At 69.3% G+C, this 57671-nt stretch carries 53 protein-coding genes, 1 tRNA gene and 1 pseudogene (2 of these 55 running past the window's edge); 13 read left to right on the forward strand and 42 right to left on the reverse strand.

All coding sequences use genetic code 11. The annotated features are described in order from the left end of the window. The 4 genes from FED44_RS10985 to FED44_RS11000 form a co-directional block, all read right to left on the reverse strand. A protein-coding gene (locus tag FED44_RS10985; protein WP_111697706.1) for a type 1 glutamine amidotransferase crosses the window boundary here: on the reverse strand, positions 1 to 108 show its beginning. The gene continues 600 nt to the left of window position 1, outside the view; only the first 108 of its 708 coding nucleotides appear in the window; it begins with the start codon at positions 106 to 108; its stop codon lies off the left edge, out of view. Then, positions 98 to 1372: a MurT ligase domain-containing protein gene (locus tag FED44_RS10990; RefSeq protein WP_138460555.1), complete on the reverse strand. Its 1275-nt coding sequence runs from the start codon at positions 1370 to 1372 to the stop codon at positions 98 to 100. The genes FED44_RS10985 and FED44_RS10990 overlap by 11 nt, the downstream gene beginning before the upstream one ends. A 28-nt stretch (positions 1373 to 1400) precedes the next feature. Continuing rightward, complete coding sequence (locus FED44_RS10995; RefSeq protein WP_111697708.1) at positions 1401 to 4487, reverse strand: ATP-binding protein; 3087 nt, start codon at positions 4485 to 4487, stop codon at positions 1401 to 1403. A 97-nt stretch (positions 4488 to 4584) separates the two neighbouring features. Further along, on the reverse strand, positions 4585 to 6516 hold the full coding sequence (locus FED44_RS11000) for a hypothetical protein (RefSeq protein WP_138460556.1): 1932 nt from the start codon (positions 6514 to 6516) through the stop codon (positions 4585 to 4587). Positions 6517 to 6662: 146 nt separating this feature from the next. Between FED44_RS11000 and FED44_RS11005 the strand changes: the two genes are divergently transcribed. The 3 genes from FED44_RS11005 to FED44_RS11015 are packed head-to-tail and all read left to right on the forward strand — an operon-like array spanning position 6663 to position 8997. Continuing rightward, the gene (locus FED44_RS11005) at positions 6663 to 7322 is read left to right on the forward strand and encodes a hypothetical protein (protein WP_133305869.1); all 660 of its coding nucleotides are present in this window, start codon (positions 6663 to 6665) and stop codon (positions 7320 to 7322) included. Continuing rightward, a complete protein-coding gene (locus FED44_RS11010) occupies positions 7322 to 7999 on the forward strand; it encodes a DUF4352 domain-containing protein (RefSeq protein WP_138460557.1) in 678 nt (225 codons plus the stop codon). The genes FED44_RS11005 and FED44_RS11010 overlap by 1 nt, the downstream gene beginning before the upstream one ends. After that, the gene (locus FED44_RS11015; protein ID WP_138460558.1) at positions 7996 to 8997 is read left to right on the forward strand and encodes a hypothetical protein; all 1002 of its coding nucleotides are present in this window, start codon (positions 7996 to 7998) and stop codon (positions 8995 to 8997) included. Before FED44_RS11010 ends, FED44_RS11015 begins: the two co-directional genes overlap by 4 nt. On the opposite strand, the gene FED44_RS11020 is transcribed toward FED44_RS11015, so the two are convergent. From FED44_RS11020 to FED44_RS11055, 8 genes are all read right to left on the reverse strand, one after another. Then, positions 8951 to 10297, reverse strand: a complete 1347-nt coding sequence (locus FED44_RS11020) for a hypothetical protein (protein ID WP_138460559.1) — start codon at positions 10295 to 10297, stop codon at positions 8951 to 8953. The genes FED44_RS11015 and FED44_RS11020 overlap by 47 nt on opposite strands. A gap of 176 nt (positions 10298 to 10473) precedes the next feature. After that, positions 10474 to 10776: a DUF1416 domain-containing protein gene (locus FED44_RS11025; RefSeq protein WP_111697714.1), complete on the reverse strand. Its 303-nt coding sequence runs from the start codon at positions 10774 to 10776 to the stop codon at positions 10474 to 10476. Beyond that, entirely contained in the window at positions 10776 to 11615 is an 840-nt protein-coding gene (locus FED44_RS11030; protein ID WP_111697715.1) for a sulfurtransferase, read from the reverse strand. The genes FED44_RS11025 and FED44_RS11030 overlap by 1 nt, the downstream gene beginning before the upstream one ends. A 442-nt stretch (positions 11616 to 12057) precedes the next feature. After that, positions 12058 to 12528 (reverse strand): thioredoxin family protein, encoded by a 471-nt coding sequence (locus tag FED44_RS11035; RefSeq protein ID WP_138460560.1) that lies wholly within the window; start codon positions 12526 to 12528, stop codon positions 12058 to 12060. A gap of 68 nt (positions 12529 to 12596) precedes the next feature. Beyond that, complete coding sequence (locus FED44_RS36325; protein WP_208758909.1) at positions 12597 to 13490, reverse strand: anti-sigma factor family protein; 894 nt, start codon at positions 13488 to 13490, stop codon at positions 12597 to 12599. Then, on the reverse strand, positions 13487 to 13999 hold the full coding sequence (locus FED44_RS11045) for a sigma-70 family RNA polymerase sigma factor (RefSeq protein ID WP_244301829.1): 513 nt from the start codon (positions 13997 to 13999) through the stop codon (positions 13487 to 13489). Before FED44_RS11045 ends, FED44_RS36325 begins: the two co-directional genes overlap by 4 nt. Before the next feature lie 61 nt (positions 14000 to 14060). After that, positions 14061 to 14741: an LmeA family phospholipid-binding protein gene (locus FED44_RS11050; protein WP_165900448.1), complete on the reverse strand. Its 681-nt coding sequence runs from the start codon at positions 14739 to 14741 to the stop codon at positions 14061 to 14063. 143 nt (positions 14742 to 14884) lie between these two features. Next, positions 14885 to 15133: a MoaD/ThiS family protein gene (locus FED44_RS11055; RefSeq protein ID WP_138460561.1), complete on the reverse strand. Its 249-nt coding sequence runs from the start codon at positions 15131 to 15133 to the stop codon at positions 14885 to 14887. A 273-nt stretch (positions 15134 to 15406) separates the two neighbouring features. Here FED44_RS11055 and FED44_RS11060 point away from each other — a divergent pair, with 273 nt between their 5' ends. Next, a complete protein-coding gene (locus tag FED44_RS11060) occupies positions 15407 to 16120 on the forward strand; it encodes a winged helix-turn-helix transcriptional regulator (protein ID WP_111697721.1) in 714 nt (237 codons plus the stop codon). 59 nt (positions 16121 to 16179) lie between these two features. Here the strand turns inward: FED44_RS11060 and FED44_RS11065 are convergent, their stop codons facing one another. Then, positions 16180 to 18015 carry a bifunctional metallophosphatase/5'-nucleotidase gene (locus FED44_RS11065; RefSeq protein WP_138460562.1) on the reverse strand — a complete coding sequence of 612 codons (1836 nt, stop codon included), beginning with the start codon at positions 18013 to 18015 and terminating at the stop codon, positions 16180 to 16182. Between the two features lie 131 nt (positions 18016 to 18146). Here FED44_RS11065 and mshD point away from each other — a divergent pair, with 131 nt between their 5' ends. Next, a complete protein-coding gene (gene mshD / locus FED44_RS11070) occupies positions 18147 to 19058 on the forward strand; it encodes a mycothiol synthase (RefSeq protein WP_138460563.1) in 912 nt (303 codons plus the stop codon). 40 nt (positions 19059 to 19098) lie between these two features. Here mshD and FED44_RS11075 read toward each other — a convergent pair whose 3' ends face one another. From FED44_RS11075 to dcd, 3 genes are all read right to left on the reverse strand, one after another. Beyond that, complete coding sequence (locus tag FED44_RS11075) at positions 19099 to 20097, reverse strand: inorganic phosphate transporter (RefSeq protein ID WP_138460564.1); 999 nt, start codon at positions 20095 to 20097, stop codon at positions 19099 to 19101. Beyond that, on the reverse strand, positions 20098 to 20715 hold the full coding sequence (locus tag FED44_RS11080) for a DUF47 domain-containing protein (RefSeq protein WP_036328787.1): 618 nt from the start codon (positions 20713 to 20715) through the stop codon (positions 20098 to 20100). It abuts the gene before it with no gap. A gap of 155 nt (positions 20716 to 20870) precedes the next feature. Then, on the reverse strand, positions 20871 to 21446 hold the full coding sequence (gene dcd / locus FED44_RS11085; RefSeq protein WP_111697725.1) for a dCTP deaminase: 576 nt from the start codon (positions 21444 to 21446) through the stop codon (positions 20871 to 20873). Between the two features lie 118 nt (positions 21447 to 21564). Between dcd and FED44_RS11090 the strand changes: the two genes are divergently transcribed. Next, positions 21565 to 21635 (forward strand) — tRNA-Gly (locus FED44_RS11090). A gap of 43 nt (positions 21636 to 21678) precedes the next feature. Here the strand turns inward: FED44_RS11090 and FED44_RS11095 are convergent. Beyond that, positions 21679 to 22239, reverse strand: a complete 561-nt coding sequence (locus FED44_RS11095; RefSeq protein WP_138460565.1) for an SMI1/KNR4 family protein — start codon at positions 22237 to 22239, stop codon at positions 21679 to 21681. A gap of 379 nt (positions 22240 to 22618) precedes the next feature. Further along, positions 22619 to 22855 (reverse strand): hypothetical protein, encoded by a 237-nt coding sequence (locus tag FED44_RS11100; protein ID WP_111697729.1) that lies wholly within the window; start codon positions 22853 to 22855, stop codon positions 22619 to 22621. 534 nt (positions 22856 to 23389) lie between these two features. On the opposite strand from FED44_RS11100, the gene FED44_RS11105 reads away from it, so the two are divergent. Then, positions 23390 to 23869 carry a P-loop NTPase family protein gene (locus tag FED44_RS11105; protein WP_111697730.1) on the forward strand — a complete coding sequence of 160 codons (480 nt, stop codon included), beginning with the start codon at positions 23390 to 23392 and terminating at the stop codon, positions 23867 to 23869. Between the two features lie 36 nt (positions 23870 to 23905). On the opposite strand, the pseudogene FED44_RS37225 reads toward FED44_RS11105, so the two are convergent. Next, positions 23906 to 24073 (reverse strand): annotated as a pseudogene (locus tag FED44_RS37225) (IS5/IS1182 family transposase); the annotation flags it as partial. A gap of 170 nt (positions 24074 to 24243) precedes the next feature. Beyond that, complete coding sequence (locus FED44_RS11115; protein ID WP_244301830.1) at positions 24244 to 24627, reverse strand: winged helix-turn-helix transcriptional regulator; 384 nt, start codon at positions 24625 to 24627, stop codon at positions 24244 to 24246. A gap of 73 nt (positions 24628 to 24700) precedes the next feature. Here FED44_RS11115 and FED44_RS11120 point away from each other — a divergent pair, with 73 nt between their 5' ends. Further along, a complete protein-coding gene (locus FED44_RS11120; protein ID WP_208758910.1) occupies positions 24701 to 25363 on the forward strand; it encodes an NAD(P)-dependent oxidoreductase in 663 nt (220 codons plus the stop codon). Between the two features lie 186 nt (positions 25364 to 25549). Here FED44_RS11120 and FED44_RS11125 read toward each other — a convergent pair whose 3' ends face one another. From FED44_RS11125 to FED44_RS38060, 7 genes are all read right to left on the reverse strand, one after another. Next, on the reverse strand, positions 25550 to 25978 hold the full coding sequence (locus FED44_RS11125; protein WP_138460566.1) for a response regulator transcription factor: 429 nt from the start codon (positions 25976 to 25978) through the stop codon (positions 25550 to 25552). 67 nt (positions 25979 to 26045) lie between these two features. After that, positions 26046 to 27377 (reverse strand): MFS transporter, encoded by a 1332-nt coding sequence (locus tag FED44_RS11130; RefSeq protein WP_138460567.1) that lies wholly within the window; start codon positions 27375 to 27377, stop codon positions 26046 to 26048. Between the two features lie 13 nt (positions 27378 to 27390). Beyond that, complete coding sequence (locus FED44_RS11135; protein WP_111697733.1) at positions 27391 to 28326, reverse strand: DUF6895 family protein; 936 nt, start codon at positions 28324 to 28326, stop codon at positions 27391 to 27393. Beyond that, positions 28323 to 29561, reverse strand: coding sequence for a glycosyltransferase (locus tag FED44_RS11140; RefSeq protein WP_187406071.1), 1239 nt, complete (start codon positions 29559 to 29561; stop codon positions 28323 to 28325). Before FED44_RS11140 ends, FED44_RS11135 begins: the two co-directional genes overlap by 4 nt. After that, the gene (locus FED44_RS11145; RefSeq protein WP_138460568.1) at positions 29558 to 31633 is read right to left on the reverse strand and encodes a prolyl oligopeptidase family serine peptidase; all 2076 of its coding nucleotides are present in this window, start codon (positions 31631 to 31633) and stop codon (positions 29558 to 29560) included. Before FED44_RS11145 ends, FED44_RS11140 begins: the two co-directional genes overlap by 4 nt. A 2-nt stretch (positions 31634 to 31635) precedes the next feature. Further along, positions 31636 to 32808: a radical SAM protein gene (locus FED44_RS11150; protein ID WP_138460569.1), complete on the reverse strand. Its 1173-nt coding sequence runs from the start codon at positions 32806 to 32808 to the stop codon at positions 31636 to 31638. 87 nt (positions 32809 to 32895) lie between these two features. Then, on the reverse strand, positions 32896 to 33024 hold the full coding sequence (locus FED44_RS38060) for a hypothetical protein (protein ID WP_262367343.1): 129 nt from the start codon (positions 33022 to 33024) through the stop codon (positions 32896 to 32898). 528 nt (positions 33025 to 33552) lie between these two features. Between FED44_RS38060 and FED44_RS11155 the strand changes: the two genes are divergently transcribed. From FED44_RS11155 to FED44_RS11165, 3 genes are all read left to right on the forward strand, one after another. After that, on the forward strand, positions 33553 to 33819 hold the full coding sequence (locus FED44_RS11155) for a hypothetical protein (protein ID WP_133305873.1): 267 nt from the start codon (positions 33553 to 33555) through the stop codon (positions 33817 to 33819). Positions 33820 to 33911: 92 nt separating this feature from the next. Then, entirely contained in the window at positions 33912 to 34892 is a 981-nt protein-coding gene (locus tag FED44_RS11160) for an aminoglycoside phosphotransferase family protein (RefSeq protein ID WP_208758911.1), read from the forward strand. Between the two features lie 296 nt (positions 34893 to 35188). Beyond that, entirely contained in the window at positions 35189 to 35650 is a 462-nt protein-coding gene (locus tag FED44_RS11165) for a hypothetical protein (RefSeq protein WP_138460570.1), read from the forward strand. A 66-nt stretch (positions 35651 to 35716) separates the two neighbouring features. On the opposite strand, the gene FED44_RS11170 is transcribed toward FED44_RS11165, so the two are convergent. The 7 genes from FED44_RS11170 to FED44_RS11200 form a co-directional block, all read right to left on the reverse strand. Next, on the reverse strand, positions 35717 to 36265 hold the full coding sequence (locus FED44_RS11170; RefSeq protein ID WP_138460571.1) for an SMI1/KNR4 family protein: 549 nt from the start codon (positions 36263 to 36265) through the stop codon (positions 35717 to 35719). A 168-nt stretch (positions 36266 to 36433) separates the two neighbouring features. Continuing rightward, entirely contained in the window at positions 36434 to 37249 is an 816-nt protein-coding gene (locus FED44_RS11175; RefSeq protein WP_244301831.1) for a hypothetical protein, read from the reverse strand. A gap of 639 nt (positions 37250 to 37888) precedes the next feature. Continuing rightward, positions 37889 to 38167: a hypothetical protein gene (locus tag FED44_RS11180; protein ID WP_138460572.1), complete on the reverse strand. Its 279-nt coding sequence runs from the start codon at positions 38165 to 38167 to the stop codon at positions 37889 to 37891. A 274-nt stretch (positions 38168 to 38441) separates the two neighbouring features. Next, positions 38442 to 38867 (reverse strand): hypothetical protein, encoded by a 426-nt coding sequence (locus FED44_RS11185; protein WP_187406070.1) that lies wholly within the window; start codon positions 38865 to 38867, stop codon positions 38442 to 38444. A gap of 128 nt (positions 38868 to 38995) precedes the next feature. Then, positions 38996 to 41176: an ATP-binding SpoIIE family protein phosphatase gene (locus FED44_RS11190; RefSeq protein WP_208758912.1), complete on the reverse strand. Its 2181-nt coding sequence runs from the start codon at positions 41174 to 41176 to the stop codon at positions 38996 to 38998. A 230-nt stretch (positions 41177 to 41406) separates the two neighbouring features. Continuing rightward, entirely contained in the window at positions 41407 to 41817 is a 411-nt protein-coding gene (locus FED44_RS11195; RefSeq protein WP_138460574.1) for an STAS domain-containing protein, read from the reverse strand. Positions 41818 to 42224: 407 nt separating this feature from the next. Further along, the gene (locus tag FED44_RS11200; RefSeq protein ID WP_187406069.1) at positions 42225 to 43100 is read right to left on the reverse strand and encodes an NAD(P)H-binding protein; all 876 of its coding nucleotides are present in this window, start codon (positions 43098 to 43100) and stop codon (positions 42225 to 42227) included. A 63-nt stretch (positions 43101 to 43163) separates the two neighbouring features. On the opposite strand from FED44_RS11200, the gene FED44_RS11205 reads away from it, so the two are divergent. After that, positions 43164 to 43778, forward strand: a complete 615-nt coding sequence (locus tag FED44_RS11205) for a TetR/AcrR family transcriptional regulator (RefSeq protein ID WP_138460575.1) — start codon at positions 43164 to 43166, stop codon at positions 43776 to 43778. A 68-nt stretch (positions 43779 to 43846) separates the two neighbouring features. Beyond that, positions 43847 to 44812, forward strand: coding sequence for an aminoglycoside phosphotransferase family protein (locus FED44_RS11210; protein ID WP_138460576.1), 966 nt, complete (start codon positions 43847 to 43849; stop codon positions 44810 to 44812). 11 nt (positions 44813 to 44823) lie between these two features. Here the strand turns inward: FED44_RS11210 and FED44_RS11215 are convergent, their stop codons facing one another. The 8 genes from FED44_RS11215 to FED44_RS11250 form a co-directional block, all read right to left on the reverse strand. Then, the gene (locus tag FED44_RS11215) at positions 44824 to 45699 is read right to left on the reverse strand and encodes a carbohydrate ABC transporter permease (RefSeq protein ID WP_111697769.1); all 876 of its coding nucleotides are present in this window, start codon (positions 45697 to 45699) and stop codon (positions 44824 to 44826) included. Next, entirely contained in the window at positions 45699 to 46640 is a 942-nt protein-coding gene (locus tag FED44_RS11220) for a carbohydrate ABC transporter permease (RefSeq protein ID WP_111697739.1), read from the reverse strand. The genes FED44_RS11215 and FED44_RS11220 overlap by 1 nt, the downstream gene beginning before the upstream one ends. 76 nt (positions 46641 to 46716) lie before the next feature. Continuing rightward, entirely contained in the window at positions 46717 to 48108 is a 1392-nt protein-coding gene (locus tag FED44_RS11225) for an extracellular solute-binding protein (protein WP_208758913.1), read from the reverse strand. A 112-nt stretch (positions 48109 to 48220) separates the two neighbouring features. Further along, positions 48221 to 50401, reverse strand: coding sequence for an alpha/beta hydrolase-fold protein (locus FED44_RS11230; protein WP_138460577.1), 2181 nt, complete (start codon positions 50399 to 50401; stop codon positions 48221 to 48223). 157 nt (positions 50402 to 50558) lie between these two features. Continuing rightward, on the reverse strand, positions 50559 to 51554 hold the full coding sequence (locus FED44_RS11235) for a LacI family DNA-binding transcriptional regulator (RefSeq protein WP_244301840.1): 996 nt from the start codon (positions 51552 to 51554) through the stop codon (positions 50559 to 50561). A gap of 273 nt (positions 51555 to 51827) precedes the next feature. Then, positions 51828 to 54200: a glycoside hydrolase family 3 N-terminal domain-containing protein gene (locus tag FED44_RS11240; protein WP_208758914.1), complete on the reverse strand. Its 2373-nt coding sequence runs from the start codon at positions 54198 to 54200 to the stop codon at positions 51828 to 51830. Between the two features lie 169 nt (positions 54201 to 54369). After that, a complete protein-coding gene (locus tag FED44_RS11245; protein WP_167521446.1) occupies positions 54370 to 57186 on the reverse strand; it encodes an AfsR/SARP family transcriptional regulator in 2817 nt (938 codons plus the stop codon). Continuing rightward, a protein-coding gene (locus FED44_RS11250; protein WP_138460580.1) for a DMT family transporter crosses the window boundary here: on the reverse strand, positions 57131 to 57671 show its 3' portion. The gene runs 572 nt beyond the window's last position; 541 of the gene's 1113 nt are visible here — the last part of the coding sequence; the start codon falls outside the window, past its right edge; it ends in the stop codon at positions 57131 to 57133. Before FED44_RS11250 ends, FED44_RS11245 begins: the two co-directional genes overlap by 56 nt.

A 57671-nucleotide genomic window follows, 5' to 3' on the forward strand; every position in this document is an offset into this window, starting at 1 on the left:
GATCCCCCTGGCCCGGGCCCGCTGCTCCAGCACCAGGACGTTCCCCTGGTCCCCGTACGTGCTGAGCAGGTCGGGATAGATCCAGACGATGGACAATTCAGACGGCACGGCCGAACTCCGCTCGGATCTGCTGGAACGCGGTGTAGTTGGCGATCACGTCGATCTTGCCGGGGGCGAGGACGGCCACCGCCTGCTCGAACGACTCGCAGAGCTGGAAGGGCACCTCCGCGACGGTCAGCCGCAGCGCGAGGTCGAGCCGGCGTTCGCCGGTGACCAGCACGGGCCGGCCCCGCAGGATGCGGTAGTCGACGTCCCACAGCCAGGAGGTGTCGCGGCCGTCCGGCCCCTGCGCGTTCACCGACAGGATGATCGGCAGCGCCGGGTCGGCTACGTCGAACGCCTCCAGCCAGCCGGCCGGGTTCTTGGCCAGCAGCAGGCGCAGCGACCTGCCCTCCCGCTCGACGGTGGTGTAGCGGCCCGCGACCGAGGTGACCGTACGCAGCCGGGGCAGCGCCCGGCCGGGGTCGAGGCCCAGCGTCTCGGCGACCGCCAGCGCGATGGCGGCGTTCGCCCGGTTCGCCTGGCCGGGAAGCTGGAGGTCCAGCCGCCAGCGCTGCCCGCGGGGGTCGATCACGTCCTCACCGTCGAGCACCCAGTTGGGCTCGGGACGGTGGAAGGTGCACTCGCGGCAGGCCCAGCTGGTGTCGGCGAGCTGGGCGGCGGTCAGGTTCTGCCCGCCGTTGCCGAACCCGGCCCGGTCGAGCGGGCCGCCGCACTCGGGGCAGCACCAGGAGTCCTCCCGCCAGCGCTGCCCGGCCGCCACCCACGTCACCCGGGCGGCGGTGGACGCGCCCCAGGTGACCAGCGGGTCGTCGCAGTTGGCGATGACGTGGGCGGGCCGGCCCGCGAGCGCGCGGCGCCACTTCTGGGCCAGCAGCCAGATCTCGGCCGCCCGGTCCATCTGGTCGCGACTCAGGTTCATGAGGCAAACGATCCCGGCCTCGGTGGTGTCCAGCACCTCGGGGAGGTACTTCTCGTCCACCTCCAGCACGCCGTACGGCGCGCCCTTGCTGGAGGCGAGCGCCGACACGTGCCCGGCGGGCATGTTGGCGCCGAACGCGTTCGTCGCCACGTCGCCGAGCTCCTGCAGCGCCGAGGTGATGAGACGGGTCGTCGTGGTCTTGCCGTTCGTCGCGCTGACCAGGACGAGCTTGCGGTCGGCCGCGAGCTTGCGCAGCAGGTCGGGCTCCAGCATCAGGCCCACCCTGCCGCCGATCACCGAGCCGTCGCCGCGCCCGGTGGCCCTGGACAGCGTCGCGGCCGTACGGCCCAGCGCACTGGCGAGCTGGGCCCGCAACGGAAGCTGACTCATGCCCAGATCCTAGTGCCCCCGCCCGAAATCACGATCCGAAGGACAGCTCGGCGGGGGTGTCGCCGTCGAAGGGCAGCACGAACCGGCGCGGCCAGGACAGCACGGTCTCCAGCCAGCCCGCGCTCATCGTCTGGGCGATGTATCTGATCCGCTCGCGCGGCTCGACGCCGATGGCGACCGTCGTCACGTCCCGCTGGATGCCCTCGTGCTCGTCGTCGCCGAGGATGACCCGCCAGGCCAGCGCGCGGTTGCGGTCCACCTCCATCGACAGCGGGTGGTGGCGCAGCGCCTTGGCCCGGTGGCCCAGCAGCTCCGTGCGCACGCCGACCGCCACCGCGCCCTCGGCGGGCTCGGCGCCGTTGACCCCCTGGTGGGGGTACGGCCGGCCGGCGGGGTCGGTGCCGAACAGCGGATACTCCATCGCCGGGGCGGGGCTGCGCAGGTTGGGCGCGGGATGCCCGAAGGGGAACAGCCGGTCCACCTCGTGGAGCCAGCGGACCTGCGGGATGACCCAGGCCGCGCCCGGCCGCTCGCCGGCGCGCATCGGCGGCTCGCCCTCCGCGCCGTCCGCCTGACCGGCCGCGAGCAGCCCGGCCGCCACCTCGGCGGCCTTCTCGGTGAGCAGCGCGGGGTCGAACCACGTGCGCAGCGACCAGGCGCGGCGCGACACCGACCGCTCGACCAGCGTGGCCAGCAGGCACTCGCGCCGCTTGACCGGCAGCTCCGCCCAGATGTCGGCGAGCACGCGCGGCACGCCCGGCAGCGATCGGTTCGTCACGAACGCCAGGACCGCCGTGTCGGTCCAGATCCGCAGCCACGCCCACTCGGGGGCCACCGCGAGCAGGTCGGCCTCGCGCAATTCCACCAGCGTGCAGGCCTTGCCCGTGCGGCACTCGCGCCCGCAGGCGGCCGATCGGCGGCCGCAGATCGGCGGGACCGGGCCGAGCGTCTCACGCTCGCGGTCCTCGCCGAGCGGTACCTGGACGCGCAGCGGGCGGTCCATGCCGTCGGCGAAGACCGCGGCGAAGCCCGGCTGGAGCGACACGACCTGACGCGACTGGTCCTCGCTGAGGTTCATCGCCGCGCCGACCAGCGCGCGGTCGTCCTCGGCCGGGAGCCGGTGCACGACCTTGAGCGCGGTGTTCTTCACCACGTCGGAGACGAGCTTGGTCGGGATCTGCTCGGCCACGACGATGCCCTCGCCGTACGCCCTGATCTCGGCGAGCATCCCGGCCAGCAGTTCGACGGCGTGGGTGGAGGCCCGCTGGGAGCCCCGGTCGCGCAGCAGCCGGTGGGCCTCCTCGATCACGATGACGTGCCGCAGGCCGCCGACGCCGTCCTCGGCCCGCGGCTCGGAACGGGCCCGCATGCGCAGGTGCTCGACGATCCGGATGATCAGCGTGCCCATGAGGAACGCCTTGTCCTCGTCGTTGGCGACGTCCTCGATCGCGAGCACCACGTTGCGCTGGAGCAGGCCGCCGATGTCGGCCGGGTGGCCGCCCTCGAAGAACCGGCCCGCGCTGCCGACGCGCAGGCTGCGCAGGCGCAGGCTGATGAAGCCCTCGACGTCGGCCTGGACCTCGTTGCCGTACCCGATCTCCTGGATGACCTCCAGCGCGTGCTGCTGGAGCTGCTCCAGCGTCGGCACCGCCGGCTGCACGGCGGCCCCCGGGATGCCGCCGCCGGTCACCACGTCCCAGCCGTTGGCCTCGTAGACGCGCTGCAACGCCAGCGACATGATCTGCGGGAACGGCTCCTCGGCGTCGAAGGCCGCCAGGAACAGCGCCCTGACCATGTCGATGTGCGCCTGCACGGGATAGCCGGGCTCGGGCGCGAGCGGGTTGACGCTGATCGGCACGTTGTCCGGCGCCGAGGGGTTGATGACGGTCAGCGGGCCCAGGTGCTCGACGCGGCCGGCCATCGCGGCGTACTCCGACTTGGCCGGTTCGATGGCCAGCCACGGGATGCCCGCGATCGTGAGCTGCTCCAGCAGGTGCCGTACGGTCTGGGACTTGCCGGAGCCGGTGGCGCCGGTGACGAAGGCGTGCCGGTTCAGCGTCGCGAGCGGCACCCGGAACGCGCCGACGGCGCGGTCCTGCCCGTCGACGATCGCGCCGAGGTCGATCGACTCCGAGCCCTCCACGTCGGCCTCGCTCGTCACATCGAAGAAGCCGGCGTCGAGCACCCGGACCCCCGGCACCTCCCGGCGCGGCAGCCCGGCGAGCGCGGCGAGGGCCCCCGCCGTCGCCGCGAACGGCGCCGCCGCGCCGTCGGCCGAGTCCTGCAGGTCGACGGCCAGCGCCTCGGCGAAGCCGTACACCGACTCGCTCGCGCCGTCCCCCGACAGGGCGGGCAGCGTCATCGCGCTGCGCAGCCGGTAGGGGTGGTGGCTCATCTCCACCGAGCCGACCAGCACCGGCGCGATCTGGCGCAGTTCGTCGGGGCCCGCCGCGCCGGCGAGCACCCGGACGTTCCACAGGCCGGCCTCCCGGAACGCGTCCAGCTCCTGCATCCTGCGCTCGGCCCGCTCGGCGTCGAACCGCGACCGCTCGGAGGCGTCGCCGTACTGGCGCAGCACGTTGAGCTGGGTGCGCAGGTGGGCGACCTCGGCGTCGAGCAGGTCGGTCGGCTCGGCGACGACCACCCACGCGAACGGCCGGGACATGAGCGTGACCAGCGTCGACTCGAAGAGCGTGGGCCGCTTGGGCTCGTCCGGCTCCGGCTCGCGCCTGCCGTAGAGCGGCGGGGCCTGACGGCCGGGGCACGGGGTCCAGACGAGGTCGGCGAGGTCGGCCAGCCACTCGTCGCCGATCTCCACGCCCCGCGCGCCACCGGGGAACAGCAGCGGCTGCGGGCCGGTGACCGGCGGCTCCGGGGCCGAGGCCGCCCGGCGCGGTGGCTTGGGCGGCGTGAGCGGTCCCGCGTTGGTGATCAGCTCAAGCGGGGCACCCGACCCACGCGACAGCCAGCCGATGACGAACGGCCGGTTGCGCTGCGCGGCGGACAGGACCGCGGGGAGCACCGTGACGAAGTCCCACTCCGCGGACGAAGTGCGCGAGGGAGCGGTGATCGCCTGGATCCGATACCACGGCCCGCTCAGAGGGAACGGATGCAATGAGACCCCTCAGTCGACGACGAACAGGGAAGAGACTCCTTCAACGATCACGCCCGCACACCTCGGTTGACGATGCCCTTACCGACCGCGGACCGTGTCATGGCCGCTTGCGCCAGTCGAGGCGGGGCGGCGGCGGACCGAGGTTCGGGGGGACCTCGGGCAGCGTGGGCTCGGCCGGCTCCGGCTCGGGCTCGGGTTCCCGCGGCGTCAGGGCGGCGCGGCGGATCTCCTCGAACTCCCCCAGCGTCGTCTTCGGGAAGGTGAGTATCGCCGGGTTCGCATCCGCCAGGCGCACCTGGCGTCCCTCCGCCGTCGAGTAGGTGACGATCACGGACGTCGTGGGAAGCTGCTGGAGCTGGTGCGGCTCGACCAGGAACTCCCGCGACCGCTGCAGGACCCCGTCGGCCACCGTGGGCGCTCGCCGGCCCCACTCCGTCGACTCCGTGATGTCCTCGCGCAGGTCGCCCTCCCGCATGTCCTCCCCCTCCGTACGGCCCTCGCCGACGGTGGAGGTGTAGAACCCGCTCGGGGCGTGGACCGCCGTGCTGAACGTCTCGGTGAGCTGGGCGAGTTCGAGGCGGTGCTCGGTGCCGACGTGCTCGCTGGCCACCCGGGCGTCCTCGGCGTTGCCCAGCCGCATGAACGCGACGGCGGCGTGCCCCCGGCCGAGCCGTTCCCGTACGGTCGGGGTGAGGCTGCGGTAGGTCAGCACGAGCCCGGTGCGCGAGGTCTCGCAGGCGTCCATGAGCCGGTCGAGCACGTCGCCGCGGAGCTTGTCCGCGCCCGCGACGATGATCGTGTGGTACCAGGGCCGCTCGCTGGCCGGCGACTGCCGCAGGATGTGCGTGAGCGCGGTCGCGACGTACGTGCCGAGCACCCGGTTGCCGAACACGCCCGCCTGCCGGTCCATGCTGACCACCCGCAGCCGCGCGGGCGGCAGCCGTACGGCCTCCGAGCCAAGCGTCTCCAGCTTGCGTAGCTGGGACTCCAGCGCCCAGGCCCGCTCGATGACGACCCGGTCGGCCACGCCCCGGCCGAACAGCGTGCCGATGCGTTCGAGCTGCGAGGCGGTCAGCAGGCCGTACTTCATGTCGTCGCGCGGGTCGCCCACCTGCGCGAGCGCCCGCAGCGCGGCGGTGACCTGGCTGATCGTGGCGTTCTCGCCGAGGACCTCCAGCACGCGCTCCAGGATCGCGTTGTCGAAGCCGATGTCCCTGCTGGTCTCCTCGCTGACGCTCACCACGTGGGCCAGCACGTCGGCGAACGCCTCGGGCTTGAGCGTCGCCCCCAGGTCGAGGCGCGGCAGGTCGACCGGGAGCACCCAGACCAGCGGGTCGTCCCCGCCCCGGCGGGCGAGCTCGATGAGGTCCTTGGCGATCGCGCCCTCCGACAGGTCGAGCACGGTGAGGTGGCCGCCGCTGTAGAGGCGGGTCGCGCCGATCAGCGTGACCAGCGCCGACCAGCCGGTCAGCGTGCCGCCCGCCACGTCGACCCGGTCGATCTCGTCGGGCACCGCCACGGCGTACCAGGTGATCTGCTTGTCGAAGCGGTTCTTCTTCTCGGCCCAGTCGCGGTACTTCGCGGCGTGCTCCTCCTGGGCGGTGATGATCTCCCGCTGCCGCCGCTCCTGCTCCCGCAGCGCCTTGCGGCGGCGCTCGTCGAGCCGTTCGTTGACCGTACGGTCGCCCTGCCGGATGGCGTAGGTGCAGATGGCCGCCACTCCGCCCGCGGCGACCAGCCCGAGCAGCACGAACGACCAGGTGAGCAGGCCGGTCACGCCGAGGACGAGGATCCCGGCGGCCAGCACGGCCATGAACGTGCGGAAGAGCCGCACCGGATGGTTGAGCAGGTCCTTCTGCAGGCGCTCCCGGTGGACCCAGTCGTTGTTCTCGGCGGGAGGCTCGGCGACGTCCTCGCGCGCCGGCCGCTTCGGCGGCGGCCCCGGATCGGGGTACAGCAGAGCGTACTGCCAGCCCAGGTAGATCCGGTCCGCCTGCAACTGGGCATGCTCGGGGTGCGGGTCGCCCACGGGCCCTCCATGTCCGCCTAAGGTCACAGCGTAGGATCTGGAAGCCCTGTCAGGGCGGCCTTCTCGCCATTCGGACCCATTTCCCGCCGGCGCCTGGAACCTATGGGGCCCATGGGGCGATTGTGATCGTACTACCATCGCTTGCCATGACGTCATCCCCCAATGGCGCCCGACGGCGACGCCCGGTGCTGGTCCCGGTCGCCTCCGTGCTGGCCGTAGTGGGCATCGGCGTCACCGCCGCCTTCGGCGGCCTCAAGGAGGCCCCGGACGAACCGCCGCCCACGGCCTCGCCCGGGGACACGATCGACCAGGGGCAGTTCCGCACCCAGTTCATCAAGGCGATCGACACCACGGAGAAGAGCAGCTTCGGCGACCCCAAGCGCTACCTGGAACTCGTCGTCAAGGTCACCAACATGGGCGACGAGACCGCCTCGGTCGGCATGGTGCCGGAACCCGGGAAGGGCTTCCGCCAGACCGGCTCCTTCGCCGGCTCGCTGCTGCGGACCCGCCCCGAGATGAAGAGCGAGTACGGCCCGCGGGCCTCGGTGCTGAGCTACGGGATCGAGAGCCAGCAGCTTCATCCGGGGATCACCACCACGGTCGTGGTGAAGTACGAGCTCCAGCCCACCGCGACCGCACCCGAGGAGATCAGCCTCGACCTCGGCAAGTTCGAGAACGAGTCACGCGGACTACTCAATCAGAGTAGTGAGTGGCTACTCGCAGGCGAGTACAAGGACGACGACGGCCCGTTCGAGCCCGAGGTCACCACGCGGATCACCCTTCCGGTGCGGAAGGAGAGCAGCTGATGGCGCTGGTCCAGACGGAGAGCCGTACGTCCCGCCGGGCCGCCGCCGGCCGGCCCCGCAGGCGCGGGCTGGGGCGGCGTCTCGCCGCCGGAGTGGCGGGCATCGTGCTCGCTGCGGCGGCCGTCTACGCGCAGCAGAACTTCGCGATGTCCTTCGAGCAGCGCACGTCCTTCCTGACCTACAAGGGCCGGATCGGCGAGACGGTGACGACCAAGCGCTTCTCCGTGAAGGTCGTGTCGGTCTCCGCCGCCCACGCCGTGGACACGACTGACTACTCCGGCAAGGTGAGCAAGGTGGGGACGAGCCATCTGTTCCTGCTGGTCGACGTCACCGCGACCAGCGTCCGCGAGCCGATGAAGCTGAGCAAGCTCAGCCCACCCCTCCTCCTGAGCGGGGACGGCCGGCGCTACCTGCCCACGGACAAGGTCGACGAGAGCCTGACCCTGTTCAACAGGTACATCCAGCCGGGATTCTGGACGAGTGGACCGCTCGTCTTCGAGGTGCCGAAGGACGCGGTGCCGGGCGCGAGCCTCGTCTTCATCCCGCCCAACAGCCCGCTGGTCGTCGACAACTACGCGCCCGAGGCGCAGGTCGACCTGAATCTGTCCGGCGCCGCCGCCGACCGGCTGATCGCGCAGGCGGAGGACTACCACACACTGGCGGGCCCGAGCCGATGACCGAGACGCCCATGGACGGAAACCCGCCGAGGAACGGCCAGGACACCCGCGACTGGTTCGCGCCCCCTCCCGAGCAGCCCACCGACATCGCCTCCGACATCACCTACAGCGGCACGTTGCCGCCGCGGCCCATGCCGACGGCGCCACCGTCCATCCCGATTCCCGGGAAACTCGCCCCGCCGACGGACCTGCGCGTATGGCCGCCTCCGGAGCCCGAGGGGGAGGACAGGTCGACGCAGCCGTTCCCCGCGCTGCGGACGAACCGGCAGCCGCCGCCCCGGGTGCTCGCCCCCACGACCCCTCCCCCCGCGGCCCCTCCCCTCGCCGCGCCACCGGACCCGTCCGCCGGGATGCCGTCGGCTGCCCCCACGTACGGCGTGCCGGCGGAACCGCCCGGCGTGGACCTCGCCACGGACGCGTCCGCTTCGCCCGCGCGGCGGCGGACGGGCCTGCTGGTCGGCGGAGCCGTGCTGTCCGTCGCGCTCGCCGTCGCGGCCCCCTCCTTCTTCGGCTACCAGGCCTACAAGTACGGCCGCCCCGACTACACCGTCCACGTCGTGCCGCCGGGCCAGTCCGGGACCGTGCAGCACGTGTCATGGCAGGTCACCGTCGAGAAGACCAAGGACCCCACCGGCAAGCCGGAGCGGTCCGACCGCCAGTGGATGAAGATCGTGGCCACCAGGACCGCGCTCGACGCCGAGGGCGCCATTCGTCACGGGGCGCCGGCGGAGGTCAAGCTCACCGACCGGGCCGGGCGCACCTGGCAGGTGGAGACGCTGAACAACGAGACGCCGCCCGATGTCAAGGAGAACAAGGTCGGCACGCCGTACCGGATGGAGATGCTGGGGGTGGTGCCGCCCTCGGTGGCCGACCAGGTCGAGGTCACCATCCGCCCGAGCACCTACCGGGACGTGCCCGGACAGTCGGCCGAGGACTTCGTGAAGGACGCCTTCAGCGCGACGGAGAAGGACGATCAGGTTCTGCGGTTCCGGCGGTGACCGGTGACGGGCCACCCGTTCGGCCATCCATCGGCCCGTCCGTACGGGTCCGGGTCGCGGCCAGGTCGAACGTGGCGGCGATCAGGCACATGGTCACCAGGGTGACGACCAGATCCGTCACGTAGTTGACCGGCACATCGGTCGCGAACCACAGGTACGGCTCCTCGCTCGCGGCGAGATAACGGCCCGCCCTGCCGAGGAAGTCACCGCCGATGTGCAGGCCGACGTAGCACAGCGCGAAGAGGCCGAACAGCGGCGCGCCCCCGCGGGCCGTCAGGCGCAGGGAGTTCAGCAGCGGGATCCAGCGGCCCGTCCACCCGGCGCTCAGCTTGGCCAGCGCCCGCCTCGTCCAGTCATGCGTCCGTTCCAGGTGCACCGCCGCCTGTTCGAGGCGGGTGCCCCTGATCGTGGTCTGGGTGTCCTCCGCGTACGCGCCGTAGACGAGGATGCCGACGGTCAGCCACGCGAGCGGGACGGCCAGGGCGTCGATCACGTACGGCCAGACCTCCCCCAGCCACTCCGAGACCTGCTGCCACCCCGGGATGCCGCTCTCCGCCCCGGCCATGAGGTCGTGCCAGGCGGCGACGGCGGACCGCTGACCGATCCAGTCGGAGCGCGCCCCCACGGCCGTCGCGACCGCGTTGATGCCGTAGAAGGCGAACGCCAGCTCGCCGAAGGTGGCGAGCGCACCGGAGAAACGGCCGTTCCCCGCCTCGTGGCGGCGGCCGAAGTACCACTTCACCCCGTAGGCGACCATCATCGTCGCGAGGGAGACCTTCGGGTCCAGGTTGATCAGCCCGGCCGCCACCCCGCTGTCGTCTCCGCTGCCCGCGTCGAGCACGTACCGGTCCGGCTGCCGCATGATGTCGATGCCCATGAAGTCGCGGGCGTCCTCTGCGACGAATCCCCAGGTCGTGTAGATGCCGGCGAAGACGAGCGCGGTCCGGTTGAGCGCGTTGAGAAGGCTCTCCTTGGCCTCGCCACCGGCGCGCCGGGCCCGGGTCTCCAGCAGCGCCTCGCGGACTACGTACAGCATGCCCACGGTCGTGGCGAGGGACGTCATCACGACGAGCGTGAACAGGAACATCACCAGGACCAGCCGGGCCTGGTACCACGAGCCGTGCGAGACGGTCGCGGCCAGCAGGAGCAGGCCCCATCGGACGAGCCGTCCGAGCGAGAACCAGATGATCAGCGGGAGCGCGCACTTCGCGAGGATCCGCAGGGCGTGCAGCGGCAACGCGTACGGCGACAGCATCCAGGCGAACCTGCGGGGGGCGGGCAGTGCGGACGTTCCGGACACCTGCCGCATGTTATCGGCTCCCGCTTCCCCCTATGGCGCGATCACCTTCGCGTGAGCCCGCTACTCGTCGCGCAGCAGCCCCAAGACCTCGTCCGTCGTCGGTGCACGACTGGTCATCCGAAACCGAAAGGCCGGTGCGTTCGCGGGAACGCACCGGCCTCGGGTGAAGCGGTGGATCAGACGGCGACCGAGAGCTGGACGACCTCGCCGAGCTTGGCCTCGACGGCGACGTCCTTGGTGACGCCTCCGCCGGCGATGATGCGGACGGTCCACTGGCCGGGAGCGGCGAAGAAGCGGAAGACGCCCTCGTCGGAGACGACGACCTCGCCGGTGAACTCGCCGCTGTGGTCCAGCAGGCGGGCGTACGCCGTGCCGGCGCCGGAGACGACGCCCTGGATCACGGCCTGGTTGGACAGGTCGATGCCGGCCGGCAGCGCGACGGTCTGCTCAGGAGCAGCGCAACCCTGTGTGGTGGTCATCAGCGGGCCTCTCCAAGCTCGATCGGCACGCCCACGAGCGAGCCGTACTCGGTCCACGAACCGTCATAGTTCTTGACGTTGGGCTGGTCGAGCAGCTCGTGCAGCACGAACCAGGTGTGCGCCGAGCGCTCGCCGATGCGGCAGTAGGCGATGGTGTCCTTGCCGAGGTCCACACCGGCGCCGGAGTAGAGCTCGCGGAGCTCGTCGTCGGAGCGGAAGGTGCCGTCGTCGTTGGCCGCCTTCGACCACGGGATGTTGCGGGCGGTCGGCACGTGGCCGCCACGCTGCGCCTGCTCCTGCGGCAGGTGGGCCGGGGCGAGCAGCTTGCCGGTGAACTCGTCGGGCGAGCGCACGTCGACCAGGTTCTGCTTGCCGATCGCGGCGACGACGTCGTCGCGGAAGGCGCGGATGTCGTTGTCGGGCTCCTGGGCCGTGTACTGGGTGGCGGGGCGCTCGACCGCGTCCTTGACCAGCTCGCGGGACTCCAGCTCCCACTTCTTGCGTCCGCCGTCGAGCAGCTTGACGTTCGCGTGGCCGTACACCTTGAAGTACCAGTAGGCGTAGGCGGCGAACCAGTTGTTGTTGCCACCGTAGAGGATCACGGTGTCGTCGTTGGCGATGCCACGGGACGACAGCAGGGCCTCGAAGCCGGCCTTGTCGACGAAGTCGCGGCGGACCGGGTCCTGCAGGTCGGTCCTCCAGTCGATCCTCACGGCACCGCGGATGTGACCCTTGTCGTAGGCGCTGGTGTCCTCGTCGACCTCGACGAGCACGACACCCGGCGTGTCGAGGTTGGCCTCGACCCAGTCGGCGTCCACCAGAACGGCGGAGCGGCTCATTTGATTCTCCCAGGTTGTAGACGGCGGATGAGCAGGTACGTTGCGCAGCCCGGGCGGACCCGGACGTCGCGTTGGGGAAGGCGGCCGGCGGTGCCGCTGCCGCACCCAGAGCCAGTACGGTGATCCCACACGCGAACCCGATCAGTCCCACCGCTGCGAACCCCGGCCCGGTGATCCGTGCGAACCTCGGCGGCGCCGAGGTCTCGGCGCGCGAGGGCGGCCGTGGAAACGGCCGCTTCGGATCGGGGGCCACGAGGGTCGATGTGCATCGTGGGGATACTCCTGAAGGATTCTCGGAGCACGGCGTCAAGCCGCAGGAATCACCCTCAGGCCATGCGACAGAGCGAGGTCGCGACGCGGCAGAAGTCCACCGCCCGCCGCTTCGTGAGCAGCTCTGTCGTGGGAGTCATGGCCACGACAGTACCTTCCGTCTCGACATCTGTCACACCTTGTCCGATGGCTGAGATGAATGGTGAGACGTTCCATCCACGGCGAAGCCGAGAGCGGCGATCACGTCGGCCTTGCGCGGCTGGCCCGACGCCCTCTTCACCACGTTTCCCGCGCCGTCGAGGACGAGCACCGTGGGGGTGCTCAGCACCTCGAACCGCCGGACCAGGTCGAGGCGCGACTCCGCGTCGATCTCGACGTGACGCACGCCCGGCACCAGGCTGGCCACCTCGCCGAGGATCCGGCGGGTCGCCCTGCAGGGCTGGCAGAACGCGGTGGAGAACTGCACGAGCGTGGCCCGCTCGCCCAGATCGGCACCGAGATCGGCGGCCAGGACCGAGCCGAGATCACCTCTCGCCGCCGGGGCGTGTTCCACTGCCCGCACCCTCCCGTCACGCCGCCCGGGAACCGGCCCGGCGGCCACGTTCAGGACGAGCGTGTCCACCCGGGTCGCGATGCCCGCCATCGCCGTGTGCAACCCTCCGTACGCCGGGGCTGATTCCCGGCACGGGTCACGGAAAGGTCACAGGACGCTCAGAGCCTGGCGGCGACCAGTGTGCGGCCGTCGGCGCCGGCGAGTTCGACGCGCTCGATCTGGCCGGGGCTCAGCGCCGTCGAGCCCTCGAAGACCATCTTCGGCCCGCGGTACTCCCCGCGCTCCACCGTCCAGGTGCCGAGGACCGAGACGGTGCCGTCCTTCCCGACCACCCGAAGCGCGCACACCGTCCCCGCGGGCACCCCGGCGACCCTCGCGACGACCTGCGTCCCGCGCTCCTGCGGCACGAGCCGTACGGTCAGCCGCATGTCGCCGTTGCTGCCACGAGCCTCCGGCGAGGTGGTGACGGTCGCCTCCGCGGGCGGCTGCTCGGCCTTCTTCGCCACGGTGCCGGTAGGGCGCTCCGCCGTCGGGACGGGCGAGGCGGGAGCGTCGAAGATCCGCGGGATCTCGTCGTTGCCGGTTCTGGGCGCCTGGGCCGCGGCGGCGTCCGAAGCGGCGTCTGAGGCGGCGCCGCCGGCGGCCGCACTGCCGGCCGCATCGTCAAGCCTGCTCTCGTACTGCGGGGCCGCGACGGCCGACCCCGCCGCCGTGTCCTGCGACGACGTCTGCGCCGCCGACAGCCAGGCCGTGCCGCCCACGGCCGCGACGACGACGGACGCGGCGAGCGCCAGCAGCACGCGGGACCGGCGCCCCCGCTTCGCCGACGCGGCGACCAGCCGGTCGAGCACGGCGCGCGGCGGCGCGGCGGCGCGCTCGACGTCCTCGGCCGACACGAGCGCCAGCAGGGGCGGCAGCCCCGACAGCGCGGCCAGCTCCGCCCGGCACTCCGCGCAGGTCTCCAGGTGGGCCTCGACCTCGGCGGTCTCCTCGGCGTCGAGCGCCCCGAGGACGTACACGCCGAGTGAGATCCGCACCTCCTCGCAGGTCATGGTGCCAGCCCCCGTTCCTCCAGGGCGAGTTTGAGCGCTCGGAGCGCGTAGTAGGTCCGCGACTTGACCGTCCCCTGCGGGATGCCGAGGATCTCCGACGCCTCCTTCACCGATCTCCCCCGGTAGTACGTCTCCATGAGCACCTCACGGTGCTCCGGCCTGAGCGAGGCCAGCGCCTCCGCGACCCCCCACGACTCGACGGCGCGGTCGAGCTCGTCGTCGGCGGGCAGCACGGCGAGCGCCTCGTCCCCCGTCTCCTGGGGCCTGGACCTGCGGGCCCGGTGCTGGTCGACGACGATGTTGCGGGCGACCGTGAACAGCCAGGCGCGCACCGGGCGTCCTTCGAGCACCCCGGGGTTGCGCCAGGCCCGAAGCAGCGTCTCCTGCACCACGTCCTCCGCCCTGCCCGGGTCACTGGTCAGCCGCAGTACGTAGCCGTACAACGGCCCTGCGTGATCCTCGAAAAGCGCGCGTACGAGCTCCTCGTCGGCGGTTCCGGCTGGACTCACACCTTCTTCACGTACGAAACGTCCGGCCGGTTCGGCACTGTGACCATCGTCACGCGGGCCGTCACTTGAAGGAGACATCACTCGCGGTGCCCTGGACCGCGAGTCCCTCACTGGTCGAGGTCACGCGGGTGATGCGCAGGTTCAGCGGCAGGTTCTTCACCGGGACCGTGAAGGAGATGAGCCGCTCGGGGTTCGGCACCGGAATCGCGCCCGCGAGCCGCACGCTCGCCGGCGTGAGCCGGATCCCGTCTTTGATCATTTCGATCTTCATGTCGGCGGTGACCGGCACCTGGTTTCCCAGCACGGTCACGTTGCCCGAGACGCGGAGCTTGTCGTCGCCGGTTCCCTCGACCTTGATGCCCTTCGGCGCGTGGGCGGAGAGAGTCCGACGCGAGATGACCACGGTCCCCACCACGCGGTCGGCCCCGATCTTGGCGGCCGCGGCGTTCTGGATGAGGTCGGCGAGCGGGGCGGTCACGCCGTAGAGCGTGGCGTCGATCCGTTCGAGCTGGACGCCCTCCCGCTCCACCTCGCCGATGCCGATGGCGATCTCCTCGTATCTGCCGGAGAACGCCTGCGTGAGGAACGGAAGCCCCTTCACCTGCACCGAGGGCGGCTGCGCCAGGTCGTACTGGGCCTCGATCTGGCGGGCGATCTCCCGCTGCACGCCGACCACGGCCACCCGGTCGAGCACGACGAGCAGGATGGCGAGCATAACCACGGCCACGACCAGCTTGCGCATCCGACTCCTCCGAAGGCGCCCGTACGATTCAGCGTAGTGCCCCTGCCCGCGAGATTTGCCCGAGAACGGACGATGTCCGGAGAGACGCACACCCGCTCCGGACGCCGTGAGAGGTGAAGCTTGACGGGAGAGGCACGTGCCGCTCATCCCCCGGCGAATGGGGGCAAAACCTCTACCACGAATCCCTCGGGCAGCGTGATCGTGGCGGGGTCGCGGGTGCCCGCCGGGGCGCCGTCGATCAGGAAGGACGACCGGCGCAGCACGCGCTCCAGGGCCGGGTCCCCCCCGATCCGCGCGAGCAGGTCCGCAAGCGTCGCCGCGTCGGCGGCCTCCTCGGGCGTCCCGGCGGCCTCCTTGGCCGCCGCCCAGTAGCGAATCGTCCCCGTGGCCATGGTCAGCCCGCTCCCCTCGTGAGCCGCGTCTCGGTCGGCGTCCGAAACATGTCACCTCCATGAAAGCTCTCCGTCACCGTCACGTTACGGTCTTAAACCACGTGACGTGTTGTTCACACGGGTGACGCGGATTGGACGCAAAGTTCGTGTGGGCTACCCTACGAATTAATGGACTCGGGCGATGTAGCCCCCGGGTCCTTACGTGTTTGTACGGCTGTCGCGGTTTCCAGTGCTGCAAACGGCGCCGAGCCGACATGGTGCGAGGAGGCTCATGTGAGCAATCTGCTCCTGCTGACCAACGCTCTGGAGCCGTCGGCGGAGGTGCTCCCGGCACTCGGACTGCTTCTCCACTCGGTGCGGGTCGCCCCGGCCGAGGCCTCCGCTCTGATCGACGCGCCGCCCGCGGACGCCATCCTGGTCGACGCGCGCCGTGAGCTCGTGCAGGCCAAGAGCCTGTGCCGGCTGCTGCGCACGACCGGTGTCACCTGCCCGCTGATGGCGATCGTGACCGAGGGCGGCCTGGCGGCGATGACGGCGGAGTGGGGCGTGGACGACGTCATCCTCGACACCGCCGGCCCCGCGGAGGTGGAGGCCCGGCTGCGGATGTCGGTCGGGCGGCTGTCGCTGGCCGCCACGGAGGACGTCCCCGACGAGATCCGCAGCGGTGACCTGTCGATCGACGAGGCCACCTACACGGCCAGGCTGCGCGGCCGGGCGCTCGACCTCACGTTCAAGGAGTTCGAGCTGCTCAAATATCTCGCCCAGCACCCGGGCCGGGTCTTCACCCGGGCCCAGCTGCTCCAGGAGGTCTGGGGCTACGACTACTTCGGCGGCACCCGGACCGTGGACGTCCACGTACGGCGGCTGCGGGCGAAGCTGGGAGCGGAGTACGAGGCGCTCATCGGCACGGTCCGCAACGTCGGCTACCGGTTCGTGCCCGACCGCGGCGGCGAGCAGCAGGCCGAGGCCGAGGCCGTCAGACGCTGACTTCGGCCGGAAAGGCCCGCCCCCGCTGCGGGGGCGGGCCTTCCGGTGTTCTCCGTCCCTTACCGGATGAGGTTGATCCGGCCGGTGGCCGGCGGGGCGATCGGCGAGTGCGCGCCCATGTAGGCGACCAGCGCGTCGATGTCCAGCGGGCCGCTCCACAGGTTGGTGCTCTGCGTGAACACGGTGAAGCCGTCGCCGCCGCCGACGAGGAAGTTGTTGGCGGCCACCCGGATCTGCTGGGTGTCGGTCACCGCGGTGCCGTTGATCTTGATGTCGGAGACCCGCGAGCCCTCCGGCTTGGTGGTGTCGAAGGTGTAGGTCAGCGACGAGGACGGCTGCAGGATCCGCTGGGTGATGCCGCCCGTGGTCGGGTCGACCTTCCAGATCTGCTGCTCCAGCAGCGCCTTCAGCTGGGCCCCGGTGAGCGTGACGACCTGCATGAGGTTGTTGAACGGCTGCACCGTGAAGGCCTCGCCGTACGTCACGACCCCGTCCCCCTCGGCGCCGCTCTGCGGGAAGGTCAGGTCGGCGCGGACGCCGCCCGGGTTCATCAGCGCGATCTCGGCGTTGCCGCCGGTCTTGGTCGCCTCCAGCTGCGCGTCGGCGATCAGGTCGCCGAGCGGGGTCTCGCCGACGTTGCTCCCCCGCCCGATCGTGGCGGTGATCTTACCGATCGGCTTGTTGGCGACGGCCGAGACCCGCTCCTTCCAGGTGTTGATGTACGTCTCGGTGTCGGGGTCCGGGGTGACGGTGCGGGTCACCACGTTGTTCTTGGCGACGACGCTGGAGCGGATGACGTCCTTGGTCCTACGGTCGATCTTGAAGTCGATCTGGGTGATCGCGCGGCCGAACGAGGAGCCCTGGGTGTAGACGCGGTCCTGACCGGCCGGGTCCTTCACCTTGCAGACGTACGCCTGGTGGCTGTGGCCGCTGATGACGAGGTCGATCTGCGGGTCGAGCCCCTTGGCGATCCGCGAGCCGGCGCCGGGGACGACCGGGCACGAGCTGGGGTCCTGGTTGGGGGTGATGCCGTCGCCCTCGTGCACCAGCACGACCTGCGCCTTGACGCCGTGGTGGGCGAGGAACTTCGACACCTTGTTGGCGGCCGCGATCTCCTCGGTGAACTTGAGGCCCGCGATGCCGGAGGCGGTGACGATGCTGGGGGTGGTCTGGGTCACCAGACCGATGAAGGCGACCTTCATCCCGTTGATCTTCTTGACGAAGTAGGGCGGCAGGGCGTAGTCGCCGTTCGACTCCTTCTGCACGTTGGCCCCGAGGTAGTCGAAGCTCGTGCCCTTCCACGTCCCGGCCGGGGAGCAGCCGTCGACCGGGTGGCAGCCGCCGTTCATGATGCGCTTGAGCTCGGTGATGCCCTCGTCGAACTCGTGGTTGCCCGCCGAGGAGGTGGCGAGACCGAGCTGGTCGAGCAGCGCGGCGGTCGGCTCGTCGTGGTAGGCCGCGGACAGCAGCGGCGAGGCGCCGATGAGGTCGCCGGCGCCCACCAGCAGGGTGTTGTCCGTACGCAGTTGCTTGAGGTGCGCGGCCAGGTAGGCGGCGCCGCCGGCGATCGAGTACTTGGCGCCCGCGATGCCGGTGAGGGAGCCGTCCGTGTCGGTGAGCGGCCCGTTGGGGTCGAGGATCCGGGAGCTGGACCCGGTCGGGGGCTCTAGGTTGCCGTGCAGGTCGTTGATGGTCAGCAGCCGGACGGAGACGGAGGGGTCGGGCTGGTGGCCGTGCCCGGCCGGGTGCTTCGGCCCATGGTTCGTTCCATTGGAGACCGCGGGGGCGGCAGCCTGGGAAGCGGGATCGGCGACGGCCGGGCTCACGGTGAGAGCCGCGGCGCCCAGGATCGCGGCGCCGGCGACGGCCAGTCGCGTCAGGGATGCTCGGGTCATGACCCCCGACAGTAGAACGGCGATCTGATCGGGAAATGGCGCAAAGATAACGATTCAGGGAGGCCACGGCTGGCGTCTATTGCCGAAGCCCCCCGCCGGGGCGCGCCTGCCCCTCGCCTATCGTGCCAGGCATGAACGTACGCGTGGAGATCACGGAAAGGCTCGGCGACGAGCAGGTTACGGCCGTGCTCGCTCTGGTGGAGGCGGCCGCCGAGGCCGACGGGGTGCGACCGCTCAACGAGCACGTGATGCTCCAGGTGCGCTACGGCGGCGTCCCGGGGGCGAGAGCCGTACTGCTGCACAAGGACGGCGACCTCGCCGGATTCGCCCACCTGGACCCGCCCGGCGACCCGGCCGGCCCCGAGGAGGGACCGAGCGGCGAACTCGTGGTGCGTCCGGCCTTCCGCGGGCTCGGCCTGGGCCGGCGGTTGCTCGACGCGGTGCTGGAGGCGAGCGGTGGCAGGCTCCGCCTGTGGGCGCACGGCGACCTGCCCGCCGCCGCCCGCCTCGCCCGGAGCGCGGGCCTGACCCGGGCGCGGTCGCTGTGGCGGATGCGCCGGCCGCTGGCGGAGCCCCTGCCCGCCGCCCCGCTCCCCGAAGGCGTACGGCTGCGCACGTTCGAGCCCGGGCGCGACGAGCAGGCCTGGCTCGCGCTCAACGCGCAGGCCTTCGCCGCCCACCCCGAGCAGGGCTCCTGGACGATCGACGACCTCGAACTGCGCGAACGCGAACCGTGGTTCGACCCCGCCGGCTTCTTCCTCGCCGTACGCGACGACACGCCGGTGGGCTTCCACTGGACCAAGGTGCACCGCGACGGCGACGACGGCGAGCCGATCGGGGAGGTGTATGTCGTGGGGGTCGGGCCCGGCGAACGCGGCACGGGCCTCGGCCGGGCGCTGACGATCGCCGGGCTCGCGCACCTGCGCGGCCTCGGCCTGGCCCGGGTGATGCTCTACGTGGACGAGGAGAACGCCGCGGCGGTCCGGCTCTACGAGTCGCTCGGGTTCACCCGGTGGATCACGGACGTGATGTACCGCCGGTGACGACGGCGGGCCGGTCCCGAAGGGGCGCCGGCCCGCCGGCTCAGCCGAGGACGAGGTTGAGGATGAAGTAGCCGATCGCGGCCACGACGGCCGCCGCCGGGATCGTCAGGACCCACGCGGTCACGATGCTGCCCGCGATGCCCCACCGTACGGCCGACAGCCGCTTGGTCGCGCCGACGCCCATGATGGCGCTGGTGATGGTGTGGGTGGTCGAGATGGGCGCACCGAACCCGAGGGCCGCCGTGTAGAGCACGCTCGCCGCGGCGGCCTCGGCCGCGAAGCCCTGCGGCGGGTCGAGGTGGATGATCCGGCGGCCGAGGGTGCGCATGATCCGCCACCCGCCGGCGTACGTGCCGAGGGAGATCGCCAGCGCCGAGGACGTGATGACCCACTCGGGGATGTGCGAGTCGGGAGAGACGTAGCCGCCGACGACCAGCGCGAGGAAGATCACACCCATCGTCTTCTGGGCGTCCTGCAGGCCGTGACCGAGGGCCATCGCGGCCGCCGACAGCGTCTGGGCGTACCGGAACCCCTTGCTGGCCCGGTGGGGGTTGGCCTTACGGAAGATCCACAAGATCGCGATCATGATGACCGCGCCCAGGAGGAGCCCCACGACGGGGGACAGCACCATCGGGATGACGACCTTCTCGATCACCCCGCTCCAGTGCACGGACGCGCTCGCCGCCAGTGCCGAGCCGACGAGCCCGCCGATCAGGGCGTGACTGCTCGACGACGGCAGGCCGAAGTACCAGGTGATGAGGTTCCACACGATGGCGCCGAACAGCGCCCCGCCGACGATGATCAGGCCGTGCCTGCCGTCCGGAGCGTCGATGATCCCCTTCCCCACGGTCGAGGCGACCGAGGTGCCGAGATGGGCGCCGATGAAGTTCATGACCGCCGCCATGAGCAGCGCCACCCGGGGGGTCAGCGCCCGGGTGGAGACCGACGTGGCGATCGCGTTGGCGGCGTCGTGGAAGCCGTTGGTGTAGTCGAACACCAGCGCGATGACGACCACGCTGATGACAAGCGCGAGCTCCACTTAGCTTTCCTTGACCGCGATCGTCTCGACCGTGTTCGCGACGTGCTCGAAGGCGTCCGCGGCGAGCTCGAGCTGCTCGATGACCTCGCGCATCTTCATCACGGTCAGCGCGTCGTACTCACCGCTGAAGAGCTTGGCCAGCAGCCGGCGGTAGATCTGGTCGGCCTGGTTCTCCAGCCGGTTGATCTCGATCCAGTACTCGTTGAGGTGCTGCATGGAGCGCAGGCGCGGCATCGCGTCCGCGGTGAGCTCCGCCGCCCTCTCCAGGACCTCCACCTGGCGTACGACCTCCTTGGGCAGGTGGTCGATCTGGTAGAGGACGATCAGGTCGGCGGCGGCCTCCATGAAGTCCATCACGTCGTCGAGGTTCGACGCGAGGCGGTAGATGTCCTCACGGTCGAAGGGCGTGATGAAGCTCTCGTTGAGCCGGTTCATGATGGCGTGAGTGCGCTCGTCACCCGCGTGTTCGCAGGCACGCATCTTCTCGGCCAGGGCGTCACGGTCCGAACCGTCGCTGATGATCTCGACCAGCAGACGCGATGCGGTGACGAGGTTGTTCGCCGAGTCGGCGAACAAGTCGTAGTAGCTGTCCTCACGGGGCGTGAGACGCAGGCGCACGTCGTTTCTCCAGTGTGCGGGGACGGTCCGCAGAGAAGGGTACGGGTTACCAGTTGAAATGCGAAGTTCAGGCCATGCAGGCCCACTTGTAACCTACTCTTCCCCTCCCAGCTGCCCGGAAGGGCTCCCGTGACACACTTGTTGCCAGGTTCCGCTCAGATCCTCGTCCGGTGGAAGTTGAGGAACGACCGGCTGGGAGTCGGCCCCCGCTGCCCCTGATAGCGCGAACCGTACCGGTCCGAGCCGTACGGGAACTCGGCGGGCGAGCTGAGCCGGAACATGCAGAGCTGGCCGATCTTCATGCCGGGCCACAGCTTGATCGGCAGTGTGGCGACGTTCGACAGTTCGAGCGTCACATGCCCCTGGAAACCGGGGTCGATGAACCCGGCCGTGGAGTGCGTGAGCAGTCCCAGCCGGCCCAGGCTCGACTTGCCTTCGAGCCGTGAGGCGATGTCGTCCGGAAGGCTGATCACCTCGTACGTGCTGGCCAGCACGAACTCCCCCGGATGCAGGATGAACGGCTCGTCGCCGTCCGGCTCCACCTGCCGGGTCAGGTCGGGCTGCTCCATCGCCGGGTCGATGTGCGGGTACCGGTGGTTCTCGAACACCCGGAAGTAGCGGTCCAGGCGTACGTCGACACTGGACGGCTGGATCATCACCGGGTCGTACGGGTCGAGCTTCACCCTGCCCGACTCGATCTCGGCGCGAAGGTCACGATCGGAAAGCAGCACGGTGCCAGGCTAGTAGGCCCGTTGAGCGCCGGTGTCAGGGATCTTCGCGTCGGGACTGCAGGAGCACGCCTTGAATCCGCTACAGTAGGGGCAGCGACGGGCTCCACGGCCGCGTCACGCGGGTGTAGTTCAATGGCAGAACATCAGCTTCCCAAGCTGACAGCGCGGGTTCGATTCCCGTCACCCGCTCTCAGCGTGATAATCCAGGTCGAATGCGGAACCCGAGGCCTCGTCAGTTATCGGACATCTGACGGCGCTCCCAAGTGCCGGCCTCCCTGCCCTTCACCCACACGGGCGGCGACCACATGCACGGTCCCTCCTCTTCTCCGATGGTGCTCACCGCGATCTCTGCCTCATCTTGCTGCGACACCTCGAAGTAGCCGTCGTAGAACGGTTCGGCGAAATCGCGGCCAATCGACTCCGCGAGCCACGATGCGAAGGTGATGTCCTGAGGGAAGAGCGCGTGATCCAAGCAGCACAGATTGGGATCCCATCCCCACATCGCGCCCTCGGGATCGCGGCAATCCAGCAGTGACGCGATCGCACATCCCCAGTCCAACAACTGGATCATGCCCGCGTATCGCCCGCTGGGCTCGGTCCGAAACGCCAGAGCCGACTCAGTGATGTCCGCGAAGATTTCGCTCTTCCAGAAGTCGTAGCCCCGTACACCGATGATGCCACCGCGAGGACCGAAACCTCCGTTCCCCACCTCCAGATACAACCGCCGCAGCAGCGAAGGAAGCGGGTAACCGATGGCCTCTTCAGCTTCCGCGACCGCCTCGGACGAGGCCACCGGTAGCACATCAGGCCCAGGGTCTGACCGTATCGCTTCGAAGATCTCATCCTCGGTTATGATCTGCACTCCGCGTGCTCGGACCACTGTAGGAAGAGAGCCAGAAGTCGTCCACGTCCATGAGGCAGCATGCTGCCAGTTTCGACCGACAAATCCGCAACACAGAAGCATCCATCGTTCGCGTGCCAGATCCGTGCCAGAACGAGCGGCGATTAGCGGTGAATCGCGGGGACTCACGGGCACTCGGCCAGCTCTGACCTGCACCCCTGTTGTCCCAGCTCAGCCCGGCAAGATCAGTAGCCTATTCCCAAGCTGACAGCGCGGGTTCGATTCCCGTCACCCGCTCCACCTACGAAGGCCCAGGTCAGGGCTGGCTGGTTCACTTCTTGAGCCACATCCTGAAGCCGACTACTCCCGCCGTCAAGAAGATGGCCACCATGGCAATCAGTTGCCAGCGAAACTCGATTTCCAGTGCTGACCGCGCGCTTTTCAGTTGCAGCCTCACCACTGTGTCGTCGATGTACTGCAACTGTTCGTTGGTCAACGGCGGGTAGACCACGCGCGGCAGAAAGATCACGCCTGCCCCGACCAGGGCAACAAGCAGAAGCAGCGCCATCAGGCATGCGAAGGACCGTACGGAAGTACCCAAATGATCACCTCTCTCAGAATGATCAATGTTCCACATCCCCTGATCGCGGACAACGCCTCTGCCCAGTTCGCATGCCGGAGCCCGCTATCGCTTACCCTGCGGGGAACGCTGCGCCCACGGCCGATGCGGATGCGGACAACCCCGAAACGGCGTGCCCGTTGCGTGCCCGTTCGGTCGGCGACCAGCGGAAGACAGCGGGGACTCACGGTGACTCCACCGGCGTAGGTCCAGGTCAGAGTTTGCCCAGCTCAGACGACGTGATCTTGAAATACTTCCCAAGCTGACAGCGCGGGTTCGATTTCCGTCACCCGCTCCACACGCAAAGGCCCAGGTCAGGGAGCACATCCCAACCCGGGCCTTGATTGTTTCTGAGGCTCTTTGATCTTCGCGTTCCATTAGCGTGCCATTAGCTCTTGGTCAGCCCACCGGGGCCAGGCTCTGTTCGCAGTCCAGATCTTCAGTTCATGAGTAACTGGTTCAGGAACAGGCTGAGGAGGCGGGATGAACAGGGTCGTGGTCCTCGGACGGGGTGGCGCGGGCAAGTCCACGCTCGCGGTCCGGCTCGGTGAGGTGCTGTCGCTGCCGGTCGTCGAACTGGACAAGCGCTTCTGGAGCGCCGGGCTCTCTCCCACCCCCAAGGAGGAGTGGGAGGTCGTTCAGCGGCGGCTCGTCGATGCGCCCCAATGGGTCCTCGATGGCGACCTGGGTCCCTACGACGTCCTCGACGTCCGTCTACGAGCCGCTGACACGGTGGTCGTCCTGGACTTTCCGCTCTGGCGCTGCGCCTGGCGTGCGCTGCGCCGCTCCCGCGAGGATCTGACCTTCTGGCGCTGGGTCCTCACCTACCGGTGTCGCGCTCTGCCCCTTGTGATGGACGCGATCGCCGAACACGCGGGCACCGCCGAACTCCATGTGCTGAAGGACCCCGACGGAGTCGAACGCTTCCTGGCCAGCGCGAACGGGGCCACGCCCCGGCCCTAGCAGCCCGGCCGGGTGGTCGCCCTCGTCGTCATCGCGTCGAGCCTGCTCGCGGAACCAGCGCAGGACGAGGACGGCCTGGCGGAACGGTCCCAGCGCCCGGCTGCCGCGCGGGGTGCGCAACCGCCGCCGGTGGGCGGCCAGCAGGCGGGCAAGGAACTCGACGGTGTGGCGCGGGACGTCGAGCGTGGCAGCATAGGTGACCAAGGGGAAGCCTCTGGTTCAGCGGACGATCTTGTGGTGAGAACCGTCCTACCAGGGGCTTCACTTTTACCTGCGCCCAGGGTCCCGTTGTGTGATCTGGCCACTCACGAGCACTTCACAGCCCTCGCGAAGATCATTTCGCTGAGAAACCTCACTACCTCGCCCGGAAAAGCTCAATCCGCGCGGTCGTAGGCTTCCTGCGACGCTGACACGTCGCCGAGGTGTGCGATCGACCAATCCTCCAGCGCGCGCAGCGGCTCGCGCAGGGAGCGGCCCGCCTCGGTAAGTGTGTACTCGACGCGGACAGGAACTTCGGGGTAGACGGTGCGGCGCACGATCCCGTCCCGTTCGAGGCCGCGGAGAGTCTGGGTGAGCATCTTCTGCGAGATTCCCTCAATGCGTCGGCGCAACTCTGAGAAGCGGGCGCTGCCGTCCCAGAGGGCACCCACGATGAGCACCGTCCAACGGTCGCCGATGCGATCCAGGATGCGGCGGGTCGGGCAGTCCGCGCGGTAGGGGCTGCCGCGGAGCACCGACTCGGCCCGAGTGGTTACCACAAGGTGCCTTCTTCCGATAGGAGAGCTGCACTCATACGGTAATCGCAGAGCGTCGCCCGACGCCATCCGACCCATGGAAAGGCACCTCGTGTCTCGCATTACCGTCATTGGCGGCACCGGCTATGCCGGTTCGGCGATCGTCGCGGAGGCCGCCGCTCGCGGTCATCAGGTCACCGCACTGAGCCGCTCGCTCCCCGACGCGCCAATCCCGAACGTGACCTATGCCCAAGGTGACGCCGCCGACGAAGCAACGCTGTTGGCAGCCATTGAGGGCGCGGACGTCGTGGTGGCCGCACTCGCCCCACGCGGCCCGCTGGCCGGTATCTTCCGCGACGTCTACAGCACCATCGCGCGTCTGGCAGATGGCGCAGGCGTACCCCTGTACGTCGTCGGCGGCTACTCGTCGCTGCGCCCTGCGCCCGGGGCGGCTCGCTTCGTAACCGACCTCAGCCACATCCCGGCAGAGCTTCATGACGAGATCCGCGCCGGGGCGGCGCTCATCATCGAGGACCTCCCGGCTACGCCCGCGACACTCGACTGGGTCTTTGTGAGCCCCGCGCTCAGGTTCGGCGCACATGTGCCCGGCGAACGACTCGGCCGTTATCGGCTCGGCGACGACGTCGCAGTTCAGCCCGAGGACGGCGGCGCGATCTCCGCCGGCGACTACGCCCTCGGATTCGTCGATCTGATCGAGAAGGGCGACCACCACAGGACACAGGTCAACATCGGCCACTGATTTCCGGGCGAGGTGGTGGTCACCTTCCGTTGTCCCACACGCAGGCGCGAGGGCTAGTCCGAGAACTGCTCCGCAGCCTCGACCGAGGATGGCTTGTCGAGGAGTAGCAGACGGCCGACAGTTCACCGCAGCCCAGCCCACAGCGGCGACGACCGCCTGGCGGTCCGCAGGCACGCCGCGTGACCGTCATGCGCGCGTCTGGCGTGCCAGGTCCGTCTGGGTGGTCAGGCTCACGAGCATCGCGGTGAGTCCTGCCTGGAGCCGCGACTCCAACCGCAGCTTGGCGAGAATCGCGGTGATGTGCCGTTTGGCCGTACGTTCGCTGATCGACAGCATTCTGGCGATGGACCGGTTGTCGTAGCCGAGGCCGAGCAGTTCGAAGACCGACGCCTCCCGGGCCGTCAACGACGGGGCGAGCAACAGCGCCGCGGCGATCGGCGAAGGAAGGGCGTCATTCCCGATGCTGACGCATCCCCGGACGTCCTGGGATCCGCACGTCGTGCAGCCGCTCAGCGCAGGACCCGCCGCCCGCCGCGGCCCGAGCCTGGCGTGCCGACGCCTGGCCGTCCCGCTGTCGATCGCGGACCCCGGACTCCGATCAGGAGGAGCGAACATGACGTAATGCTGTGGGATCGCAGTATCGATGCGGTTTGCTCCCGGTGTAGTGCCGGTAGTCCCGTCATCATCCGTGTTCGGCAGCCGGGGCCGCCGACGTCGACCGTTCCGCGGCGGTCAGGGCGGCCCTCGCGTAGACACCGGCGATCAGGATGAGTACGCCTGACAGCGCGAGGATCGAGTCGATCGGCCCGAACCGCATCCCGGCCAGCGAGCCGTCGAGGTTGCGCAGGTCGGTGCTGGCCAACCAACCGGCGGCCGACGCGGCCAGCATCGAGGCGAGTTGCGTGACCGGATAGAACACGGCCATGACCCGGCCCAGATACTCCTTCGGCGCGGCGGCGAGCAGCAGTGGCGTCATCGCCGTGTTGAGCATGGTGATGGGAATCACGAACAGGGAGAGCACGATGAGACCGCCGAGGAACTCGGTCTGCCGTGTATAGGTGAGCAGCAACGCGCCGCTCACGATCAGGCCGATCCACGCGGTCCTCCGGGCGCCGATCCACTGCACGACCCTCCCGGCGCACAGCGCGCCGATGATCCCGCCGACGCCCTCCGCCGTGCCGAGGTAGCCGAACAGATGAGATGGCGAGTGCAGGTTTTCGGTGAGGAAGAACACGTTCAACGTGTTCAGGGCACCCAGCCCGCACTGACCGATCACCGCGAGCGTCAGCAGGGCGACCAGAAACCTGCTGCCGGCGAAGAAGCGCAGGCCGACGACGAACTCCTTGCGCAGCCCGGGCTGCGAGCCGTCCGATCTGCCCCGGTCGGGGGCGGAGTCGCGGCGAACCGAGCGGATGACGGCGTAGGACACGGCATAGGACGCCGCGTTGAGGAGCAGAGCCCATTGCAGCCCGACGCTGAACATCAGCGGCGCGGCGAGCGGCGGGCCGACGATGGCGATGGCCCCGGCCGTGCCCTGGGCGATGCCCGCCGCCCGGGCCCGGTCGGCCTCGCCTGTCACGATGTCCCTGATGATGGACAGGCGCGCGGGCCCGAAGAACTGACCCGTGGCGTTCAGCACGAGGACGGACGTGTAGATCAGTGCGAGCCAGGCCCAGACCGGGATCGCATCGGCGGGCAGGAGCGCCACCACCGTCAGGAACGCCACCACAACGCCGCGGATCACCTCGGTGCCGAGCATGGTGCGCATCTTGTCCCACCGGTCGACGAACACCCCGGCGATCGGACCCACGAACAGCACCGCGCCGCCCACTGCCAGCAGGATGCCGCTCACCGCCGCGGGCGCCCACGACTGGTCCTTGGCCAGGACATCGGCCACCCACAGGACGAGGGTGGTGCTGAAGACGACGTCTCCCGTGGACGAGACGGCCTGCCCGTACCACAGGCGGGCATAGTCGCGATTGATCAGGAACCGGTGCTTGACGGTGGTCGGCACGAGAGGACCAGTGCTACCGGCGGCGCGACGCGGACAAGGTGATCATCGTAGCCATGGCGGTCACGAGAGTCGTGTGATACGCCTTCCGGAAGACCTCGACCGCCGACGCCGACTCCGGTGGCCGCTGGGCGGCGTACCGTCCGGGAATGGCCCCGCTGGGCAGCTGGGCCTCCAGGAGGTTCCGTATCGCGGCCAGGCCGGACCGGGTGCGGGTCGGATCCTCGCCGACGAGGGACTGCGAGAGCAGGAACTCCCCGACGAGATCCCAGTAGTCGATCTCCACGAAGTGGGTCGTCAGTTCGTCGAGGACCTGGAAGATCCGCCTCCGCTCGTCGTCGGTGAAGCCGGGGTCCCGGGCGCCGAAGTCGCTCAGGTGGAACAGGATGTGCGTGATGACGTAGGCGTCCTCGATGTCGACCGGATACGTCGTGGTCCAGTCGGCGAGGAGGGTGCTCTCGTACAGCTCCCGGTACGAAGGGAAGTCGTGGCGGAGGCCGGCGCGTTCCGCGTAGTAACGGGTTTCGAGGCGCACGTGCGGCGACTTGCCGTAGAGCGGGAAGAAGCCGCCGGGAGCCAGCTCCCCGAGGACGGCCCAGTGGCGCCCGTCGGTGAGCCCGGGAGGTGCCAGCGCGCCGAAGGCCAGGCCGTACGCCCGGTAGTACCTGGGCATGGCCGTCAGCTGCCGTGGGAAGTCCGGGTCATGCCAGATCTTCCGGACGGTTGCGGCCACCTTCGCCAGATCCTCGTCGTCGGGCCGCAACCTCGTCCAGATCGCACAGAGCTGCGCCAGTTCCAGGCACGCCTTCACCTTGGGTGTGACGGGCAGCCCCGAATACGACGGATCGAGGTACTCCAGGTTGTCGCTGATCCAGCGCCTGGCCCCGGCCGACAGCCGCTCCAGGTCGCCGGTCGCCCTCTCGTCCGCGTAGGTCGTCGCAGGTTCGGTCATCCATCTGCCCCTTTCGAGAGCCATCGTGTTTCGAGAGGCATCGTGTCCACGGCCCGGTCCGCGGGTCGGTGCGGCTTTTGGGCCACCCGGGCACAGGAGAGTTCGACGACGTCGGCCGCGCGTGAGGCGCTGTCGGCCGAGGCCAGCCTGCGGCCGAGGTCCGCGGCGCGTTTCCGCAGCCCCGGGTCCTCCCAGGCCAGGTGGAGCGTCTTCCACGGATCGGAGTCCATGTCGTCCAGTGCGTACACCGCGACCCCCGCCCGGACGCACGCCGCGGCCAGCAGCGGCTGCTCGGACCCGTTGGGCGTCACGCCGAGCGGCCGTCCCCGCAGTAGCGCGGCCAGCACCGGCGCCGACGTGCCGCTGGTCAGGACCAGTCCGGCCCGGTCGACGAACGGCCCCATGTACGGCCTGCGCACGAGCAGCATGTCCGCGCCGGGGTCAGGGCGCGGATCCAGCGTCCGGCCCTGCTCGACCAGGGCCTGGAACGGGCCGCCGGTGAAGGCCGAGTTGAGCCGCGGCCACTGGACCTTCCCTCCGAAGAAGCGACCGAGATGCACGTAGACGACGGGCTTGCCCACCCGGTCGAGATGTTCCATCACGGTGTCGACGTCGGCCCCGTCCGCCGTCGGCTCCCACGCCAGCGGTCCGACGTGGTGCACGCGCTCGGGCAGCACCGCGCCCGGGTACTCGAAGACGGGATCGCCCCGCAGCAGCAACGCCGCGCCGAACAGCGGGCTCTCCGGCCACGGGTCGCTCCGTGTGGCCAGGCCGACCTCCGCGCGCAGCTCGCGGTAGTACTGAAGGATCTCGCGTGACCGCGCTTGCCTGCTCATGCCGGGCTGCGGCTCGTCGTGGCCTCCGGCCGCGTAGTTCAACAGGTGGGCCGACAGCCCCAGCACCACCGCCGGGATGTCCAGCGCCTCGGCGGCGAGCAGTGCTCCGTGGCACAGGACCGAGGTGACGAGCACGTCGGCCCGGACCTGCCGAGCGGCTCGGAGGGCGGCCCGGAACTGCGCCGGCCCTCCGTCGCGCCACCTGGCGACCGAGAACCCCCGCTGCCCGCCGTACCGCTCCGCCGTCAGGTACGGCAGGCCGGATTCGGCCACGATCTGCGCGGCCGAGGTCCTGCCCAGCACGCAGACGGTGTTCCCCCGCCGTTCGAGCTCGCGTCCGGCCGCGATCGCCGGATACAGATACCCCCCGTCGCTCAGCGGGCAGAGCAGGACGTTCATGCCGGACTCACCCCGAGGTGGGCGGCGATGAAGGCCAGGCAGTCGGCGAACAGCGCCACCCCGCTGGACGCGGAGCGAACCCCGTGGCCCACCCCCCGCTCGAACCGGAACAGCGCCGGGCCCTTCCCCGACGTGGCGTGCTGGAGCGCGGCGCACATCTTCCGCGCGTGCAGCGGATCCACCCTGGTGTCACCGTCGGATGCGGTGAACAGGACCGGGGGGTACGCGACGTCCGGGACGACGTGATGGTAAGGGGAGTACGACAGCAGCGTCCGCGCCTGGCCGGGGTCGGCGGCGCTGCCGTACTCCGGGACCCAGCTCGGCCCGAGCCCGTGGAGCTCGTAACGGGCCATGTCCAGGAGCGGGGACATGCACACGGCGGCCGAGTACTTTCCGGGGTGCTGGGTAAGCGCCACGCCCACGAGGAGGCCGCCGTTGGAGCCGCCTATGATCGCAAGCCGGCCGGGCCTGGTCCAGCCCGCCTCGACCAGATGGTCGGCAACGGCGTCGAAGTCGTCGAAGGTGTTCTGCTTTCTCGGCCCGCGGCCGGCACGGTGCCACTCCTCGCCCTCCTCGCCGCCCCCGCGCAGGCACGCGGTGGCGAAGATCCCGCCCGCCTCGACCCAGGCGACGATCAGAGGCGAGTAGCGCGGCGACATCGACACGCCGAAGCCGCCGTATCCCATGAGGATGGCGGGGCGCGGACGATCGGGGGAACCCGACGGGGACGCCACGAACATCCGTACCGTCGTGCCGTCCGCGGACCGGCAGGTCTCCAGCCCGGCCTTCATGCGAGGGGCGTCGATCCCCGGCGCCGGCGACCACGGCCCGACCTGGCCCGTTCGGGCGTCGTAGTGGAGCACCAAGGGAGGCGTGACGTAGTCGGTGTAGGGGAACCAGGCTTCGTGTCCCGCTTCCGGCCGTACCGAGATCCGCCCGATGGAACCGACGCCGGGCAGCGGGACGGTCCCCAGCTCACGGCCGTCGGTCAGGTCGTGGACGGTGATCTCCGCGGCCGCGTGGCGGATCCAGGAGACCAGCCCGATCGGCCGCGCGAGCTCCGGGCCGCTGAGGACGGTGAGGTCGTCCAGCACCGCGTCGGGGCGTTCGGCGATCAGCTCACGCCAGGCGCCGGGAGCCGGGTCCGCCGGGGTGCACACGACGACGCGTCCGCGAGCGGCGTCCCTGTCGGTGCGCAGCCACATGGGGTCGTGCGGACCGGTGCCCGGGGCGATGCGTACCCGGGTGCGGCCCTGTCCGGCCTCCTGGACCGGCCGCAGGTCCGGACATCCGGGCGGGCTCGTGGACAGGTCGGCCAGGTAGACCGCCGCACCGCGGTCGGTGCCGGTCGCGGCGGTGACGGTGAGCCATCGGCCGTCCGGTGTGACGGCCACGGTGTAGAACTGGGTTCTCTCCCGGCCCTCGCCGAACACGAGGACGTCGGTATCCGGCTCAGAGCCGACCTTGTGCAGGTAGATTCGGCGCTGGTAGAGCGCCTCCGATGCCAGGCGGCCCACGTAGTAGAAGGCCTCGCCACCCGGTAGCCATCCGATCGACGTCCGGCGCACCCGGTCGATGGGCCCGTCGGCGACCGCCCCGGTGGCGACGTCGAGCACCCACAGCGTCGCGTCCTCGGTGCCGTCGCGGGAGATCAGACAGGCGAGCCGGTCGCCCTCCACGGACGGCTCCCAGGACTCGAGCACGGTACGGCCGGCCGGATCCAGCGCACGCACATCCAGCAGGGGCCGCTCGGCCTCCCCCTCGCGGACGTAGAGCACCGGGTGGTCCCGTCCCGCGTCCCGCCGCTCCACGAAGATCCGGGAACCGCGCGCCTTCGGGGTGATGACGAGGTCGGTGGCGTTGAGCGCCGCCAGCTCCGCCCGCCACCGGTCCGCGTCCGGCCACGTCGCCCGTTCCGCTTGGTAGAGAGCCTCCTGCTCCGCGGTCCACCGCAGTGTCCTGGGGTCCTCGGAGTCCTCGAGCCAGCGGTAGGGATCGGGGACGCGCAGCCCGTGCAGCTCTTGGACGACGTCGTCGCGGGGCGCGTCCGGGTACCGGCGGGACGATGGCATCGCTAGAGGCGTCCCGTCTCGTCGAGGTGGTCGAGCAGGGCGGCGTCGACGGCGTCGCGGAAGGCCGCGAGCGCACGCTCGTCCTGCTGGTTGCGGTACAGGTCCGCGCAGGAGATCCAGCGTTCGCGGGTCTGCGCGCCGGGAAGGTAACCCTCGGCGACCGAGCCGACCTCCCAGCCGGGTTTCCCCGCGGTCTCCCAGCAGCTGGACAGAGTGCCGTCCGCGTTCACCACCGCGCCGTAGCGTCCGTCGCCGTACCCGCAGGTGGCGCATGGCAGGTGAGCACGCGGCCTGCTCACGGAGAAGCCGCGATCGAGTGCCGAGCGCTGCCATCGGGCGAATCCGGCCGCCAGCTCGCCGGTCGGCGTCAGGTCGTTCGCGTACCCGATGCCCACGTCCCCCACCTGGGCGAAGTAGATGCCGCATCTCGAGGGATCCAGGGCGGCGGCGAGCCGGTCGACGAGGGCGTCGACCCCCCGGAACGTGTGGTGGGAGACGTTCACCCTCAGCGTCCACCGGATCGAGGTGACCTCCGAAGCCCTGGCGATGTTGCGGACGATGGTGTCGAAGGTCCCGCCGTGCGACCGGCGGACCCGGATCCGGTCGTGGTCCTCCCGATCGCCGTCGAAGGTGACCTGGACGGACTTGAGCCGGAGCTCTTCGAGTCGCCTGGCCAGCAACGGTGTGAGCAGCGTGAGGTTGGAGATCATCGACGCGGAGGTCAGCCCATGACCGACCGCCCGCGACAGCAGTTCCATGCAGCCTCTGGGGTTGAGCAGAGGCTCTCCGCCGAACAGCAGGATCTTGAGCTTGTCCAGCCCGGCCGCGGCCATCTGCCGGTCGGTGAAGCGGAGAATGGACGTGACGGTCTCCGGCGTCAGCCGGGCGTGGGCGATCCGTGGCGGGCGGCTGCCACCGGCGGTGTCCTGGCTGGTGTTCTGGAAGCAGTACCCGCATCCCAGGTTGCAGTCGGTGCTGGTCAGAACGGTGAGCGAATAGGCGGTCACCGGGGCGGTGGTGAGCAGCCCGCTCTCGCGCAGCCGGCGCTCTGTGCCCGGCTGGAGCGCACCCCCGTCGGTCAGGTGCCGGGCGCGTAGCCGAGCCACCCCGCCGGGACCGACGAACCACCAGTTCTTCGCCCCTTTGAGGATCCGCTCCCCGCTGCTCACGTTCACTGTGGCCTCCGTGACGTCATGGTGGCGAGATCGGGAAGGCTTCCGGCCCCGTTGCGAAGCCGGAAGCCTTCACCCAGCCGGCAAAACTCACAGCGCGTTGCTGTTGTTGGTGAGGCAGGTGCCCGGCTCCTCTTCCTCGTCGGTGCTGTGCGCCACGACCTCGACGTCGTCCGTCTCGGTGGCGTCGAGGGCCTCGGGGGCCTTGTCCTCGGACATAGCGTCTCTCCTTGACTGAAGGTTTGACTGACGGAAATTCCCGACACGCACAGTGTCACCGCGCCACCCCAGCGCAGAAATTGCACTTTTGGGCCATCGCGCTCAGCGCGGCGGCTCGTCGGCCGCCGATCCGGAGATGCCCGTCGTCGCGTCCGAGAACGGCTGCGCGTCATGGAGAGGTACGGCGGCCCTCCGGATCGGACACCGGGTGCCGCCTGACCTGGCTGGAAGACAACGACCGGGCCGAGGAACACGCACTGGAGACGATCCAGACGCGCTACCACCGCGAAGCCCTCGCCCAGGAATTCCACGATCGCTACATAGCGGCTCGACGCGCCCTGACAATCCGCCGACCCGAGCTGCTTGACTAGTAGCGCGCGGCTGTCAGCAGATTACACGATCCGTGTCAGTATTCAGCCTGCTATCCGGGAAGCGACAACCATATGGCTTGCCGCCGCCATAAACCTTTCTATGTTTTACAGTGCAGACATGTTCAACCGAACATAGCGGTCGCGAAAGAGGGGCGATATGGGAAAGAAGAAGAAGACCCCCTTGGCTCACGACATCATCGACGCTGTAGCTACGGTTGCCGGGTCAGCGGTCACGGTGAAGGTCACCGCTCTCGGCGTTGTCACCGGGCAACCAGTAGCCGGAGCGCTCGGGGGCGCCTACGCGGGCAAGAAGGTCCGGGATGAGATCAACAGCCTGAAGACCTCCGAAGGCCGCGAGAAGTGGGGCGAACGTCTGGACAATCTCGGCGAGAACACAAAAAACAACCCATGCCCTGGGTATTGACGGCCGGCACTTACGCGGTCTCGATACTGGTGCGCACAGGATTCATCCCTGCTGCCGGGTAGCGCGAGACAAACACCGGGCACGCCGCGGGCATGGCCCGACGCCGCCCCTGCGGCGCCGAAAACACGTTGCAGAAGAAGACCGGGGCGAGGAAGGCTGCCGGCGTGAAGATGCACGCCAACCAGCTGACGGTGACCCTGGAGACGGTGCGCATATTGGTCGATGAGCAGTTCCCCGAGTGGCAGAGCCTGCCCATCACCCGCATCGCCACCCATGGGACGGCCAACGCCATCTTTCGCGTCGGCGACCGCTTCACAGCTCGGTTCCCCCTGTTACCCGGAGACATCGACCCGACGCGGCGCCGGCTGGAGTCCGAAGCGGAAGCAGCGCGCGAGCTGGCAGGTCGAACGCGGTTTCCCACGCCCGAGCCGGTCGCGCTTGGTGAACCCGGCGCGGGATACCCGCTTCCGTGGTCGGTGCAGACGTGGCTGCCCGGCATCGTGGCCACCGACGAGGACCCGGCCGAATCGGTCGCCTTCGCCCACGACCTGGCCGATTTCATCAATGGCCTGCGCGCAATCGACACACGTGGCCGCACGTTCGCCGGCAGAGGCCGGGGAGGCGACCTTCAAGCCCACGACGCGTGGATGGAGACCTGTTTCAAGCACAGCGAACCACTCCTGGACGTTCGCCGACTTCGCCGGATGTGGGAAGACCTTCGAAGTCTCCCTCGCGAAGCAGCCGACGTGATGACCCACAGTGATCTCATTCCCGGCAACGTCCTCGTGTCCGGTGGTCGGCTGGCCGGGATCCTCGACGTCGGCGGCTTCGGACCGGCCGACCCTGCTTCAGATCTCGTGAGTGCCTGGCATCTGCTTGAGGCCGGGCCGCGGCAGGTGCTCCGCCTCGACCTCGAGTGCGAAGACCTCGAATGGGAACGAGGCAAAGCGTGGGCCTTCGAACAGGCGATGGGGCTCGTCTGGTACTACCTGGAAACCAACCCGGCCATGAGCCTGATGGGCCAACGCACCCTGGAACGCATCTTGGCGGACACCCCCTCGCAGCACCGATGAGAAGGGCCGTCGTGCCAGAGCGGACACTTCCCGACCCGGGCTTTGATTGTTTCCGGGTCATTTCGATCTTCCGGGCCCGGTATGTGCCCGATCCGCCTGGATCTTGCTTGCTCAGCGCCTCCTCGGCGAGCCTTCCGAGCGCGTCGGTGATGGCCCGGTCCCACTCCCTCGCGATGTGCTGCTGGATGAGAGCGGCCCGCGTGGTCAAGAGCGGCGCTCCCTGCCGCCTCGCAATGCCAGATCGCCCCCGGTGCCGTAATGACAGTGAGCCCCTCTTCCTGGCACTCTGCCCGACCATGGGAGTCTTCTTCGACTACTTCAGGGCAGCCACTGACGACGCAGCTGCAGACGTCTTCGACTGGCCGGCAGGTCCCACCTGCCCGCCCCCCGGCACAGAGCCGAAAGACAGCGCCGAACTCAAGAACATCGACCCGCACGTGATGATGGGAACCCTGGAAGCACTGCTCACCGGCAACCGATACGAGGACATCACCGCGCGGCCCAGACACGCCGCCACGCTGCGATTCAGCGACGACGGAGGACAGGGAGTCCTGACCGTAACCGACGAGTTCACCTCAGCACTCGCCGCCGCCAACGATGACCAGATCCGCGCTCTAGCACACCCCTGGTCCCAGACAGAGGAGTTCTGGGGCCTCGCAGACCCAGCCGAACTCACCGAGCTACTCCAAGACCTACGCGACCTGGCAGTACGCGCCACCCAGCACCAACACCACCTGTACTGCTGGACATCTCTCTGACGCCACATCAGATGCAGCCTACGAACGCCTCCGGCGGGAGCTCTCCTCCTCCGGTCTGATCACGTATTAGCTACTTTCCGACAAGCGGGCCCTTGCCATCTCCCACGGCTGCATGTCACCGCCACCGTCGGTGTCTTCCTCGTACCAACCCCTGCCCGATAGCCACGTTTCCAGCCAATTGATCAGGCTCTTGGAGTCGGCGAACCAGGCGAGGTGCCAATCGTCGTTGTCGATCGGGTTCGGGTCGAAGAGCAACACGGCGCCCTCGGAACTCTGGCAGTCCACGGCGGCGTACATGCCACAGCCCCAGTCGAGGATCGGAAGGACTCCCGCAGGCCAGAAGGCTGCGGCGCAGGACAGCGACATCGAGCGTTCTTCAAGATAGACGCTCACCGCGGTACGCCCCTCTCCCAGAAGCGGGAAGAACTGGTAATCGGGGCCGAACCCGCCGTTGGCCACCTCGCGGTAAAGCCTGGCAAGCACCGGAGGCAACGGGAAGCCCAGTTGCTTCTCTGCCTGAACCAGTTCCTCCGCCTCCGCGGTAGGGGGCAACTGCCCTTCGACCGAGAGAGCCTTCGCTGATACCCGCCGAATGACATCGTCTACATCTGCCACAACGATGATCCTGTCATTCGCCTACGACACTTCCCCCGGCGCTTCCTCGGGAGTCCGCTGGCCGAGGCAGCGGATCAGCACGTCCACGGGACAGGACCCTCAATCCACCTCCAGAGACACCAGCCGTGACGTTGTCAGCGGTCCGATGTACCACTCCGGCCTGCGCGATCAGGTGGCGGTCAGCGGGGCGCCGATCTGGATGTCGAAGTACGCCACGAGGTCGTCTCCGTCGACAACGCCCCGGCGCGCGTCGATGATCACGACCGTTCCGGCCACAACGCCGGCGAAACTGGTGCCGGATCGCCGCGACTGTTCGATGCGCTCCGTGACCGGTCGGCGGACCGCCTCGGTAAGAAAAGTGAGGCCGTGCGGAAACTCCTCGCTGAGCAGGTGTCGTTGCCGCCCCGACTTGATCAGGCTGCCGACTCCGAACTGGGCCGAGACGATCTGATCACCATGGAGGGCGACCCGGAAGTAACCGTTCGACTGGGGGCGGTTGCAGCTCTGCTGGGGTGGATAGAAGCAGTCGTAACCACCGGCCAGGAGATCATCAACAGCGAAGCTCATCGTGGTCGCGTAGTGCTCGGAGCCGAACGGCCAGCGCCGCACAGAAGCGTCCAGGGCGGTGACGACCAGTCCATTGTGTCCGTCGTAGCTGTAGTCCGCGTGCGTGTCCCGCCACCCCGTCCGGGGGATATCGTCGCTCCGCCGCGCCGTAGGGGTCTGGAGATCGCGATTGAAGTCGTCGATCTCCTGCCGCACGCGATCACCGGCGTCGGGCCAGATCGCGGTCAGCGCCGGTGCCGCGGCCGCGGCAACCTGATCGTCCTCATGGTTCGCCTCCCCTGGGGACGGAAACCACGCCCAGGCGAGCCGGTCGTCGCGGTCCAGCAGAAACTGCGCCACCTGCGGATAGACCCCGTCCGCCTCATCGCGGTGACCGATTCGGCACCACAAGGCACGGCCGTCCGCATTGGCTCGCACCTGCGCACAGAACCAACCCGCCTCCCTCAACGACCGAGTGAGAGCCCCTGCCGTACCGTCCGTAGGAGCCGGCTCGGCCTGCGAGTTCTCACTTGCTGCGTCATGCGCGTAAACGCCAGTGGGCGGCAGGGACGGCGGCTCGTCCGATCGGGTGCAGCCCGTCAGCACGAGCGGACCGAGGCACATGATCATCAAGACGATGACAAGCGCTCGGCGGACGGGCCGATGTCGGCGTGCGGGCACGGAGAACGGGCGGGACACGAAGCTCATCGAAGCCGCCGCCCACCGAATCGGCAAATTCGGTCTTCAGGCGCGAATGTGCGGTGGCACCGGGTCAGCCGGCGAGTGAGCACACGGCGACAGTGATCCGGGTTCCCCTCGGCGGACGTCGTTCGCGGTGGCGTAAACCCCACTGCCAGTCTTCTCGCTGAACTCACCATTCGTCCGGCAGGAGCAGACCTCGGTCCCTGCCGCTGGAAAGCGACGAGTGCAGCGCCGCTCGGAGCCCAGGGCATTCACTGCTCCCTGGCGTCGCCAGGAGAGGCGAGGAGGCCGCAGGCTTGCTCGGTTCTCCCTGACTTGACCAGGTCGCGAATCGCAGCCGGCATTCCCTCGAAGCCGACCTCTCGGCCGAACCCCCTACCCGCCCCGGGTCACGGTCGCACGGGGCGGCGACTCCCTCTGGGCTTCCGCTGAGCCGACGACGGCGTTGAGCCCACCATTGACAAGCTGCGCGACCGCTTCGCCGGAGACAAAAGGCTGCGACGTCTCTTCAGAGACCCTGATCAGCATCCTGGTGAGGGTGCAGAACAGGCTCACCTTGGTGCCGTAGACACTGCTCACCGCCGGCTCCACCGGTCCCGAGAATCCCTCTGGCCGCTCCGAGCGCCCCTCGGACTTGGTCATGTCGACGTACATGCTCAGATCGGTGTGAACGCTCCACTCTGAGCTGGACAGCCCGTCACAGACCGGAGGAGTTGATCCACGCAAGCATGTCGTACGAACCGACCCTGACCTGCGCCAGGGCTCGCTCCGCCTCGTCGGGCAGCTTCGGTTTGTCAGTAAGACCCTTCAGCTTGATCAGCGGCCACTGGGGCCGGGTCCTTCACCAGCGGGTTTGCAGGTGACGTGGAGCAAGCGCCGATTGCCAGTAAAGCGAAGAATGTGGTCGCGACACGCGCCAGACGATCGATCACTGTGTTTCCCCGTTCGCGCCCGAAAGGCCCAGCCGGACATTCCGTCCTCCGAAGAGGATGACGTCATCCAGGCCATCCCGCGCGCGGGCGTCTACATCAGCGGGGTCGGCCTTCGAGCGGTTCGCGAGGTCGACGACAAGAGAGGCGGCTTCATCGCTCACATAACCGAAACGTCGAGCCAGGTGGCCGACGCAGAGTCCCACGAGACCGAGTAGAGGACTTCCAGGGGCAAGCTGTCGACCGAGCTTGATGCACCAGCCTTCCACGAACGCCTGATTCTCATCCTGAAGTGCCAGGCCCACCAGCACGTCAGCAGCCTCGCCCTCTAGTGCCGCGTTGTGCAGCACCCCTTCCAACACCGTGGAGGCGGGGTCGTGCTCCTCTACAGGAGGGTTGTCAAACAAACGGTGCCCGTGTGTCACAGCCGCACGTTATCGCCGCAGACGCAGAGATTGCCCATTCCGTCAGCGATCAGCTTGTCATTAGGGCGCCGGAGGCGTGGGAGTCTTCTACGTTCGGCCTCGGCCCCCAGCCACCAGGAGAGTCCATCTCATCCGAGGGGCCGTTTCGCGTGGTCGTCAGCAGGGAGGGATTGCTCGGTCCAGATGCATTTGCCGTCATAGAGGTAGCGGGCGCCCCAGCGCCGGGAGAGGGCAGCCACCAACTGCAGGCCCCGGCCGCCTTCGTCGGTGTAGGAGGCGTGGCGGATGCGCGGGGTACTGAGGCTGCCGTCGTAGACCTCGCAGATAAGAGAGCGGCTGCGCAGCAGGCGCAGGCATACGGGGCCCTTCGCGTGCCGGATCACGTTGCCGACGAGCTCGCTGACCAGAAGTTCGGTGGTGACCGTCAGTTCGTCCAGTCCCCAGGTGGCCAATTGTTTGCGGACATATCTGCGGGCCTGTCCGGCTGCCCTGGGATCGTCGGGGAGGCTGCAGGTGGCGACATCGTCGGCGGCGGTACCACGGGTGTGAGTGATGAACAGGGCGGCGTCGTCGTCGGTCTGTTCACGGGCGGGCAGCAGCGCCGAAACGACCGTGTCGCAGAGATTTTCCAGGCACCCGACGTTGTCGCACTGGTCTCCTGACCAGAGGTGAGGAATGCGGGGCACGGCCTGGGCCAGGATCCGGCAGAGCTGAGCCAGTCCCTGGTCGACGTCGCGGGTGGCGGATTCGACCAGGCCGTCGGTGCAGAGCACCAGCAGGCTCTCCTCGGCCAGATGCAATTCGTGGATCTCGAAGGGCGGTTCCGCGGCGCCCAGCGGCGGATCGGCGGCCAGGTAGGGGCACAGCACGGTGCCGTCGGGGTAGACGATGACCGGTGGGGGATGGCCGGCCAGGCAGAGCGTACAGGTCCGGGTGGTGGGATCGAAGACGGCGTACAGGCAGGTGGCGTAGAAGTCGTCACCGAGGTCGCTGACCAGGTCGTTGAGGTGGCCGATCAATTCGTCGGGCGGCAGGTCGAGGTCGGCGAGGGTGCGTACAGCGGTGCGCAGGCGACCCATGGTGACCGCTTCGGTGATGCCGTGTCCCATGACGTCGCCGATCACGATGGCGACCCGGCTGCCGGACAGCGGGATCAGGTCGTACCAGTCGCCGCCCACCTCCTCGCCCCGGCCCGCGGGCAGGTAGCGCGCAGCGGCGCAGGCCACGGGGAGACGGGGAAGCTCCCGGGGAAGCAGGCCGCGCTGCAGTTCCTGTGCGCGGGCGTGTTCCATGTCGTACAACCGGGCCCGTTCCAGCGCCTGGCCGACCAGACCGCTCAACGCCGTCAGCAGGGTGCGCTCCTCGTCGCTGAAGACACGCTCCCGGGTGAACGACACCACACATACGCCGATGGCCCGCCCGGAGGCGATCACGGGCAGGAGCGCCCAGGCGTTCTTCGGTGACGCCTCCGCCACGATCTTCATCGTTGGATAGCGCCGGCGATACTCCGCGCGCGATCCGATGAACCGGGGAGTACCGCTCGTCAGCACATCCATCACCGATGCGGTCTCGGTGAGCGGGACCCGGTCGAGAAGACTGAGGAATTCCGGTGGGTACCCGGCGGCGCCGACCACATCCACTCGGTCGCCTTCGATCAGCCAGACCACGAGCCCGTCGGCACAGAACGGAGGCAGGACATGGTCCGCGACGGCCTGCACGACGTCCCGGCTGGTGACGGCCTCGGCGAGCGCCGCGGTCAGCTCGCCCATCCGGACCGTCTTCTCGGACCCTGCCGCCGAAGCAAGGCCCGGCGCCGTGCCGGGCAAGCCTTCCAGGCGCGCAGCGGCCCATGCCGCTACCGCACCGAGAAAGGAACGCTGCTCGTCGTCCGGCTCGGCGGGCCCTGTCGTGAGCACGGACAACACCCCGACCGGCCCGTCGGCACCCGGGAGGGGCAGTGCCGCCGTGCCGGCTGCCCCAATCCCCAAGCTGTCCCCGCACACCCAGACGTAGCCACCACGCCGCACGGCCCGTGTGGGCGCCACGTCCTGCGCGGTGCAAAGATCCGCCCACACCTCGGCGGTCTCCGGCAGAAGCCCGCTGGCCGCCGCCAGGTGCAGGCGACCGGTAGCGGAATCGCACCTGTGCACGAGGGCGCCCAGGCCGCCCAGGCTCGTCACCGCCTGCTGGAGAGCCAGCGTCAGCGTCTGCGCGCTCCAGTGCCCTTCGTCCGAGGCCCACACAACGCCGAGCTGCTCCGCCTGCGGCTGTTCGGCGTGGCTCTCGGACCTGACTTTCGCGGTCGCCACCTCACCTCCCGGCATAGGCGCGGCAATGGGGCAAGTCACCACTTATGTGCATCAACACTAGCTTTCACGGCCATACGCGGCACTTTCGGGGTCCGCCACACTCCGCCGCTTCGTGTGCACCCCTTGGCAAGCCGGAGTCAGCCGCCCGGCCGGGCCGTCGCCCTCGTCGTCATCGCGTCAAGGGCGGCGCTCCGCACCGCCGGCAGCGCCCGACGGCATCCGCTCGCAGCTCAGATCGACGAAGCGGGGGCCGCGTTCGCGTCCGGCCCCCAGCCGTCCAGACCGCTCAAAGCCTGCTCCAACGTCTCATGTATCTCGAACAACTGGATCAGACCGGTCGTGTTGAGCATGCGCCGGAAAAAGGCCGGTGGAGCAGCCAAAGTCATCCGGATGCCGTGCTCCTGGCAGCCCCGGAACACTCTGATCAACTGGGAGATGCCGGAGGAGTCGCAGAAGCGCATGGGGCCGAAGTCCAGAACCAGACAGCCGTCGCGGAGGTGGTCCCACAGGCGCTCAACCGTGTCGAGCAAGCTGGCAGACCTCGTCCAATCGAGGTCCCCCGTGACGTGGACGACCGCCCACCTGCCGTAGGCACCATGATCCACGTCGAACACGATCCCCTTCGGAGGCACCGTGATCACCGCCTCCTACCCGCGAAGCGTCACCGCCGTACAACCCAGTCCCCGACCAAGGTACGGCAACATCGGCCACACGAGGCGCTCGTCACCGTGCTACGGAAGCGCCCACTACCCGCCTCTCGCCCCATCATGCCTCCGGCGGCGTTGCGCTTCGAAGGTGACTCCAATGTTCCGAAAGACTCTCGCGGCTTGCGCATTAGCCGCCTCGGCTGCTGTCCCGGTGACGTTACAGGCCGCACCGGCCCACGCGTCCCCGGTCGTACAGCAGGACGGCGACGGCCAGCAGCAACAACAGCAGGGGGACGACGGCCAGCAGCAACAGCAGCAGGGGTGAGAACTGAGAGCGCCTGCCTCACAAGAAAGGACTTCTTGTGAGGCATTTCTTTCGCAGGCGAATCGGCGCGGAAGCCTCAATTCATCGGGGCGGGTTTCCCGGTGAACGATGTGGCGTGATCGGTGACCCACTGGCGGAAGGTTCGCGCCGGCCTCCCGAGGAGGTCGGACACCGTCGAGGTGACGTATGCCGGGCGTCCCGTCGCGGCGTTCCACGCCGCCAGGAGCATGTCCGCGGCCGGGCGCGAGGCTTCTGGGGTCTCGCGCCGGAACTCGTCGGGCGGCGTTTCCTCGAACGTCAGCGGGCTGCCCAGCGCGTCTCCGACGATCCGTATCTGTTCGGCCTGGGTGAGGGACTCGGGGCCGGTCAGGACGTAGTCGCCGCCGGCGTGTCCGCCCTCGCGCAGGGTCCGCGCGATGACCGCGGCCACGTCTCGATCGTCGACCGGAGCCGTCTCGGCCGCGCCGTACGGCCACCGGACCACCCCGTCGCCACGGATCGCGGCGGACCACCAGAACAGGGCGTTCGACGCGAACATCCCCGGCCGGACGATCGTCGAGTCGAGTCCGGTGGCCGCGATGAGCCGCTCGATCTCGGCGTGCAGCGCCGCCATCGGGTTCGGTTGCCGGAAGAACGGGTGCGGGGTCCGGTGCGGTGCGGACAGGTAGACGACCCGCTGCGCGTGGGCGGCCAGCAGGTCGACGACGGCCGCCGCGGTCTGCGGCGGGGCGGTCCAGACCAGGAAGACCGTACTTACGGCCTGCAGCGCGGCGCCGAGCGATTCGGGCACCGTGAGATCGCCGTTGACGATCTCGACGTCGGGGGGCAGCGTCACCGCGGCCTCGGAGCGTCGCACGAGGGCACGGACCGGCACGCCCGCATCGATCAGCTGGTCGACCACGGCGCGGCCGATGCGTCCGGTCGCCCCGGTGACGAGCACTGTCTGTTCCATGGCCGCCATCTTTTCGTTACCGAGTTAAAAAAGCAACTCAGTAACAAATGTTAGTCTGACACGGTGAGCGAGCCGGTCGGGCTGCGGGCCCGCAAGAAGGTACGGACCCGGGACGCGATCGCTGACGCGGCGATCTCGCTGTTCCTGGCGCGCGGGTTCGAGCAGGTTTCGGTGTCCGACATCGCCGAGATGGCCGAGGTGTCGAAACCGACGCTGTTCCGCTACTTCGCCACAAAAGAAGACCTGATCCTGCACCGCTTCGCGGACCACAACGGTGAGGCCGCACGCGTGGTCCGTGATCGGCACCCGGATATCCCGCCGATCACGGCGCTGCACCGGCATTTCCGGGCCGGTCTCGATCGCTTCGAGCCGGTCACCGGCCTCAACGATCATCCCGAGGTGGTGGCGTTCCATCGGCTGGTGTTCACCACCCCGAGCCTGGCGGGACGGCTCCTGCAGTACATGCTCGACGATGAGGACGCGCTGGCCGCCGTCCTCGATCCGGGTGTCCGGGGCCGGCTGCAAGCCGCCCAGGTGATCGCGGTCCAACGCGTACTGGCCCGGACCAACTGGCAGAAGATCGCCGGCGGGCGGACCGCACACGACGTGCGACCCGAGGCGGTCGCCGACGCGGACCACGCCTTCGCCCGACTGTGCCACGCGACCGGCGACTCCTAGCCCGCCGCACCCGCACACTCCGGGAAACTCGATTGCCCTGGGCGTACGTAGAGCCAGATCATGCCGGGATGAGTCAGGAGCAGCTTCCGCCACCGGCAGAGGGCGTGCGGATCCCGTGGTCGGCGGTGCCCGAGGACCTGCGGCTCGCGGTGGAAGGTCATCTCGGCGATCGGGTGGCCGAGGCGGTCACGCAGCCCGGGGGCTTCTCACCGGGTGTGGCCGCCCGGCTGCGGCTCGCGGGCGGCGGCAGGGCGTTCGTCAAGGCGGTCGGCCCACAGCCCAACCCCGACAGCCCCGCCTTCCACCGCGCCGAGGCCAGGGTGGCCGCCGCGCTGCCGGCCGGCGTGCCCGCGCCCCGGCTGCTCGCCTCCTTCGACCGGGACGGCTGGGTGGTGCTGCTGTTCGAGGACGTGGAGGGGCGCCTGCCCGCCCAGCCGTGGGTGCCGGACGAGCTGGCCCTCGTGCTCGACGCGCTGGCCCGCATGGCCGAGGCGCTCACCCCCGCCCCGATCGAGGTGCCGGCCGCCGCCGAGAAGCTCGACGACGAGTTCCGGGGCTGGCGGCGCCTGGCCGCGGACGGCGCGGACCCGGCCGCCGTCCTCGGCCCCTGGGCCGTACGGCACCTGCCGCGGTTGGCGGAACTGGAGGAGCGATGGGGGCAGGCGGCCGAGGGCGACTGCCTCGCCCACGCCGACCTACGGGCGGACAACCTGCTGCTCACGGCCGACGGCCGGGTGCTCGTGGTGGACTGGCCCCACGCGTGCCTGGCCGCGCCGTGGTTCGACCTGCTCGGGATGCTGCCCAGCGTGACCATGCAAGGGGGGCCACCACCGGCCCAGATCTTCGACGGCCACCCGGCCGCGAGGAACGCCGATCCCGGAGCAGTCACCGCCGTTCTCGCCGCGATGACCGGTTACTTCCTGCAGCGAGGGCTCCTGCCCCCGCCGCCCGGCCTCCCCACCCTGCGTGCCTTCCAGCTCGCGCAGGGCAGGGTGGCGCTGGCATGGCTGCGGCAGCGGACCGGCTGGAAGTGACGTCGGCCGCGTCAGCGCAGGCCCCCGACGGACAGTCCGCCGCGCCAGTGCCGCTGCAGGGTGAAGAAGGCGACGATGAGCGGGATCACCGACACCAGCGCGCCCAGGATGATCAGGCTCCAGAGGGAGGTGCTGCCCGCGTTGTTCGCGGAGGCGATTCCCTGCCAGAGGCCGAGTCCGACGGTGACGGGGAAAAGGCGGTTGTCGGAGAGCATGGCGACGGGCAGGAAGTAGTTGTTCCAGGACGCCACGGCGGACAGGAGCAGCACCGTGACCACCGCGGGCCGCATCAGCGGGAGCGCGACCTGCAGGAACGTCCGCACTTCACCCGCGCCGTCGGCCCGCGCCGCGTCCAGGATCTCGTCGGGGACCGCGTCGCGCGCGTACACGTGCATCAGGTAGACGCCGAACGGGTTGAGCAGTGACGGAAGGATCACCGCCCATATCGTGTTCGTCAGGCCGAGCCCGGAGAACATCACGAAGGTGGGAATCACCAGGGCGGTCGCGGGCACCATCAACGCGCCCAGCAGGACGGAGAAGCCGAAACGCCTGCCGGCGAACCGGTACTTGGCGAATCCGTAACCGGCCATGACGGCCAGGATCGTGGCGCCGATCCCGCCCGCGAACGCGTACAGCGTGGAGTTGAGGATCCACCTGCCGTAGATGCCGCCGTCGTAGGTGAACAGCTGCCTGAGGTTCTCGAAGTAGTCGATCCGGTCGGTGAACCACAGGGTGTTGCCGCCGCCGAAGAGGCCGGGGGCGTCCTTGGAACTGTTGACGATGACCCACCAGAACGGCACGAGGAAGTAGACGACCAGGAAGCCGAGGAGCACCTGCAGGGGCAGGTGGCGTTGTGGCGGGCGGCGTGCGCCGGAGCGGCCGGTCATCACAGAAAGCTCCTCCGCTTGCGGGTGAAGAACAGGAAGGCGTAGACGCCGGCGAACACGATCCCGCCGAGGGCGAAGGAGATCGCCGACCCGTAGTTGAAGTTCGCGAGTGCGAACGCCTGCTGGTAGGCGTACATGTTGGGGGTGAAGTCCGGCCCGATCGTGCCGGCCGCGAGGAACCGCAGGAACTGTGGTTCGTTGAAGAACTGCAGCGTGCCGATGAGCGCGAAGACCAGGATCAGGAGCAGCGCGGGGGCGATGAGCGGGATTTTGATCCGCAGCGCGATCTGCCACTTGCCGGCGCCGTCCATGCGGGCCGCCTCGTAGAGTGCCGGGTCGATGCCCTGCAGCGCGGCGTACAGGATGATCATGTAGTAACCGGCCCACTGCCAGGTGACGACGTTGACCAGGCCGTAGAAGACCAGGTTGCTGCTGAGGAAGTCGGGCGCGGTTGCGCCGAACAATCCGAAGATGTCGGAGAGCGGCCCGAAGCTCCTGCTGTACAGAAACCCCCACATCACCGCACCGATGACCGTGGGAATCGCGTACGGAAGGAAAATCATCAGCCGCGAGAACCGGGCGAACGCGGAGGTGACGGTATCCAGGATGAGGGCCATCGCGAGCGCGATGACGATCTGCAGCGGGATGGCGACCAGGGAGAAGCGGACGACGAACCACGCCCCGGAGAGGAAACTCGGGTCGGTGAACGCCTTCACGTAGTTGTCGAACAGGACGAAGCTGGTGCCACCGATCAGCTTCTTCCGGAAGAGGCTGAGGTACAGCGCGTACGCGAGCGGCGCGATGAGAAGCGCCAGGAAGACGAGCCCGAAGGGCCCGACGAAGAGCCATCCCATCAGGTGCTCACGGAGACGCACCGTGCCGCGGACCTTGTGCGTTTTCTCTTGAGTGCTCGACGCACTCTCCTCGATCAGGAGGGTCATCTTGGGCTCCGGGAGGTCGATGCTGGGGAGTGGCGGGTGGGCCGGCCGGTCGAGGACGGCGGGCCCACCCGTGGTGTCACTGGACGGTGAAGCCTTGCTCCTTGGCGTAGCCCACCACGTCCTCCTGGACGCGGTCGGCCGCCTGCGCACCGGTGATGGAGCCCTCGATGACCGCGCCGATCTGCTTCGTCATGGCATCGAAGTAGTACTGGCCGAACGGGCTGTAGGTCATGCCCTTGTAGGCGTTCGCCGCGGGGACGTAGACCTCCTTGTTCGCCTGCTGGCCGTCGAAGAACGACACCTTCAGATCCACGAACTTGGGATCGTTGAGCGCCTTGAGGTTCAGCGGGAAGATGATCTGGTTGGTCCAGCCGTCGGTGAGCGACTCGTCGTCGGCGTAGAGGCCGTACGCCACCTTCGCCGCGAGTTCGGGGTTCTTCGCCTGACTCGTCACCGAGAAGGCCGACCCACCCCAGTTCACCTGCACCGGGTTGGCGGGATCCCACTGCGGGAGCGGCGCCACCGCGAACTTGCCGGTGTCCTTGCCCTTGCCGACGCCGGCGCCGGTGAGGTACCCGGGCGCCCAGGCCGCCGAGATGTACGTCGCGTACTTACCGTTGATGACGCCGGAGATGTACTCCGGCGTGAACTGGTCCTGCGTCCCGACCAGGCCCTTCCGCGCGAGGTTCCCCCAGTAGTCCAGGACGTCCTTGGACGCCTGGTCGTTCAGCGCGATACCGATCGACTCGGGCTTCGCCGGGTCGTAGGTGATGGGAGTGGCGCCCTTCTGGATCTGCAGCGCCATCATGACGGCCGGCACGTTCGCGCCCAGGTCGCCGAACAGCGGGCCTCCCGCGTCCTTCACCTTCTGCGCCGCCTGCTCGTACTCGGCCCACGTCTTCGGCGGCGTGATCTTGTACTTGTCGAAGATGTCCTTCCGATAGATCATCGCCATCGGGCCGCCGTCGACCGGCACGCCGTAGACCGCGCCGCCGATCGAGACGTCCTTCCACGCGCCCGGGCCGTAGTTCGCCTTGACGGCGTCGAAGCCGTACTGCTTGATGTCGACGAGCGCCTTCTGGATCTGGAAGGTCGGGATCCGGTCCGCCTCGATCATGATCACGTCGGGCGCGCCGGTGCCCGCCGAGATGGCCGTCTGGAACTTGTCGTACTCGTCGCCGCCCTGGCCGACGTTGGTCCAGCAGACCTGCACCTCGTTGTTCTGCTTGTTGAAGTTGTCGACGACGAGCTGCATGTTGGGGTACCAGCCCCAGAAGGTCACGACCGGCAGGTCCTTCTTGCTGATCGTGTTCGTGCAGTTGCTCGCCTTGTTTCCGGTCGTGTCGTTTCCGCTGTTGCTCGCCCTCGCGCTGCTTTCGCTTCCCGCGGTGGAGGAGCAGGCGGCGAGCACGCACGCCGCGGCGAGCATGGCTGTGGTGGCGAATATTCTCTTCGTCTTCGTTGACATGATTTCCCCTCCGGGTCCGCGTCCTGTCCTTCGTGCCGGCTCCCGTACGCTGCGGGCACCGCCGGGGCAGGAGAACGCCCATGCCCCGGCGGCACCGCCTCGTCGGGCCTACCTAGCGCTTGAACAGGCGCGGCGCCAGGTCGATGAGGTTCTTCTGCCACACGTCCCAGCCGTGCGGCCCAGGGGTGACCCCGTCGAACTCGTAGCGGACGCCGAGGTCGTTCATCGTGGTCAGGCCCGCCATGAACGACGGGTACACGAAGTCGGTCACATCGCCGACGTACATGCGCAGCAGCTTGGTTCCGTTGTTGATCGCCGCCACGTCGACGCCGCTGCCGCTGCCGAACCCGGCCGAGAACGCCGCGATGTAGGCGAACCGGCCCGGGTACGCCTTGAGCACCCCGATCGTCTGTCCACCGCCCATCGAGAGGCCGGCCAGGGCCTGCTGAGACGGGTCGCTGGAGATGTTGTAGCGGGCCCGGGCCGCCGGAACGATGTTCTCCAGCAGCTCCTTGTTGAAGTCGGACGTGTTGCCGTTGCCCATCACGACCACCATCGGCACCAGCTTCCCGTCGAGGAAGTGATGGTCGAGGATCTGCTTGGCGCGTCCCATCTCGACCCAGTCCGTGTAGTTCTGACCGCCACCGTGCTGGAGGTAGAAGACGGGATACGGCTGCGCGCGGTTCGGGTCGTATCCGGGCGGGGTCCACACCAACGCGGTCCGGTCGGCGTTCGCCACGTTGCTCCGGTACGTCAGGCTCTCCACCTTTCCGCCCTGACCGGCGGGAACGTCCGAGAGCAGGCGTGACCTCTCTCCGGAGATGAAGAAGGTGCTCCAGGTCGGCTCGGTGGTCACCTTCGTCGGGTTCGACACGTCCTTGAACGCGACCCGATCCACGATGAGCCGGTAGTAGTAGAACCACGGGTCCAGCGGTCCCACGGTCGCCCGCCACCGGTCGCCCTCACGGGACATCGGGACGCGCAGCCAGCTCCCGCCGGGAGCGATGTTCGCCCACACGGTGACGTGCTGGGCGTTCTTGAAGTCCGTCGTGGTCTCGAAGGTGACGAAGCGGTCCCGCACGAACGGCGTCGGGGTGGTGCCGGGCGCCGGCGGGTTGAACTCGCCCTTCAGCGGCTCGTGACCGGCGCTCGGACCATGGTCCGGCGCCTTGCGGAACAGCCGCGGCACGAAGTCGATCAGGTTCTCCTGCCAGGCGGTCCAGTTCGCCCCGGCGTCGGGGTTGACCCCGTCGAACTCGTATCTGACACGGGCGCGGTCCAGCGCCTTCGTGAGGCGGACGGTGGCGTTGTAGGCGGGGTCGGTCACGTTCCCGGTGTACAGGCGCAGCAGCTTGGCACCGGGGTTCGGCCCGGGACCGGGCCTGCCTCCGGCGATCTCCGTGAGGAGACCCGAGAACGAGCCGGCGTAGGCGAACTGGCCGGGACCGGTCAGGGCGGCGCGCAACGCCTGCGAGCCGCCCTCGGACACACCGGCGATCGCCTGGTGCTCCCGGTCGTGATGGACGCGGTAGGCGTCCCCGACGGCCTTGCGGAGGTCCTTGAGGTCCTTGTCGTCGTCCGGTCCGCGACCGTCGGTGATCACGACCACCATCGGCTCGATGGAACCGCCGGCCGACAGGTTGTCGAGGATCTGCTTGGCACGGCCGAGGTCGAGCCAGTCGGTGGCGCTCCTGTCCGGGCCGGACAGCAGGTACAGCACCGGAAGCGGCTTGCCGCCCTTGGCCGGGTACCCGGGCGGGGTCCAGACCAGAGCCGACCGCTCCTCCTTCCCGGCCCGGTAGGTCAGGGTCCCGACCTTGCCGCCCTGCCCTTCGGGCGCGTCCGCCAGCAGACGCGCCGAGTCGCCCGGGACGAGGAAGGTGCTCCACAGAGGCTTGGACGCCACGGTGGTGGCGTTCGTCGGATCCTTGAGACCCTTGGTGTCGTCGCCCGTGACCTGGTAGGAGTACAGCCCCGGCTTGAGCGGGCCGAGGATCCCCGACCAGGCGTCGCCCCGGCGGGTCAGGCCGAACTCCGCCCAGGCGGAGGAGGGACCGAAGTTCCCCTCGACGACGACCTGGGACACCTGGCCCACGTTGGTCTGCACGTAGGCCGCCGGGACGGTGAACGACGCGTAGCCGTCCTCGGAGACGCTCAGCCAGGGCGTGTCCGCCACCGCGGATCGCGGCGGGAGCAACACCGCCGCGAGTGCCATGACTCCGGCGACGACCGCCGCCGAGAGCCGGCGTACGCCCATGGGACGCACTCTGCCGTGATATAATGACAGTGACATACCGATCTCCTTTGTGGTCGCCAGCGGATTGCGCCCGACTGACCGACCTGATTCATCGGTGGATGTGGTGTGGACTCTGTTCCTGCACCTCCGTCCATCGCGTCTGTTTTCGATTGACCTGACGTCAGGTACGGCCGGATACCGCACCTGTGGGTTGTCAGGGTCTTGTTGTGGTCCTCGGCGGTGCGGTGCTGCCGCGGACCACCAAGCGCGTCGGGAGCAGTATCTGGCGGGGGCCCTCCCACTCATCGGTCACCAGTGATCGCAGCATGCGCGCGGCCTCGTGTCCGAGCCGGTACATCGACTGGTCCACCGTGGTCAGCCCCGGCTCCGCCAGCGCGGACTCCGGAATGTTGTCGAATCCGACCACCGACAGGTCGCCGGGGACGCTGAGTCCCAGCTCCTTCGCGACCTCCAGCACCTTCAGGGCCATCCCGTCGCTCGCTGCGAAGATCGCCGTCGGACGGTCCGCCCTTCCCAGCAGCTCACGCGCCAACGGGACCGTGGACTCGGGATTGAAGTCGCCCCTGCCGATCAGGGCCGGGTCGACCGGCACGCCGGCTTCGGTCAGCGCCCTCCGGTAACCCTCCTCGCGCGACCACGCGGCCGCGAGGCTGGAACGGCCCGCGATGAATCCGATCCGCCGATGGCCCAGGCCCAGCAGATGCTCGACGACTGTGACGGCGCCCGAGAGGTTGTCCGCCGTCACCGACGGCACCGTCGAATCCCGCACCGGATCGATGACCACGACCGGAGTGCTGCTCCGCACCTCGCCCCAGGGCGTGACCACGATGCACCCGTCCGTGAGCGTGCCCGACAGGCGGGTGAGGTGCCGTTGCTCCCAGCCCTCCGAGTACGTCCCGTAGACGGCGCTGTTGGCGTAGACGATCAGATCGAAGCTCGACCGGGCCAACGCCTCCATCACGCCCTTGAGCACCTCGGCCGTATAGGACTGGAAGCTGTGGGTCACCAGACCCAGGACATTGGTACGACTGCGCCGCAGACTCGTCGCCACCAGACTCGACTCGTAGCCCAGCCGTTCGATGGCCGAACGGACCTGCGCGGTGGTGCCGGTGCTGACGCCGTAACGCCCGTTGACCACCCGCGACACGGTTGCCACGGAGACGCCCGCCAGTCGCGCGACATCGCTCATGGTCACCGGAGCTCCGCCATCGGCCATGCGGCCCTCTCTGTTTGCAATCGTTATCGGTTACGTTTGCGGTTTTTTTAACGTAAGCGACAACGATTGCGAAGACAAGACCCATTTCGGCCACTCACCGCGCCGACCGTACGTCCAATAAGGACATGACCAGAATGCGCAGGTGAGGCCGGCGTGGGTGACAGGGCGGACGACAGGGCGGACGACAGGGCGGACGTCCGCCGTGCGCCGCCACGGCTGGTCGCGCATCGGCAGGCCGTCGTCCCGTCAGGCCGGCGACGTGGTCGCCTGAGGCGGTTCGCCGACGGTGACCGTGCCCGAGTAGGCCTTCCGGACCTTCGGCCGGCCGGAGTCGCCGGTGATGGTGAACGTGCCCGCGAGCGTACGAATATCGGAGGAGAAGCCGACGTACACCTCGATGAGCCCGGTTTCCACTGAGTAGTTCATGTCCCTGTCGTAAAAGCCGAGCTGGCCCGTGGGCAGGTCGAAGCGTACGGCCGTTCGCTGCCCGGGACCGGCGGCGACACGGGCGAAGCTCTTCAACTCGAGCACCGGCCGGGTGACCGTCGCCTGCGGGTCGCGAATGTAGAGCTGGACGACTTCCTCTCCGGCTCGATCACCGACGTTGGCCACGGTGGCCTCCACGGCGACGCTGTCCCCGGCGATCACTTCGATGCGGTCCAGAGCGACCTGTTCGATGACGAACGGGGCGTACCCCAGGCCGTGACCAAAGGGGTATCGCGGGCTGACGGGCGAGTCGACGTAGTCGCCGTGCCAGTGCGACCGCCCGCCGGACACCTTGTGTCCGTAGAAGACGGGGATCTGGCCCACGGTCCGCGGGTAGGAGATGGGCAGCTTCCCGCTCGGGTTGACCTCGCCGAGCAGCACCTCGGTGATCGCCTGCGCCCCAGTCTGCCCCGGCAGCCAGGCCAGCAGCACCGCGGCGCACTTCTCGTGCAGGAAGTCGCCGCCGACCGGCCGACCGGCGACGAGCACCGCCACCACGGGTGTTCCGGTAGCGACGACGGCTCGGACCAGATCCTCCTGGACGCCGGGAAGCTCCAGGCTGGACCGGTCCCGCGACTCTCCCGTGGTGGCCCGAGTCGTCAACCCCGAACGATCACCCAGGACCAGCACCGCGACGTCGGCGGCCGCGGCGGCCGCGACCGCCTCGTCGAAACCGTCCCTCGACGTGTCGATCACGTCGCACCCGTGCGCGTAGCGCACCCGGTCGCCCAGGCGGGCCGTGAGCTCGTCGCGCACCGTGGGGACCCCGTCCGTGCTCTCCTCGATCTTGAGGTCGTCCGGCACGGTCATCGTCTGGCCGAGCAGACCCTTCCGCTCGCGCGCCTCCAGCAGCGACTCGACATGCGCCGCGAAGGAGTAGTCACCGAGCAGATGCCGGGCGCTGTCGGCGTTCGGCCCGATGAGGGCGACCGTTCCGGTGCCCGGCCGGAGCGGCAGGACGCCGTCGTTCTTGAGCAGGACGAGGCTGCGGCGAGCCACCTCGAGCGCCACCTCCCGGTGCCGCTCGGTGTTCACCGCCACCGTCACCGCGGCCTCGTCCACGTAAGGGTTCTCGAACAGGCCGAGCTCGAACTTGTGCCGGAGCACCCGCGAGACCGCTTCGTCCAGTCGCCCTTCACTGATCTCGCCGGCGTCCAGGGCCCCTGCCAGCGCCTCCGCGTACGCGTCCGTGGCCGGAAGCTCGACGTCGGTGCCCGCGGTGAGTGCCAGAGCCGCCGCTCGCCGCTTGTCCTGGGCGAAGTGGTGATACGAGTGGAGATCGTCGACGGCGAAGTAGTCCGACACGACGGTCCCCGCGAAGCCCCACTCTCCACGGAGGACATCGCCGAGGAGCTCACGGTTGGCATGGCAGGGAATCCCGTCCAGCTCGTGGTAGCCGGCCATCACCGACTGAAGGCCCGCCTCGCGGACCGCCGCCTCGAACGGATGGAGATACACCTCCCGCAGCAGACGAGGCGGCAGGTGCGCCGGCGCCCAGTTCAGCCCGCCCTCGGACGCCCCGTAACCGACGAAGTGCTTGGCCGTCGCGACGACGCCCTCCGCGAGAGAAGCACCCTGCAGGCCCCGGATGAACGCCACGCCCATGCGGGCCACCAGGTACGGGTCCTCCCCGTAGGTCTCCTCCGTCCGGCCCCAGCGCGGATCCCGCACCACGTCCAGCACCGGCGAGAGCCCCTGATGGCTTCCCATCGCGCGCATCCGCGCACGGACGGCATCCGCCAGCAGCCGGTTGAGCTCCGGCTCCCAGGTGCTCGCGACGCCGATCGCCTGAGGGAGGATGGTCGCCTCCCGCGCCATCAACCCGGAGCACACCTCCTCGTGGACGATCGCCGGGATCCCCAGCCGGGTCTCCGTCACCAGGAAGCGCTGGATCTCGTTTGTCACCCGCGCCACCTGCTCCGCCCTGAGACTTGTGGCTCCCGCGACACGGGTCACGTGCCCCAAGCCGTGCCGGAGGACCGTCCGCGCCCGCTCGGCCGAAAACCGCCCGCCCTCCATCAGCGAGAACGCCCAGGCGCTCCCCAGCTGTGCGAGCTTCTCCTCCCGGGTCATCCGGGCCAGCAGATCCGTCACGCGCTCCCCGACGGCAGCGGCCGGATCGGTGTAGGTCACTGCCGGCTCCGGACTCACAGCGGTCATCCGGTACCCCAATCACGCCTTGATCAAGTGGATCCCGTGCCTACCGCAAACGTGATCGATAACGTTTGCAATACAAAGATCGCTGATCGACGTCGCGATGTCCAGAGTCCGCATCCGAGACCCGGCCCCCCGGCCGGGCCGGTCACGGGTGGGCCGCGGTCTCGGGTTCGCCGAGCCAGGTGGGGGTGATGCCGAGATTCCGGCAGATGGCCTCGGCGAGGGCGAAGGACTCGGCCGCCTCCTCCGTCCTCCCCCGGCTGCCGGCGACCCGTCCGAGGTGGTGCAGCACGTCGGCCTCGACGATCCGCTCCCCCGCCGCCCTCGCGTGCGCCAGGGCGAGCGTGAGAGTGCGGTGCGCGGTGTCCCATCGCGTCAGGGCGGCCCATGCCCGGCCCATGCCGTACAGGGCGTGGGCCATGCCGACCTGGTCGTCGATGGCCTGGCAGAACTCGTGGACGCGCTCGAACCGGGGCAGGGCCTCGGCCGGTTCGCCGCACTCCAGGCTGAGCTCGCCGAGCCGGTAGTTCACCTGCTGGGCCAGGCGGGCGCCCTGCGCCTTCTGCGCCATCTGCAGGGCCTGCTCCAGATTGATCCGGGCCTCTTCGTGGTTGCCGAGCTGGAGATGGATCTGCCCGATCTGACGGAGCACGAGTGCTTCGTTGCCGACGTCGCCGAGCGCGCTCAGAGCGGCGGCGCTGCGCCGGGCGCGGGAGAGGGCGTCCTGGAGCCGGCCCCCGAGACGGTCGAGTACGGCCAGCTTGTGCTCGGTGATGGCCTCGGCGTGCCGGTCGCGCAGCGCCGTGAAGATGGTGGCGGCCTGCCCGATGAAGTTCGCCGCCGCGCCGTAGTCGTGTCTGTGCAGGCTGAGCTCGCCGAGCTCGGCGAGGATGACCGCCTCGCCGCGGCGGTTGCCGGCGGCCCTGGTGGCGTCGAGGGCGATCTCGTGCGTCTGCTCCCACTCGTCGTGGTGTTTGCGGACCTCCAGGAGAGGTGCGGCGGTCACCGCGAGATCCCAGCAGAGGTCGTCGAAGTCCAGGTGCGCCGCCTGGCGGACCGCTCCCTGGATGTTCGGCAGCTCGGCCTCGCACCAGGTGACGGGATCGACGACGATCTCCCTGAGGTGCTCCTCCCTCATCGGCCGCCGCCGGGCCGTGCCGTGCAGCACCAGGTGGTCGTGGCCCGCGAGCTGGGTGTGGGCGTACTCGGTCACCGTCAGCAGGGCTCCGATGGCCCGCTCCAGCGCGGCGCGCACCTCCGCGCAGGGGAGCTGCGCCTGCGCCTGCTGCCGGGCGAAGATGCGGACCAGGTCGTGCAGGCCGTACCGGGGCTGGCCGTGGTCTCCGGTCGCCACGGTGACCAGGTGGCTGTGGGCGAGCTGGTCCAGGAGGTCCTCGGCCTCCCGGAGCGGGCAGTCCAGCAGCGCCGACGCCGCCCATTCCTCGTATTCGACGAGGTCGAGACTGCCGAGCAGCATGAGAAGGAGCCTGGCCCGCGGCCCCAGGGCCGCGTAGGAGAGCATCAGGTTGGCGCGCACGTCCAGTTCGCCGTGCACGAGTTCGTCGAGCCGATGGTGCTCTCCGGCCAGCCGGTCGACCATGCGGCGTACGGGCCAGTGCGGCCGGGCGGCGAGCCGCGCGCCCGCGATGCGCAGCGCGAGCGGGTGCCGCCCGCACAGGCGGACGAGCCGCGCGCCGGCCTCCGGGCTGCTCCTCATGCGGTCGTCGCCGAGCATCCGCTGCAGGAAGTCGATCGCCTGCTCCTCGGTGAAGGACTCGAGCTCCAGCCGCCGTATGCCCGGAACGGCGGTGAGGCGGTGCCGGCTCGTGATCAGGACGGCGCAGCCGCTCGTGCCCGGGATGAGCGGCATCACCTGGCTCTCGTCCGCGGCGTCGTCGAGGATCAGCAGCGCACGTCGCTCCGAGAGCACCTCCCGGAGCATCGCGCTGCGTTCCTCGATGTGCTCGGGCAGCCGGTGGTCGGGCACTCCCAGGGTGCGCAGCGAGCCGGCCAGCGCGACGCCCGGCGGGATGCGGCGCGCCGCCTCGGCCCCACGGAGCGGCACGAAGATCTGCCCGTCCGGAAAGTCCTCCCGCAACCGGTGGGCGACGTGTACGGCCAGGGTGGTCTTGCCCGCGCCTCCCCGGGCGGACACCGCCACGATCGACGGGCCGACCCGGTCACCGGAGGTCAGCCAGCGGGTGATCCGCGCGATCTCCTCGGCCCGGCCGGTGAAGTCGGGGGTGTCGGCCGGGAGGTTGCACGGGCGCGGGGAGGCGGCGGCGGGGTCCTCGCCCGGCGACACGGCCTCCCGCAGGATCGCCTGTTCCTGTTCCCGCAACTGCGGGCCGGGCTCGATGCCGAGCGACTCGACGAGGAGGGCGCGCGTGTCCCGATAGAGCTGCAGCGCCTCCGCCTGGCGGCCCGACCGGTGCAGCGCCTCCATCAACCGGCCGCGCAGCGACTCACGCAGCGGGAACTCCTCGACGAGCTGGACCAGGACGGGGATCATGTCCGCGTGCCGGCCGAGTGCGAGTTCGTGCTCCACCCACTGGCCGACGGCGGTGAACCGCTGTTCCTCCAGCACCGCGGCCTCCGTACGCAGCGCGGGGCAGTCGTCGAGCCCCGCGAAAGGCACGCCGGTCCATTCGTCCAGCGCCTCCCGGAGGATCTCCGCCGCCCGCGCGACGTCGCCGCCGGCGGCCGACTCCTCGCTCCTGGCGACCAGCGCGGAGAACCGCAGGGCGTCCACCTCGGCGGGCCGTACGTGGAGGAGGTAGCCGCGGTCGACGCGGGTGATGCGGTGCGGGTCGCCCAGCGTCGTCCGGAGGCCGCGGATGTAGGCGCGCAGGTTCGCGGCCGCGGACGCCGGCGGGTCCGACGGCCACAGCCCGTCGATCAGCCGGTCATCCGGTATGGCGGTGTTCGGACAACAGAGCAGAAGGGCCAGGAGCGTTCGCACCTTCTGGCCCTTCAAGGGGACCGGGGAGCCATTCGCCGTCAGCTCCAGCGGTCCGAGTATGCGGAACCGCAGATCTGGGTGCTGCTCTCCCCCGGCCATGGCGGGTAAATACTATGTCAAAACCCTGCGGCCGGCCGGTGAATATGCTTCGCCCCCACTTCAGCGACACGCGGGACGGCTTCACGTCCATGAGAAGCACGCCGAGCACCATGGTCGCGGCGCCCGCCCAGCCCAGCGGCGTCAAACGATCTCCCGCGAGCCAATATCCGAAGACGCCGGCGAAGACGGGTTCCATCCCGAGGATGACGGACACCCGGGTCGGCGAGGTGCGCCGTTGCGCGTACGCCTGAACGAAATAGGCAAAGGCGCTGGCGGCCAGCCCGGTGAACGCGATCGCGCCCCAGGCGTCCCATTCGCCGGGCAGGCGGAAATCCTCCTTGATCAGCGCGATGCACAGGGCGACCGTTCCGCACGTCCCCAGTTGC

The organism is Microbispora triticiradicis, from assembly GCF_005864065.1.
Taxonomy (GTDB): Bacteria; Actinomycetota; Actinomycetes; order Streptosporangiales; family Streptosporangiaceae; genus Microbispora; species Microbispora triticiradicis.

Excerpts from the sequence above, each read along its gene's own strand:
- FED44_RS11100 (WP_111697729.1), bottom strand. The coding sequence starts at position 22,855 with ATGGCGCTGCTTCTGCTTGTTGCCCTGGTCGGGGCAGGCGTGATCTTT.
- FED44_RS11235 (WP_244301840.1), bottom strand. The coding sequence starts at position 51,554 with ATGAGCGATGTCGCGCGACTGGCGGGCGTCTCCGTGGCAACCGTGTCG.
- FED44_RS11215 (WP_111697769.1), bottom strand. The coding sequence starts at position 45,699 with ATGACCGGCCGCTCCGGCGCACGCCGCCCGCCACAACGCCACCTGCCC.
- FED44_RS11140 (WP_187406071.1), bottom strand. The coding sequence starts at position 29,561 with ATGAACGTCCTGCTCTGCCCGCTGAGCGACGGGGGGTATCTGTATCCG.
- FED44_RS11005 (WP_133305869.1), top strand. The coding sequence starts at position 6,663 with ATGACGTCATCCCCCAATGGCGCCCGACGGCGACGCCCGGTGCTGGTC.
- FED44_RS11220 (WP_111697739.1), bottom strand. The coding sequence starts at position 46,640 with ATGACCCTCCTGATCGAGGAGAGTGCGTCGAGCACTCAAGAGAAAACG.
- FED44_RS11055 (WP_138460561.1), bottom strand. The coding sequence starts at position 15,133 with ATGGCCACGGGGACGATTCGCTACTGGGCGGCGGCCAAGGAGGCCGCC.
- FED44_RS11230 (WP_138460577.1), bottom strand. The coding sequence starts at position 50,401 with ATGTCACTGTCATTATATCACGGCAGAGTGCGTCCCATGGGCGTACGC.
- FED44_RS11105 (WP_111697730.1), top strand. The coding sequence starts at position 23,390 with ATGAACAGGGTCGTGGTCCTCGGACGGGGTGGCGCGGGCAAGTCCACG.
- FED44_RS11120 (WP_208758910.1), top strand. The coding sequence starts at position 24,701 with ATGGAAAGGCACCTCGTGTCTCGCATTACCGTCATTGGCGGCACCGGC.
- FED44_RS38060 (WP_262367343.1), bottom strand. The coding sequence starts at position 33,024 with ATGTCCGAGGACAAGGCCCCCGAGGCCCTCGACGCCACCGAGACGGAC.
- FED44_RS10990 (WP_138460555.1), bottom strand. The coding sequence starts at position 1,372 with ATGAGTCAGCTTCCGTTGCGGGCCCAGCTCGCCAGTGCGCTGGGCCGT.
- FED44_RS11025 (WP_111697714.1), bottom strand. The coding sequence starts at position 10,776 with ATGACCACCACACAGGGTTGCGCTGCTCCTGAGCAGACCGTCGCGCTG.
- FED44_RS11015 (WP_138460558.1), top strand. The coding sequence starts at position 7,996 with ATGACCGAGACGCCCATGGACGGAAACCCGCCGAGGAACGGCCAGGAC.
- FED44_RS11030 (WP_111697715.1), bottom strand. The coding sequence starts at position 11,615 with ATGAGCCGCTCCGCCGTTCTGGTGGACGCCGACTGGGTCGAGGCCAAC.
- FED44_RS11200 (WP_187406069.1), bottom strand. The coding sequence starts at position 43,100 with ATGGAACAGACAGTGCTCGTCACCGGGGCGACCGGACGCATCGGCCGC.
- FED44_RS11145 (WP_138460568.1), bottom strand. The coding sequence starts at position 31,633 with ATGCCATCGTCCCGCCGGTACCCGGACGCGCCCCGCGACGACGTCGTC.
- FED44_RS11050 (WP_165900448.1), bottom strand. The coding sequence starts at position 14,741 with ATGCGCAAGCTGGTCGTGGCCGTGGTTATGCTCGCCATCCTGCTCGTC.
- FED44_RS11165 (WP_138460570.1), top strand. The coding sequence starts at position 35,189 with ATGGGAGTCTTCTTCGACTACTTCAGGGCAGCCACTGACGACGCAGCT.
- FED44_RS11210 (WP_138460576.1), top strand. The coding sequence starts at position 43,847 with ATGAGTCAGGAGCAGCTTCCGCCACCGGCAGAGGGCGTGCGGATCCCG.
- FED44_RS11180 (WP_138460572.1), bottom strand. The coding sequence starts at position 38,167 with ATGTACGTCGACATGACCAAGTCCGAGGGGCGCTCGGAGCGGCCAGAG.
- FED44_RS11135 (WP_111697733.1), bottom strand. The coding sequence starts at position 28,326 with ATGACCGAACCTGCGACGACCTACGCGGACGAGAGGGCGACCGGCGAC.
- FED44_RS11155 (WP_133305873.1), top strand. The coding sequence starts at position 33,553 with ATGGGAAAGAAGAAGAAGACCCCCTTGGCTCACGACATCATCGACGCT.
- FED44_RS11160 (WP_208758911.1), top strand. The coding sequence starts at position 33,912 with ATGGCCCGACGCCGCCCCTGCGGCGCCGAAAACACGTTGCAGAAGAAG.
- FED44_RS11035 (WP_138460560.1), bottom strand. The coding sequence starts at position 12,528 with ATGGCGGGCATCGCGACCCGGGTGGACACGCTCGTCCTGAACGTGGCC.
- FED44_RS11125 (WP_138460566.1), bottom strand. The coding sequence starts at position 25,978 with ATGTTCGCTCCTCCTGATCGGAGTCCGGGGTCCGCGATCGACAGCGGG.
- mshD (WP_138460563.1), top strand. The coding sequence starts at position 18,147 with ATGAACGTACGCGTGGAGATCACGGAAAGGCTCGGCGACGAGCAGGTT.
- FED44_RS11065 (WP_138460562.1), bottom strand. The coding sequence starts at position 18,015 with ATGACCCGAGCATCCCTGACGCGACTGGCCGTCGCCGGCGCCGCGATC.
- FED44_RS11010 (WP_138460557.1), top strand. The coding sequence starts at position 7,322 with ATGGCGCTGGTCCAGACGGAGAGCCGTACGTCCCGCCGGGCCGCCGCC.
- FED44_RS11225 (WP_208758913.1), bottom strand. The coding sequence starts at position 48,108 with ATGTCAACGAAGACGAAGAGAATATTCGCCACCACAGCCATGCTCGCC.
- FED44_RS36325 (WP_208758909.1), bottom strand. The coding sequence starts at position 13,490 with ATGACCTGCGAGGAGGTGCGGATCTCACTCGGCGTGTACGTCCTCGGG.